The organism is Commensalibacter sp. M0133, from assembly GCF_016101485.1.
GTDB lineage: Bacteria > Pseudomonadota > Alphaproteobacteria > Acetobacterales > Acetobacteraceae > Commensalibacter > Commensalibacter melissae.
Window position 1 is genome coordinate 1 of sequence record NZ_JACFQI010000003.1, and the last position, 57,671, is coordinate 57,671.

Annotated in this window: 54 protein-coding genes and 3 tRNA genes (1 of these 57 running past the window's edge); 32 read left to right on the forward strand and 25 right to left on the reverse strand. The window is 37.7% G+C overall.

Going from position 1 to position 57,671, the window contains the following annotated elements:
* Positions 1-231: 231 nt before the first annotated feature.
* Entirely contained in the window at positions 232-1,641 is a 1,410-nt protein-coding gene (locus H3T46_RS06495) for a carbohydrate porin (protein WP_155580009.1), read from the forward strand.
* 186 nt (positions 1,642-1,827) lie between these two features.
* Complete coding sequence (locus H3T46_RS06500) at positions 1,828-2,292, forward strand: hypothetical protein (protein WP_155580010.1); 465 nt, start codon at positions 1,828-1,830, stop codon at positions 2,290-2,292.
* A gap of 4 nt (positions 2,293-2,296) precedes the next feature.
* Here the strand turns inward: H3T46_RS06500 and H3T46_RS06505 are convergent, their stop codons facing one another.
* Positions 2,297-2,992 (reverse strand): nucleoside triphosphate hydrolase, encoded by a 696-nt coding sequence (locus H3T46_RS06505; protein ID WP_155567636.1) that lies wholly within the window; start codon positions 2,990-2,992, stop codon positions 2,297-2,299.
* 259 nt (positions 2,993-3,251) lie between these two features.
* Here H3T46_RS06505 and H3T46_RS06510 point away from each other — a divergent pair, with 259 nt between their 5' ends.
* Genes H3T46_RS06510 through H3T46_RS06520 form a run of 3 tightly spaced genes read left to right on the forward strand, consistent with a single transcriptional unit; the run spans position 3,252 to position 5,519 of the window.
* Positions 3,252-3,980, forward strand: coding sequence for a hypothetical protein (locus H3T46_RS06510; protein WP_198198175.1), 729 nt, complete (start codon positions 3,252-3,254; stop codon positions 3,978-3,980).
* 3 nt (positions 3,981-3,983) lie between these two features.
* Positions 3,984-4,589 carry a phosphatase PAP2 family protein gene (locus H3T46_RS06515; RefSeq protein ID WP_155566310.1) on the forward strand — a complete coding sequence of 202 codons (606 nt, stop codon included), beginning with the start codon at positions 3,984-3,986 and terminating at the stop codon, positions 4,587-4,589.
* Positions 4,590-4,631: 42 nt separating this feature from the next.
* On the forward strand, positions 4,632-5,519 hold the full coding sequence (locus tag H3T46_RS06520; RefSeq protein ID WP_198198172.1) for a hypothetical protein: 888 nt from the start codon (positions 4,632-4,634) through the stop codon (positions 5,517-5,519).
* Positions 5,520-5,565: 46 nt separating this feature from the next.
* Here the strand turns inward: H3T46_RS06520 and H3T46_RS06525 are convergent, their stop codons facing one another.
* The 14 genes from H3T46_RS06525 to H3T46_RS06590 all read right to left on the reverse strand — a co-directional run bounded on the left by H3T46_RS06525 (position 5,566) and on the right by H3T46_RS06590 (position 16,779).
* Entirely contained in the window at positions 5,566-7,110 is a 1,545-nt protein-coding gene (locus tag H3T46_RS06525; protein ID WP_232350030.1) for a DUF4209 domain-containing protein, read from the reverse strand.
* A 346-nt stretch (positions 7,111-7,456) separates the two neighbouring features.
* A tRNA-Phe gene (locus H3T46_RS06530) sits at positions 7,457-7,532 on the reverse strand.
* 51 nt (positions 7,533-7,583) lie between these two features.
* Positions 7,584-7,796 carry a DNA gyrase inhibitor YacG gene (locus H3T46_RS06535; RefSeq protein WP_155566314.1) on the reverse strand — a complete coding sequence of 71 codons (213 nt, stop codon included), beginning with the start codon at positions 7,794-7,796 and terminating at the stop codon, positions 7,584-7,586.
* Positions 7,789-8,907: a ribonuclease E/G gene (locus H3T46_RS06540; protein ID WP_198198168.1), complete on the reverse strand. Its 1,119-nt coding sequence runs from the start codon at positions 8,905-8,907 to the stop codon at positions 7,789-7,791. The genes H3T46_RS06535 and H3T46_RS06540 overlap by 8 nt, the downstream gene beginning before the upstream one ends.
* Positions 8,907-9,518, reverse strand: a complete 612-nt coding sequence (locus H3T46_RS06545) for a nucleoside triphosphate pyrophosphatase (protein WP_155568829.1) — start codon at positions 9,516-9,518, stop codon at positions 8,907-8,909. The genes H3T46_RS06540 and H3T46_RS06545 overlap by 1 nt, the downstream gene beginning before the upstream one ends.
* A gap of 2 nt (positions 9,519-9,520) precedes the next feature.
* Complete coding sequence (infA, locus tag H3T46_RS06550) at positions 9,521-9,739, reverse strand: translation initiation factor IF-1 (protein WP_110439346.1); 219 nt, start codon at positions 9,737-9,739, stop codon at positions 9,521-9,523.
* A gap of 79 nt (positions 9,740-9,818) precedes the next feature.
* Positions 9,819-11,117, reverse strand: a complete 1,299-nt coding sequence (gene hisD / locus H3T46_RS06555; protein WP_198198166.1) for a histidinol dehydrogenase — start codon at positions 11,115-11,117, stop codon at positions 9,819-9,821.
* The gene (gene hisG / locus H3T46_RS06560; RefSeq protein WP_198198165.1) at positions 11,114-11,812 is read right to left on the reverse strand and encodes an ATP phosphoribosyltransferase; all 699 of its coding nucleotides are present in this window, start codon (positions 11,810-11,812) and stop codon (positions 11,114-11,116) included. Before hisG ends, hisD begins: the two co-directional genes overlap by 4 nt.
* 115 nt (positions 11,813-11,927) lie before the next feature.
* The gene (gene murA, locus H3T46_RS06565; protein WP_198195072.1) at positions 11,928-13,193 is read right to left on the reverse strand and encodes a UDP-N-acetylglucosamine 1-carboxyvinyltransferase; all 1,266 of its coding nucleotides are present in this window, start codon (positions 13,191-13,193) and stop codon (positions 11,928-11,930) included.
* A gap of 14 nt (positions 13,194-13,207) precedes the next feature.
* On the reverse strand, positions 13,208-13,762 hold the full coding sequence (gene dcd / locus H3T46_RS06570; RefSeq protein WP_110439350.1) for a dCTP deaminase: 555 nt from the start codon (positions 13,760-13,762) through the stop codon (positions 13,208-13,210).
* A 96-nt stretch (positions 13,763-13,858) separates the two neighbouring features.
* Positions 13,859-13,999, reverse strand: a complete 141-nt coding sequence (locus H3T46_RS06575; RefSeq protein ID WP_196424823.1) for a hypothetical protein — start codon at positions 13,997-13,999, stop codon at positions 13,859-13,861.
* Positions 14,000-14,041: 42 nt separating this feature from the next.
* The gene (gene glk, locus H3T46_RS06580) at positions 14,042-15,052 is read right to left on the reverse strand and encodes a glucokinase (protein WP_122122965.1); all 1,011 of its coding nucleotides are present in this window, start codon (positions 15,050-15,052) and stop codon (positions 14,042-14,044) included.
* Between the two features lie 162 nt (positions 15,053-15,214).
* Positions 15,215-15,778: a hypothetical protein gene (locus H3T46_RS06585; protein ID WP_198198163.1), complete on the reverse strand. Its 564-nt coding sequence runs from the start codon at positions 15,776-15,778 to the stop codon at positions 15,215-15,217.
* Between the two features lie 92 nt (positions 15,779-15,870).
* Positions 15,871-16,779 carry a hypothetical protein gene (locus H3T46_RS06590; RefSeq protein ID WP_155564948.1) on the reverse strand — a complete coding sequence of 303 codons (909 nt, stop codon included), beginning with the start codon at positions 16,777-16,779 and terminating at the stop codon, positions 15,871-15,873.
* 184 nt (positions 16,780-16,963) lie between these two features.
* Here H3T46_RS06590 and H3T46_RS09030 point away from each other — a divergent pair, with 184 nt between their 5' ends.
* Together H3T46_RS09030 and H3T46_RS06600 are read left to right on the forward strand one after the other, a co-directional pair.
* Entirely contained in the window at positions 16,964-18,073 is a 1,110-nt protein-coding gene (locus tag H3T46_RS09030; RefSeq protein WP_155568834.1) for a capsular polysaccharide synthesis protein, read from the forward strand.
* A 76-nt stretch (positions 18,074-18,149) separates the two neighbouring features.
* A complete protein-coding gene (locus H3T46_RS06600; RefSeq protein WP_122122969.1) occupies positions 18,150-19,292 on the forward strand; it encodes a hypothetical protein in 1,143 nt (380 codons plus the stop codon).
* A gap of 18 nt (positions 19,293-19,310) precedes the next feature.
* Here the strand turns inward: H3T46_RS06600 and xth are convergent, their stop codons facing one another.
* Positions 19,311-20,078: an exodeoxyribonuclease III gene (gene xth, locus H3T46_RS06605; RefSeq protein WP_155580018.1), complete on the reverse strand. Its 768-nt coding sequence runs from the start codon at positions 20,076-20,078 to the stop codon at positions 19,311-19,313.
* 337 nt (positions 20,079-20,415) lie between these two features.
* On the opposite strand from xth, the gene H3T46_RS06610 reads away from it, so the two are divergent.
* The 8 genes from H3T46_RS06610 to serS all read left to right on the forward strand — a co-directional run bounded on the left by H3T46_RS06610 (position 20,416) and on the right by serS (position 28,798).
* The gene (locus H3T46_RS06610) at positions 20,416-21,591 is read left to right on the forward strand and encodes a deoxyguanosinetriphosphate triphosphohydrolase (protein ID WP_198198161.1); all 1,176 of its coding nucleotides are present in this window, start codon (positions 20,416-20,418) and stop codon (positions 21,589-21,591) included.
* Between the two features lie 119 nt (positions 21,592-21,710).
* The gene (gene argS, locus H3T46_RS06615; protein ID WP_198198159.1) at positions 21,711-23,516 is read left to right on the forward strand and encodes an arginine--tRNA ligase; all 1,806 of its coding nucleotides are present in this window, start codon (positions 21,711-21,713) and stop codon (positions 23,514-23,516) included.
* On the forward strand, positions 23,513-24,670 hold the full coding sequence (locus H3T46_RS06620; protein ID WP_198198157.1) for an SPOR domain-containing protein: 1,158 nt from the start codon (positions 23,513-23,515) through the stop codon (positions 24,668-24,670). The genes argS and H3T46_RS06620 overlap by 4 nt, the downstream gene beginning before the upstream one ends.
* A 27-nt stretch (positions 24,671-24,697) precedes the next feature.
* Entirely contained in the window at positions 24,698-25,555 is an 858-nt protein-coding gene (locus H3T46_RS06625; protein ID WP_231504047.1) for a ScpA family protein, read from the forward strand.
* The gene (gene scpB, locus H3T46_RS06630; RefSeq protein ID WP_110439360.1) at positions 25,552-26,127 is read left to right on the forward strand and encodes an SMC-Scp complex subunit ScpB; all 576 of its coding nucleotides are present in this window, start codon (positions 25,552-25,554) and stop codon (positions 26,125-26,127) included. Before H3T46_RS06625 ends, scpB begins: the two co-directional genes overlap by 4 nt.
* A 69-nt stretch (positions 26,128-26,196) precedes the next feature.
* Entirely contained in the window at positions 26,197-26,739 is a 543-nt protein-coding gene (gene tatB, locus H3T46_RS06635; protein ID WP_198198155.1) for a Sec-independent protein translocase protein TatB, read from the forward strand.
* Positions 26,736-27,518 (forward strand): twin-arginine translocase subunit TatC, encoded by a 783-nt coding sequence (tatC, locus tag H3T46_RS06640; protein ID WP_155564955.1) that lies wholly within the window; start codon positions 26,736-26,738, stop codon positions 27,516-27,518. Before tatB ends, tatC begins: the two co-directional genes overlap by 4 nt.
* Positions 27,518-28,798, forward strand: a complete 1,281-nt coding sequence (gene serS, locus H3T46_RS06645) for a serine--tRNA ligase (protein WP_110439363.1) — start codon at positions 27,518-27,520, stop codon at positions 28,796-28,798. Before tatC ends, serS begins: the two co-directional genes overlap by 1 nt.
* Positions 28,799-28,872: 74 nt before the next feature.
* Here the strand turns inward: serS and H3T46_RS06650 are convergent, their stop codons facing one another.
* Entirely contained in the window at positions 28,873-29,730 is an 858-nt protein-coding gene (locus tag H3T46_RS06650) for an ATP-binding protein (protein WP_155564957.1), read from the reverse strand.
* Positions 29,731-29,847: 117 nt separating this feature from the next.
* On the opposite strand from H3T46_RS06650, the gene yajC reads away from it, so the two are divergent.
* Complete coding sequence (gene yajC / locus H3T46_RS06655) at positions 29,848-30,294, forward strand: preprotein translocase subunit YajC (protein ID WP_347401019.1); 447 nt, start codon at positions 29,848-29,850, stop codon at positions 30,292-30,294.
* A gap of 34 nt (positions 30,295-30,328) precedes the next feature.
* On the opposite strand, the gene H3T46_RS06660 is transcribed toward yajC, so the two are convergent.
* The gene (locus H3T46_RS06660; protein ID WP_110439365.1) at positions 30,329-30,937 is read right to left on the reverse strand and encodes a superoxide dismutase; all 609 of its coding nucleotides are present in this window, start codon (positions 30,935-30,937) and stop codon (positions 30,329-30,331) included.
* Between the two features lie 155 nt (positions 30,938-31,092).
* Here H3T46_RS06660 and H3T46_RS06665 point away from each other — a divergent pair, with 155 nt between their 5' ends.
* Positions 31,093-31,944, forward strand: coding sequence for a squalene/phytoene synthase family protein (locus tag H3T46_RS06665; RefSeq protein ID WP_255550362.1), 852 nt, complete (start codon positions 31,093-31,095; stop codon positions 31,942-31,944).
* Positions 31,945-32,036: 92 nt separating this feature from the next.
* Here H3T46_RS06665 and H3T46_RS06670 read toward each other — a convergent pair whose 3' ends face one another.
* Together H3T46_RS06670 and H3T46_RS06675 are read right to left on the reverse strand one after the other, a co-directional pair.
* A complete protein-coding gene (locus H3T46_RS06670) occupies positions 32,037-33,080 on the reverse strand; it encodes an SDR family oxidoreductase (protein WP_283949373.1) in 1,044 nt (347 codons plus the stop codon).
* Positions 33,081-33,364: 284 nt separating this feature from the next.
* A complete protein-coding gene (locus H3T46_RS06675) occupies positions 33,365-33,862 on the reverse strand; it encodes a hypothetical protein (protein WP_198198149.1) in 498 nt (165 codons plus the stop codon).
* A gap of 498 nt (positions 33,863-34,360) precedes the next feature.
* Between H3T46_RS06675 and H3T46_RS06680 the strand changes: the two genes are divergently transcribed.
* The 4 genes from H3T46_RS06680 to H3T46_RS06695 all read left to right on the forward strand — a co-directional run bounded on the left by H3T46_RS06680 (position 34,361) and on the right by H3T46_RS06695 (position 39,554).
* Positions 34,361-34,837, forward strand: a complete 477-nt coding sequence (locus H3T46_RS06680) for a hypothetical protein (protein ID WP_122122980.1) — start codon at positions 34,361-34,363, stop codon at positions 34,835-34,837.
* Positions 34,838-34,980: 143 nt separating this feature from the next.
* Positions 34,981-36,231 (forward strand): tyrosine--tRNA ligase, encoded by a 1,251-nt coding sequence (gene tyrS, locus H3T46_RS06685; RefSeq protein ID WP_198198147.1) that lies wholly within the window; start codon positions 34,981-34,983, stop codon positions 36,229-36,231.
* Positions 36,232-36,515: 284 nt separating this feature from the next.
* A complete protein-coding gene (pabB, locus tag H3T46_RS06690; RefSeq protein WP_232350055.1) occupies positions 36,516-38,177 on the forward strand; it encodes an aminodeoxychorismate synthase component I in 1,662 nt (553 codons plus the stop codon).
* A 117-nt stretch (positions 38,178-38,294) separates the two neighbouring features.
* Positions 38,295-39,554 (forward strand): mechanosensitive ion channel family protein, encoded by a 1,260-nt coding sequence (locus tag H3T46_RS06695; protein WP_110439372.1) that lies wholly within the window; start codon positions 38,295-38,297, stop codon positions 39,552-39,554.
* 71 nt (positions 39,555-39,625) lie between these two features.
* Here H3T46_RS06695 and H3T46_RS06700 read toward each other — a convergent pair whose 3' ends face one another.
* The 4 genes from H3T46_RS06700 to H3T46_RS06715 form a co-directional block, all read right to left on the reverse strand.
* Positions 39,626-40,429: an energy transducer TonB gene (locus H3T46_RS06700; protein ID WP_198198143.1), complete on the reverse strand. Its 804-nt coding sequence runs from the start codon at positions 40,427-40,429 to the stop codon at positions 39,626-39,628.
* Between the two features lie 4 nt (positions 40,430-40,433).
* Positions 40,434-40,850 carry a biopolymer transporter ExbD gene (locus H3T46_RS06705; protein ID WP_198198141.1) on the reverse strand — a complete coding sequence of 139 codons (417 nt, stop codon included), beginning with the start codon at positions 40,848-40,850 and terminating at the stop codon, positions 40,434-40,436.
* On the reverse strand, positions 40,847-41,575 hold the full coding sequence (gene exbB / locus H3T46_RS06710) for a tonB-system energizer ExbB (RefSeq protein ID WP_155564967.1): 729 nt from the start codon (positions 41,573-41,575) through the stop codon (positions 40,847-40,849). The genes H3T46_RS06705 and exbB overlap by 4 nt, the downstream gene beginning before the upstream one ends.
* A gap of 340 nt (positions 41,576-41,915) precedes the next feature.
* Positions 41,916-42,485 (reverse strand): biliverdin-producing heme oxygenase, encoded by a 570-nt coding sequence (locus tag H3T46_RS06715; RefSeq protein ID WP_198198140.1) that lies wholly within the window; start codon positions 42,483-42,485, stop codon positions 41,916-41,918.
* Between the two features lie 267 nt (positions 42,486-42,752).
* On the opposite strand from H3T46_RS06715, the gene H3T46_RS06720 reads away from it, so the two are divergent.
* From H3T46_RS06720 to argC, 5 genes are all read left to right on the forward strand, one after another.
* The gene (locus tag H3T46_RS06720) at positions 42,753-45,047 is read left to right on the forward strand and encodes a TonB-dependent hemoglobin/transferrin/lactoferrin family receptor (protein ID WP_198198138.1); all 2,295 of its coding nucleotides are present in this window, start codon (positions 42,753-42,755) and stop codon (positions 45,045-45,047) included.
* A gap of 159 nt (positions 45,048-45,206) precedes the next feature.
* Positions 45,207-45,282, forward strand: a tRNA-His gene (locus H3T46_RS06725).
* Between the two features lie 426 nt (positions 45,283-45,708).
* Positions 45,709-46,194, forward strand: coding sequence for a 50S ribosomal protein L13 (gene rplM, locus H3T46_RS06730; protein ID WP_110439377.1), 486 nt, complete (start codon positions 45,709-45,711; stop codon positions 46,192-46,194).
* Positions 46,195-46,199: 5 nt separating this feature from the next.
* The gene (gene rpsI / locus H3T46_RS06735; RefSeq protein WP_198198136.1) at positions 46,200-46,697 is read left to right on the forward strand and encodes a 30S ribosomal protein S9; all 498 of its coding nucleotides are present in this window, start codon (positions 46,200-46,202) and stop codon (positions 46,695-46,697) included.
* A 112-nt stretch (positions 46,698-46,809) separates the two neighbouring features.
* Complete coding sequence (gene argC, locus H3T46_RS06740) at positions 46,810-47,721, forward strand: N-acetyl-gamma-glutamyl-phosphate reductase (RefSeq protein WP_198198134.1); 912 nt, start codon at positions 46,810-46,812, stop codon at positions 47,719-47,721.
* Positions 47,722-47,940: 219 nt separating this feature from the next.
* Here argC and H3T46_RS06745 read toward each other — a convergent pair whose 3' ends face one another.
* A complete protein-coding gene (locus H3T46_RS06745; RefSeq protein WP_198198132.1) occupies positions 47,941-51,990 on the reverse strand; it encodes a Hint domain-containing protein in 4,050 nt (1,349 codons plus the stop codon).
* A gap of 480 nt (positions 51,991-52,470) precedes the next feature.
* Here H3T46_RS06745 and H3T46_RS06750 point away from each other — a divergent pair.
* The 6 genes from H3T46_RS06750 to H3T46_RS06775 form a co-directional block, all read left to right on the forward strand.
* Positions 52,471-52,554 (forward strand) — tRNA-Leu (locus tag H3T46_RS06750).
* Between the two features lie 44 nt (positions 52,555-52,598).
* Positions 52,599-53,771, forward strand: a complete 1,173-nt coding sequence (locus tag H3T46_RS06755; RefSeq protein WP_198198130.1) for a phosphoserine transaminase — start codon at positions 52,599-52,601, stop codon at positions 53,769-53,771.
* A gap of 42 nt (positions 53,772-53,813) precedes the next feature.
* Positions 53,814-54,959, forward strand: coding sequence for an ATP phosphoribosyltransferase regulatory subunit (locus H3T46_RS06760; protein ID WP_198198128.1), 1,146 nt, complete (start codon positions 53,814-53,816; stop codon positions 54,957-54,959).
* 73 nt (positions 54,960-55,032) lie between these two features.
* Positions 55,033-56,322 carry an adenylosuccinate synthase gene (locus tag H3T46_RS06765; protein ID WP_198198125.1) on the forward strand — a complete coding sequence of 430 codons (1,290 nt, stop codon included), beginning with the start codon at positions 55,033-55,035 and terminating at the stop codon, positions 56,320-56,322.
* A gap of 472 nt (positions 56,323-56,794) precedes the next feature.
* The gene (locus tag H3T46_RS06770; protein WP_198198123.1) at positions 56,795-57,589 is read left to right on the forward strand and encodes an AzlC family ABC transporter permease; all 795 of its coding nucleotides are present in this window, start codon (positions 56,795-56,797) and stop codon (positions 57,587-57,589) included.
* On the forward strand, positions 57,582-57,671 hold the beginning of the coding sequence (locus tag H3T46_RS06775; RefSeq protein ID WP_198198121.1) for an AzlD family protein. The gene runs 219 nt beyond the window's last position; the window shows 90 of its 309 coding nt (coding positions 1-90); its start codon is at positions 57,582-57,584; the stop codon falls past the right edge of the window. Before H3T46_RS06770 ends, H3T46_RS06775 begins: the two co-directional genes overlap by 8 nt.

Sequence of the window (57,671 nt, forward strand, 5' to 3'; positions counted from 1 at the left end):
GTAGCTCGTCAGGCTCATAACCTGAAGGTCAGAGGTTCAAATCCTCTCCCCGCTCCCAATAACTTCCACTCAAAATTGCTGTATCGTTATTTAAACAAATTTTACTCGTTATATCAGTTTAAAATTTAATTTGATATTTATATATTGCTTGTTAATTGCTTTTAATTTGCAGGTCTGGTTCATTAAAAGAAATATTATTTTTCTGCAATGTCAATTCTATGAAAGGAGATTATGACACAAAAAAAAACTTACAATTCTATTAATCAGACTTGGTTTAAAATTCTTTTTTTGTTTCATTTTAGTTTTTTTTACAGTGTTTACTATTCTAAATACGTTTTTTCACAGACTTATTCTGATCATGAAATTGATACATTAGACCAAAATGGTAAAAGTGTACCTTACGATTCAGATGGTGAATTATTTTTCCACAAATTAAATGAAAAGTTGGATCCTCATGGTGTGCAGTTTGCTTTAAGCTGGACAGGTGAAACAGCAGGTATTGTAAGGGGAGGACGTAGAAAGGGTGTCGATTATGCACATCAGATTGCTTTTTCAGTTGATATGGATTGGGAGAAAATTGCAGGTTTTAAAGGGTTTTCTACTCATGCGATGATTTTAAATCTAGCTGGGCGCAATGCCAGTTCCGATTATGTTGGGGATTCACAAATTCAGGCCCAGGAAATATATGGGGGTGGATATGACCGATTATTTCATATGAATTATATTTATATTGAACAACAGTTATGGAAAGATCAGGTCAATATTCGTGCAGGACGGTTAAGTGTTGGAAATGAATTTGCATCAAGTCCATTCGCATGTCAGTTTATGTTAATTGCAACTTGTGGTCAACCCAGGAGTATTCAGTCCCAACAAGGTTTCACACCCTGGCCTGGAACTGTTTGGGGGATTAGATTTTTATTTCATTTAACAAAACAAAGTTACTTCCAATTGGGTGCTTATGAAAGTTCTCCATGGGGAACCGGTAAAGGGGGTGTCGCAGGTTTTGACTGGAGTACGAATGCTGCAACAGGTGTTTTTATACCAATTGAATACAGTTATAACTCTGAATTTGGTAAAGATAATTTAACGGGATATTATCATATAGGTGCTGGTCTTGATACCAGTCGTTTTCAAACCTGGTCTGCACAGGCTGTAAAAGGAAATAAAAGAGATAATCGCAGTCAATTTTGGGTTATGATGGATCAGATGATTTTTCGTAATGACCCCAAGAAAGATCATGGATTATATTTAATTTTGAATTATGGACATGATTCAACAACAACTTCTACATTTAAGGATCTTTATAATGTAGGTTTTATTAATAAGGGATTTTGGAAGAAAAGACCCTATGACCAAATAGGTTTCATGTTTACCTATTATACAGTGCCTAAGAGTTTAAAACATGCACAAAAATATCAAATGACGCAATTGTCTTCCCCTTTTAATGCGAAGGTTTTGTCATTATTGAATGGTGCACCCGCAGCACAGACAAATTCTGCTTTGTTTGAATTGAATTATGGTATTTCTGCTTATCGGGGTGTTATGGTCATGCCAGTTGTCGAATATTTTCATCATGTTGCTGCCACTAAAGCCTACAAAGATGCTTTTGTTATTGGGTTAAAAACCAATATTAATTTTTAGAAAATTTATTCAGAGGTTTTTGTTCAATCTATACTTATAAGATGTGAAATCCTTGTATCGTTTCATTATATTGTAAATTAATGAATAAATAGGTAATAATTTGTAGTGCGTATTTTTATTTTCCCTTTAATATAATGTATAATTAATACAGTTTAAAATTTACTGAAAAAAGGTGGTTTTTCTTTAATGAAACAAAAAGGAAATAGATTGATTTTGGGGATAATTGGGGGATTGATGGTAAATTCAATGATTCCGTTCTTATCTTGTTTCGCACGTCACCACCATCATCACCATGTTCCCCCTCCAAAGACGGTTGAAAAAAAAGAAGATGAAAACACGCCGCAACAAACGATTAAAGACGTGGATTCCATTCCTTCAACCATCAGGCAAAAAATGCAGGGGAATCAAAGGGTTGAACATTATCAATCTTTAAAACAGGAAAACAAGCCCGCCTTGTTACTTCCCAATCATTATACAAGGGGTGATAAAGGCCATTTGAATGCTGAACAAGGTTGGGTGAACAGTAAACGTCAACGTGGTCATCATGATATTGGTATTAATGCACCGCTTCCTCAAACAGCGGATCCAACTCAAAATAAAACACGTAACGTTTTTCGTAGAGCAATGCCGATATATGAACCAAATTATTAAACGTTCATGAAACAATATTTAATTTTTCGGCAATTGCTTTTTTAGCCTGATTAATGGTTTCTTCAATGGGTTGTGTATTATTGTCAATATCAATAATGGGGGCACCATTATAGGTTAACTGTTGTAATGTTCCAATTTTTTTGATCATTGATTCAAGGCGATGATCAGGTTTTCTCTGTTGGGCTGTTTCAACGGTTACGTTTAGCCGTATAACCAGATCGGGTGTATGGTTGATCATCCAGTTATAAAGTGATCGTTCAAGCTTTGTGAGCAGGCGTGTTATGGACGACGCTGGGTTTTCTGTTGTCAGATCAGGTCCATCCAGTCCACCAATAACGGCAACTTGGGGAAATCGGTCAGTAAGGATGTAAAAGCCTTGCTTACGCAGTGAAAGCATCCTGTAAAAGCGGTAAACGCGACGCAGAGACATTATGAATATTCCCAATGCCAATAATGCGTTCGGTCCTTCTTTTGATTTAGCCTGTTTATTGGTCTTGGTAATATTTTTATCAAGTTTTTTCCCTAGAAACGGAAGTTTAATCAGACGTCTTCTTATATTTCCCGTTTGTCTGCCCAAGTGGCATAATTTTGTAGGATGAACTGAATTCAACCAGCGTTCCAATTCCAGACAGACTGTTGTTTTGCCAGATCCGTCGCACCCAATAATAGCAATAATCGGTGGCGTAGAAGATTGTGTCATAAATTATATATCTCTTGGTTATTTAAATGGGATATCGTAATCTTTCTATATTTCAATAGATTACGGTCAAATTTGATTTGTTAGTCAATGAAAACTGTATTATAAGACAACCTTTCCTAGTCTGTTAGGTTGGAAATTCCTTGGAATTTTTCAGTATAGAATCAGTAACTTAAAGCAAATCAGGCTTTAAGTTAAAACTTGTGTTCCAAAGATATCCATAATTATATACATAAATCTGTTATATTTTAGAAGATTATATATGCATAAAAAAAGATCAACTGAAAATCAGGGCCCATTAATTGCATTAGTCGGTTGTGATGGATCAGGAAAATCAACATTAAGTTTTGATCTTGCTGAAGCATTAAATCAAGGGCGACCTGCAAAGTGCTGCTATTTGGGCCAAGGATCAGGAAATATTGGTCGAAAGATCAGCCAATTCAGATTTGGGGGAAAAATACTTGGACGTATAATCGATAAGAAAGCGGGAACGGCCCGTACCAAGGGAAAAAAAATTCCTGGTGTTTTAACGGCCTTGGTTATTTTCTTTTTTTCCTGTGTTCGTTTTCTTAATTTTAAAAAAATGTTGAAATTAAGAAAACAGGGGGTTTTGATTATTGCGGATCGCTATCCTCAGACAGATGTTGTAGGATTTTATGACGGACCCGGTTTGTCAGCTGCACATACGCAAAACCGTTTTATCCAGTTTCTTGTTAAAACAGAATACAGGCTTTATGATTACATGGCTTCCATAAAACCGGACTTGATAATTCGGTTGAACATTGATGTTGATACCGCATATCAACGTAAACAGGATCACGATTATAATTTGTTAAAAATCAAAGTGGAAGCCACTCAAAAATTAAAATTCAGAGGGGCACCAATTGTTGATATTGATGCTTCTTTGCCTTATAAAGAAGTTTATGAAACAGCTATGCGGGCAATTAGGAAAGTAGAAATTGCATATAGCGAAGGGAAAATAAGGAATTAATTATTGTTCAATCATAAAATGCTATTTTTAATAGGTTTTATTTTTCTTTTATTTGCTGTTTTTTTATTCCTTTGCACAGATCTGGATCAGAAACTCAATGGTGTTTTGCTTTCTGATCATGACAGTAGCTTGATTTATTGGAATAGACTTGTATCTAAATCGGGTTCATTTGCGGTTGTTCTTCCTTTAAGCTTAATATTCATATTATGGGTCTGGATTTATCGTTCGCATCGAGACGCGGTTTGGCTGTTTGTAATCTTGATTTCAGCGCGTCTGGTTTTTCTTTTAATGAAAAATATAATTGTTAGAGCAAGGCCCGCTTTTCCATTTTCTCATATTCATGCGACAACCGCCAGTTTTCCAAGTGGACATGCAGTCAATGGACTGATGTTTGTGTTGATTATATTATACTGTTTAAGAAATTACAGTTTGGTTTGTTGGATATCATTGATATGGGTTTTTTTAGTGGGATGGTCGCGTTTGGCATTGGGAGCGCATTGGATAAGTGATATACTGGCAGGATGGGGATGTGCGATCATGTGGTTTGCTTTTATGATGGGGATTAGAAATACTGTATTTGTTCAAAAATTGCTAGATTATATTTTATAATCAGGCAGGTTTTTACTGTATTAATTTTATAGCGGAAATATCGTGAATTTTAAATTTTTTACCAAGCCACAGAATATTATACAATTTGAGGGTTTCCATTTTTCTCGTTTTCAATGTGATCAGCTATATGAAATGATTTTGGTGGATGATGAAATTCACCTCAATGTTTCATTACCTGACAAACTTGTATTTGATTATACACAGGATCAACTGATTGACGGTTTTATGATTAGTCGTCAATTATGGGTGGAAGGGGTTATGGAACCCGCATTTATGAATATTTTGCATTCCTTGAGATACTCTTGCCATTTATCCAAGGAAAATAAAGCGGTTTACAAGAAGGTAAGGGCCAAATTCAAACATTTGTGCTATGCATATAGGGCTTTTGATGAACGCCATTGTAGACCGTACTGGCTTGGCAAGATGACGGGTTTATTAGGCAAATTACAGGATGGCTTCAAAAACAGGAAATCTCTCATTGTAAAACCAAGGGCGGTATTTCTGGATTATATTTGGCATGAAAAAGGGTTGTATTTATTAAAACGGGAAGTAAATTGCTTTTTTCCCTGTAACCTGAAAAGCTTTGTAAAATATTTTCGAAAAAGACTGGAAATCATTAAGAAAGAGCTTGAAACACATGTAACTATAACAGCTCATGAGTTTCATAACATGAGAAAAACAATCAGTATGATTGCAGCCACCTATGGTACTTTTGATGTTTTGTTTCCATCAGGTTATCATCATCAGACTTTTCAATATTTATCGACAATTAATGGTATGATGGGCGATTATCATGATGAATTGGTGGAAAAAAAATTGAATAAAATTCAAAATTACTATTTTGATCGATTTATGATACCTGAAGAAATTAAGAACAGGTTAAACACTTTTGCAGGTCGTTTTATAGACGATAGTAATGATTTTTGTTGATCTTGTTTCACTTTATTGACAGAAAAACCCATTTTAAAATGAACCACTAAGCGTAAATGGATGCTGATGATGATGCTTCATTATCATCTAGTAGTCCATGAGCGGTATTATTACGAAGATTAAAGCCTATTGGATCAATAAATAAACTTTTAAATTCAAAAAGTAAATTTACATCTAAAATTTTTTCTATTTCAGGTGATTTTAAAAGAGTATTCAGGCTATTATATGTTTCAATATTATTTTTATCCAAATTGTTGGTACGAACTTTAATTTTTTTAAGTTGATCTCTTATAATATTTTCAACTTGCGGGCAAAGTAGATAAATAGCAGCTATAAAATCCTTTTGAAAACCTGACCACAGGGCGTTTGCCATGATTTTTTCCCGATTTTTAGGAACAATAGGAGATTTATGACAGATATTTTCAAAAATTTCTTTTGAAAATTTATCTTCTTTATGAAGTTGATTCAGCCCTTCATTAATCAATGATATGTTTGTATAAATAATTAATCTATAATTTTCTTGTATTTTTTTATTTAATTTATTTTTTGGATCGTCAGGCGAGATTTTTGCGATTATATGTCCATCATCACTTCTATAATCTTTTGTAAATAAATTAGAGAAAAAAAATTGATCTGATACTTTTACAGCATTTTGAACAAGATCTTGATAATCAATACTTAAACCCGTAAAACATTTGAGAGTTTCAATGGGGTCTGTTTTGTTTAAAATATGTTGTACAAATCCTTGCACTGAATTTGTAATATCAAAGGGGCCTATATTTATTGTACACATATTTGCTAACACTATTTGGTTAGATTCTTTTAATTTAGCATGAAGGTTGTGTATTTTATTATCTACACCGTAATCGTTTCGATTTTTTTTAGGTATTTTATTATATGTCTGTAAAGCTTTCTCATAAATATAATAAGCGCTACAATTATTATTTTTATATCTAAAATCTCCATCATACTCATGATATTCGGCTATGTTGAAAAGAGATTTTATTTCATTTTCTCTATCGTGAAACTGTTTATATTTACTATTTAGAAATTCTAAAATTTTTATTGATAAATGAAAATTATTTTCATTTTTAAGTTGAATTGCCTCTTGATATAATTTAGGCATTACAATTTTTTGTAATACATCCTTATTTTTTGTTTTATCTATTAATTCTGCTAATATTAATATTAGTCCACTGTCATTTTCATTTTTAAAAACATCTGTCAAATTAGATAGTATTTTATCTAATCGATTATTGTCATTTATCTGTTGACACAAATAAATCGCACGTTCGTAGTATGTGTTCAAATCTTGAAACAGAAAACTTACAATTTTGTTGTCTAAAGTGTAATAAGTGTATGAATCAATTGCGATTTGGACATATTTATAATTTTTTGGTTCTTGAACAAGCCATAAAATATCGGCCATTCTTGCTTTTAATGATGGTTCAGGAATGTCATTTAATATAAGGCTTAAGAATTCAAGCTCTTCTTTTGTAAGATCTGAAGGTTCTTTAATACGTTGTCTTAGTATTATATTTGTATAAAAAGCTCTAAAAGGTTTATCTTTATTATTGGCATCTAAATACATTAAAGAAATTTCCGCTAACAATTCAAATATTTCATATTGTTCTTGCTGTCCAATATCTAGTTTTTCTTTTGCAATTTTTTTTAAACTGGAGTGAAGTTTATCGTAAGAAACAGGATTTTGTTCCGGTTCATATTTCCAATTACATTCAAGAAATGCCTCTCGCGTTAGTTTTGGCGAGTTTTTTATTGTTTTAAATTTCTTTCATGATTTTAAATCAAGGTTAAATTCGTTTCGAATAAAATATTACAAACGAAATGAAATTAAATTAAAATTGAAAAGAGATCAGTGTTTTGTGGCAAATCACTGCAAACTACTAAATAATATATTTATATATAATTAATTTTTATGGTGCCCAAGGGCGGAATCGAACCACCGACACAGCGATTTTCAGTCGCTTGCTCTACCGACTGAGCTACTTGGGCATCTTGATATTCGCTTTCGGTATTTGACGCGAATCAATGTATACAAAGCATTTACCCTACATTGGGATCAGGATCAAGTCTTTCTTTTATGGAATTTAGCAATTCTTTTTCTTCCTCTTCATTTTGTGGAGGAGATGCAATGCGATAATCCTCGTAAAACCAACGACCTAGATCAATATCGGCGCATCGTTTAGAACAAAATGGTTTGAATTTTTCTTGGGCCGGTTTTTTACAGATAGGACAATGTAACGCAGGTTTATTCATAAGAAAAATCCCATTCTTGAGGTTTAAACGTTAAATCCGCTTTTAGTTGTAGCGATATAGAACATCGTCGTTCAAAATCTTTAATGGCATATTCATCCTTTAGTAATGCCTGATATAAATGGGGGTGAAGTTTCAATTTTAAAAGATGATAACGGTAATGGTGATTGACAGAATTGAATTCCAGCATGACCTTCGCAAGGATCTTAACAGCTTTTCCGTGATCCGAGGTTAACAGTTCATGAAGGGGTGGGCGTTTTCTCATTCGAACGATTTCGGCCAATCCCAGGTGAGTAAATCCCAATAATCGGGGGGATAATGGATCATTGGCCAATGCGTCATTGATGTCCTGTTGTAATAAACGTCTTTTTTTGATTGGCAGACCTATTAGATCAATAAAAATTGCACCTGATAGATTACGCAATTTTATTTGATGCAATAATGGTGGCAAAGCGATACGGTTTGCGTCAAATTGCGCCTTTATTTTTGTTTGATTTTCTTGGCTATGGCTTACACTATCCATATCAATAGCGACGAGAGCCGGGGTCGGGGTAATTGATGCTTGAATTCCTTTTGGCAATTTAACGGATGATTCCATTAATGTCTCAATCTGTTCCGATATAATGCTTGGACAGGAAGTCTGCGCAATTTGAACACGATTATGCAACGAACTTGGTATGATATGAATAAGGTGCGGATCATCAATTATGATTGGTAAATTTTCCCAAAATCTTGAAAGATCTTCTAAAGGAGACGGTCCTTGTTGGATCAGATGTATTTCAGTGCTTTTCTGGATATTGATGGATAGGTTTTTGGTATCCAAACGGACATTTTTTCCATTCTGGGCACTTCGTGAGACTTTGACAATTATTTTATCGCCATTGTGCAGATTTTTGGCACCTGCATTATCAGGCAAAAAACCGGATATGTTTTTACCCAGAAGAATAAAGGCTCCACCTAATGCAGGTAAATGGGCGGTAACCCGACCATAGTAAATGTCCCCGAAACCATCAGGAAATCCAGGATACCACAAGGCATAATCTAAGAGAGTGTCATGATGGGTAACGGCAATATGTATTAGACCAGGCGCTGAAATAACCCAGATTTGAGGCATCAGGGGATTAATCCTTGACCGCGTATAAGCTGGGCTGTCTCAAATAATGGAAGACCGACAACATTACTGTAGCTCCCATTTATGGATTTGATAAAACTGGCGGCATAACCCTGAATGGCATAGGACCCAGCCTTGTCTTTCCATTCATCGGTTTCTAAATAAGAAAAGAGTTGTTTATCAGTCAATCGTGAAAAATGCACGATAGTACAGACAAGACGTGAGGAGATCCGTTGTGTCTTTGCATTATACAATATAACAGCTGTATAAACTCTATGTCTTCGACCAGACAGTAAACGTAATTGTTTTTCCGCGATTTTTACATCTTGCGTTTTATTTAAAATACGTCGTCCTGCTGCCGCAACCGTATCAGCGGCTAAAATCATGGGTGATTCAAGAGAGAGTTCCCTGCCAGCCGATAGTTTTTCCTGTGCAAGGCGCTGAACATACTGTCTGGGCAATTCTTTTTTTTGGGGCGTTTCATTAATTCGAGGATGAACGATTTTTTCAGGATTAATGCCGATTTGTTCAAGCAGTTGTAAACGTCTTGGTGATGCGGAGGCCAGTGTAATTGGAAAATCAGAATTTTCCATCAAGAAAGAGGAATGATGCATTATTATTTAAAGCGGAACGTGATGCGACCTTTGGTTAAATCATAAGGGGTCATTTCAACGCTTACGCGATCACCCGCCAAAACACGAATACGGTTCTTGCGCATTTTACCGCTGGTGTGGGCCAAAATAACATGTTCATTATCCAATTTTACACGAAACATTGCGTTCGGCAAAAGTTCAGTAACAGTTCCGTTGAATTCGATCATATCTTCTTTAGACATTTTTAGTATATATATCCTTCAAGTTAAAACAATTAATTTTGTTCTTACCATAACGATGAATATTGAAAAATGTCCAGTTTTATTTATGCAAACTGTCCAAACGGGAGGAAATACTTAAGGCATGTGCGGTTAAACCCTCAGTTTTTGCTATCGCCACTGCAGCAGGTCCCACTTTTTCAATACCCTTTTCATCGCTTTTAAGGAAAGTCGTTCGTTTAAGAAAATTAAAAACCGATAATCCGGATGAAAAACGTGCAGTACGACTGGTTGGCAAAACATGATTGGGACCGCCAACATAATCTCCAATTGCCTCAGGACACCATTTTCCAATGAATATCGTGCCGGCATGTTTGATTTTGCTGAATAGGTCATCTGGATTTTCAAGCATGAGCTCCAGATGTTCAGGGGCAATCCGATTGATAAGGGGAATGGCTTCTTCCCAGGATTTCACAATAAGAATAGCACCATGATTTTTCCAGCTTGTTTCCGCTATTTCTTTTCGTGAAAGACTTTTCAATTGTTCATTGACAGCTAGCGAAACTTGATGGGCAAATTCCTCATTATCAGTAATAAAGATTGATTGTGCCATGGTATCATGTTCCGCTTGTGCCAAAAGATCCAGGGCGATATGCGTTGGATTATTATGCCGGTCAGCAACAACCACAACCTCGGAGGGGCCTGCGACGCTATCAATTCCGACCAAACCGAAAACCTGTCTTTTTGCTTCGGCGACATAGGCATTGCCAGGACCAACAATATAGTCAACGGACTCAATGGTTTGTGTCCCGAAGGTCAGGGCGGCAATGGCTTGTGCTCCACCAACACGGTAAATTTCGGTAACACCTGCCCTATAAGCCGCAGCCAAGACGAGAGGGTTTAAATGGCCATCCGGGGTCGGGACACACATTGCCAACCGTTTGACTCCAGCAACCTTGGCCGGGATAGCATTCATTAAAACGGATGAAGGATAGGCAGCGGTACCTCCTGGAACATATAATCCGGCGGAATTCATGGCATTCCAGCGATACCCAAGATTAAATCCACAATCATCCCGGTAATCAAGATCGGGAGGCAATTGTTTTTCATGGAATTTTTGAATTCGTTGGGCGGCTAGATCAAGTGCATCAAGCAATTCCGGATCAATTTTCTTGCAGGCTTGCTTTATTTCCTGTTCTGTGATCCGTAATTCCGTAGGAGACAGTACCAAGCGGTCAAAGCGTTTGGTATATTCACAAAGTGCATCATCGCCATCATTTTTTACAGCCTGTAGAATCTCTGTTACGGGTTTTGTTGCTTGTGAAGTGTCTGCTGTTCGCGCGGCAAGAAGATTACAGAAAAATGTTTTAAAATCCGGTTGATTTGTTGATATGATTTTCATGATATATCTTCATTGTTTGGAAGGGTGACAAGTTGGCGAAACTGTTCAATTAATGCATTAACGCGGGCAGATTGTGTTTTTAAGGCGGTGCGATTGATGATGAGACGGCTGGAGATTTGTGTAATCGTTTTAATTTCCTGTAGACCATTGGCCCTTAGGGTTGATCCTGTATCGACAAGATCCACAATCAAGCTGGATAATTTCAAGACAGGCGCAAGTTCCATGGCACCATGCAAATTAATGATATCTGCTTGCACGCCTTTACTGGCAAAATAACGTTGGGTGATATTCGGATATTTGGTTGCAACACTTATCTGTGACCAACGCGCAGGGTCTTCCAGATTTTTATTTTTTGTATCCGCTAATTGCGCGATAGATAAACGACAGCGTCCTATATTGAGATCAAGAGGTGCATAAATATCCGAATAATCAAATTCCATCAGGACATCGGAACCACAAACACCCAGAGAAGCCGTGCCAAAAGCTACAAATGTTGCGACATCGAAAGAACGGACGCGGATAATGTCAAGCCCAAGGTCATTTGTCTTAAAGCGAAGAAGGCGGCTGTCTTTATCAAAGAAAGCGGGTTCTGGTATAATATTGGCTGTTTCAAGAAGAGGGAGACAATCCTTTAGTATCCTTCCTTTAGGAAGGGCTAAAATAAGAGGGTTTGATTTCACGCCAGGTACAGACATTTAAAGTGTAAGCAAAAGTGGATCTGATTATAATAAAATTGTTAAATAATTTAAGGTTTAACTATAGTCAGATCATTGGTATAAAACAAGTTCTCTTCTATGAGGAATGAAAATATTATTTAGTCTTGATTCTTTCAATTTGAGCACCGCAGGCAGACAGTTTTTGATCAACTGCTTCATAACCGCGGTCTAGATGATAAATCCTGTTCAGGCTTGTTTCTCCCGCTGCGGCCAGACCGGCTAGGATTAACGAAAACGAAGCCCGTAGATCCGTTGCCATAACAGGCGCGCCGGATAGGGAATGAACACCACGAATAATTGCTGAAGAACCATGAACATTGATTCTTGCACCCATACGGTTCAGTTCTGGGACATGCATGAAACGGTTTTCAAAAATTGTTTCCGTAATCATGCTCGCTCCTTCAGAAATTGAAAGAAGGGCCATGAATTGGGCCTGCATATCCGTCGGAAAACCTGGATAGGGTTCTGTCATGATATCAATGCCTCTTAAATCACCCGTGCGTCGGACAAGAATGGCATTTTTTTCCGGAAACACCTCTACCCCAGCCTCTTCCAACGCATGAATAACAGATCCCATGGCATGAATGTCGGCTCCGATCAGGCGCAGTTCTCCACCTGTAATACCGGCTGCACAGGCATAGGTACCGCATTCAATTCGATCAAACAGGATGGAATGTTCCGCGCCATGTAAATGATCCACGCCATCAATGATCAGATGACTTGTTCCTTTACCCTCTATTTTGGCACCCATCGCGATCAAACAGTCGATAAGATCGCAGATTTCAGGTTCACGGGCTGCATTCAGCAGTTCCGTTCTGCCTTTGGCAAGGCAGGCAGCCATGATTGTATTTTCTGTAGCGCCAACAGAAACAAATGGAAATACAAAGCGACCACCACGTAATCCCTTGGGTGCAGTTGCAATAACATATCCCTGATCAATTTCGATTTCAGCGCCCAAGGCTTTGAGTGCATCCAGATGAAGATTAACAGGACGGGTTCCGATTGCACATCCTCCCGGCAGGGAGACCTTGGCCTTACCACAACGTGCAAGAATGGGCCCTAGAACAAGGATAGAAGCCCGCATTTTCGAAACGATATTGTAGGGAGCTTCGGTGTTTGCAATATCCCCTTGAAAAGTGATATGATGTGGATCCTTGTCATTATAAGTGATTGTGAGACCATGTTGTTGCAGAAGTGCGCACATGGTACGTATATCAACAATACTTGGAACATTTCTTAGTGATAAAGGTTCAGGGGTAAGCAAGGCACATGCCATGATTGGCAAAGCTGCGTTTTTTGCCCCCCCAATGACGATATCACCATATAAGGGTCTGCCCCCACGGATTAAAAAGCGATCCATTCTTTTTTTTTCATTTATAAGCGAGGGGTAGCGACACCCATCTGTTTCATGTATTTGCCATTTTTATCGGCATAACTGACTTCACAAGGTTCACTGCCCTTGAGAAAAAGAAGCTGGCAGATTCCTTCATTCGCGTAAATTTTGGCAGGAAGGGGAGTGGTATTACTGATTTCAATCGTAACCTGCCCCTCCCATTCAGGTTCCAGAGGAGTGACATTTACAATTATGCCACAGCGTGCATATGTTGATTTTCCCAGACAGATGACCAAGATATCTTTTGGAATACGAAAATATTCCACGGTTCTGGCCAGAGCAAAGCTGTTGGGCGGAATCACGCATACATCTGTTTTACGGGTTACAAAGCTGCTTGGCGTAAAATTTTTAGGATCTACAATGGCATTGTCGACATCTGTAAAGATTTTGAACTCATCTGCAACGCGGGCGTCATATCCGTAAGATGATACACCATAAGAAATTATTCCCTGACGATGCTGTTTATCAGCGAAAGGTTCAATCATTCCTTTTTCTTTAGCCATCTCTTTAATCCAGCGATCAGGCATAATTGGCATAAAGCTACTCCCTACCCTTTATATCTTTGCATTTTAATTAAATAAATTTGAAATGATAAACAAGTATTTTGTAAACAAACCTTTACAAAAAGCATTTTACGTTAGTGGTTCTCGCTCTTTTCTTTCACGCTGTTGCTTTTTTCTGCGTTTTAGATTCTCGCGTAACGCCGCGGCTTCCTTGTCGCGACGTTGAGTTATAGAATCTTTCAAAATTATTTTTTTTGGCTCACTATTCATAATGAATCAATTTACCTAATTTTTTGAAAGAATCAACAAGGCTTATTTTAAATGTTGGACTGCAAAAGCCGCAGCCGCTCCTAAAAGTCCAGGTTGTGGATAGGTCAGAATTTCAACAGGGATATCAGCCAGCATTCTTTCAAAGCGACCCTTATCAACAAATCGTTCTGCAAAACCCGAATGGGGAAGATAATCGGCTATAAGAAGACCGATGCCACCACTAATTACAACACGGTTGGCCAATTGTACCAGAGCCATGTCGGAGCAGAAAGTTCCCAAATTCAGACAAAACCGTTCCAGTGCAGCCGTGGCAAGATGGTCGGTACCCTTTAATGCGGCCTCCCATAGATTGCTATCGCTGTGATGGGTAACAGGTAGTCCGGCATTTGCGCCAAGCGCATCATAGATATTACCCAATCCGGGACCAGAAATGATCCGTTCTGCGGAAACCCTGCGATAATGTTGTTTCAGGTACCGTAAAATACTGATTTCGATATTGTCACAAGGGGCATAAGAGGAATGTCCGCCTTCACTTGGAATAACGGTATATTTGTCTGTATCGAATGCAAGAGAAGCCACTCCCAGTCCTGTTCCAGGACCGACAACTGTGGTTATTCCTTGAGGACTTTCTTTTCTTCTTGGGCCACAAACATGTTTAAGATGGTCCTCTTGACAGTTGGCGATCGCATGTCCAATTGCTTCAAAATCATTTATCAGAACAAGCTTTTCCAGATTTAGCTGTTGGGGAATAAGGGCGGGCCGAATGATCCATGGACTGTTTGAAAATTTGAGAATATCACCTCGAATCGGACAGGCAATTGCCATGGAGGCTTGTTTAGGCAAAGGACGGCCAACCTTTTGTCCAAAGGCATCCCATGCAAGTTGCAAAGTTGCATAATCTGCTGTTTTTAAAATGGTTTCGCTGTCAATGGTAACGACCTGTCCATTTTGTATCTTGGCAATTGCAAAACGTGCATTTGTCCCTCCGATATCTGCAACGACAATTTCAATGGGAGCATCAACAGGAGTGGAGTTATTCTTGGAGTTGGACATAATAAAAATCTCCATTTAAGAGGATTAAAACAAATAATATTAACAATATTTTTTGTTCACATAAATTTGAATTTAATTTAAGGATTTTTAATATTTTTTTCAACTTTTTGTTAAATTCGTTAAGGCATTGTTTGGGTAAAGATTAAAAACAATCTCTTTAGATTATTGCGAAGCGGTTGTGCTCGGTAAGGTTAAGTTAATCTCTGGATGTGTTGTTATTATAAGCTGCATAGCTTGATTGACTTGTTTCAGGGATAAAGATTGCGATGAAATGGGTGTGATCAGACGAGCCTTACGTACAGTAACAAGATTATTCACAAATTTTTGTCGGTTTTCCAAATCTATTGTCGCGGAATAATAGCAGTTTTCCTGATCTCTTTTCTGAAGAATGAGATTGATGCCCTGTTTTTCTGTTTTATCATTCAGGTAGAAAATAATTCCCGTATTTGGCCAAAGTGGCGTTACGGCATTGAGTGTGATTTTTTCAGCTGAAAAGGAAATATATAAGACTGGTGCAGCTCTGGACATTCTCTCATTCCACCAGGCAAGTGTCGGTGGATTAGATTGGGTATAATATAACCATTCCCCAAATTTTATGTTTTCGCTGGTTTGCCGGGTTATTTTTTGTGTTTTCAGAGTTTCAGAATATGTTGTCACAGAATAGGATGTTGTAAATAAACTCACACCCAGAACAAATAATTGACATGTTTTTGATAAAGAAATCATGGAATACGTTACCCTTCATAAATTAATTCTAGAGTAAAGGTTTAAAACCGAAGTTTAAAGCAAAAACTATGATTTGTTCTGGTTTACATAAATTAAATTTGATCTTTCATCATGGATTGAGCCTTTTGCAAATCCTCCTGGACCTTTTCTTTCAACTTGGGAACGCTTCCTTTAGGACTCATGATGCATAGTCGCCAATTTTTATTTTTATCATGTTGGTCAGGGTCACCGCTTCCCCAGCACCAGCCTTTATCTTTCATCTTTTTTAAATAATCGTTACGTGTTGTACACACTGATTTTCTGGTTGGACTATTTAATGGTTCTGAGGCGTGATCAATACATTTTTTGACATAATAATCAGCCTGTTGAAAAAGAGGCACTAAATCTGGAGACATCCCATCAGGAGGGCTAACAGGTTCAGGATTTGTTTTTCTTGTGACTAGGGGAGGGGGGGCTTCCAGATTTTTTTCCTTGATTACATTCATGAAAGAATTCAATGCAGATCGTTCACCATTCATGTCAATTGGAATTGAGGTTGAAATCGAAAGATTCAAAATCATTGGTGAACTGTGTTGCAAAGCATTAATGAATTTTGTGATGTTATCTGTGTAGATAGCGGTAGAATAGGTTACCCAGCCATTATGATCCCTTGTCTTGTTTAGGGTCACGGAAACTTCCCTGATGTTCCAGGTTATGTAAGAAAGCTTGAATTCCCGATAAGTATTTTTTTTGGCTGTTACATCAAGGGTTATTCTGTGTTCGGAAGGTGTAATATATAAATTTAAATTGGAAGTTGAATTTCTGTTCCAGTTAAGGGAGGCATGATTTTTACCGACAATCACATTCCAGTCATGAAAATCTTTTTCTTTAATGATGGAATGAATTTCCTCATTTTTTATTGTGGAAGGATAAGTTTTGGGATCAGGGGAGGATGAGGCCGTTGAAATATTGGCAAATGTTGAGAGTGGAAAAAAAGTTAAAAGGTAAAATAATTTACGCATTGGAATACCTGATTGCCTCGAAAAAGAATTAATTGCATTATAATATGAAAGTGGTAAAGCAAAGCAAAGAATATTTTTATTAAATAATGTTTTATAACTTCCATTATTTTATTACAAGTAAGGAACAGTCAGATATAATTCGTATTTTTTCTAAATTGTATTCTGTAAGGATGGTATTGTTAAAGTGAAAGCACAAAGTTTAAAAGATCTGGCGGCACGTTCCCCAGTGACTGAAAATTTATATAATCAGCATGGCTGTAACGATGTCATGACGGCATTTAATATCGCCAATCACTTACATTTATACGGTTTTTTAGAAGAGGCAGCAGCTTTTTATCAAGAGGCGATTAATTATCGTAAATTAGAAGCCGAAGCACATCCACGCGAAGCTATATTATTGCAGGTTAAACTGTTGTGTTTGGTAAAGGCCGGTATAGCTCTGGATGAAAAAGATTGCCAAAGGTTGCATGATCTTTCCCCATCCTTGATGAATTATATTAGGGGTGTTGAAGAATATAGATGCGGAAAAATTGATGCTTTACAGGCGATAAAGAAAATTGATCATACTTTTGAACAATTTCATACAGGTGAAGAAATTGATGCTATTAATGTTGGTTTAATTCATGATGCATTGAAATCTGATATTTTCCCTGAGAGAATGGTTAAGAATAAGATTCCTCAATCTATTTTTTTTTACTGGGATCAGAATTTACCGGAGGATGTTAAGGAAAACATTGAGTATCATCAGAAGTTCCAGCATTTTAAAGTAGAGGTTTTTGACAGGGATAGGGCTTGTGAATGGTTATATGGCCATTACGGGCGTGATGCCAGGGAACTTTTTCTAAAATCCAGACATCCTGCAGAGGCTGCGGATATTTTGCGCGTTCATGTCATTAATCTATTGGGTGGGTTTTGGGTAGATGCGGATTTGAAAATTGTTTCTGAAAATCAGTTTATTGAAATGATTCCGGCAAATTATGATGCAATTTTTTTTCTGACTGAGGGAAATTTTGTTCATAATGATCTTTTTGGAGCCCAACCGCATAACGTTTTTTTAGAAGATTGTTTGTTGTCTATCTATCACAATTGTTATAAATATGATGGTTTATTTATTTCTTATAAAACAGGTCCGGGTGTTTTTATGAGAGCATTAAATAGAATTTATTCGCGTTGTATAAAAGAAAGAAAATTGAAATATCCTTCTTTGAAAATTATGGATTCTTCATTTTTTTCCAAATTAACTGAACAATATCCAGTTGCATACAAACAAAAAGGGACCTGGAGTTCAGTTTGATAGTCAATAGTGGTCTCATATTTGAAATATTAAGCAATTTTAGAATTGAATATATAATTAAGGTAAAGTTAAAATTATGACTGATGATATGAATTTGGATGTTGGTTATGAGGAGATTTTATCTGTTTGTCCCCAAGCTTTGGATGTTTTCAAACATCATGGGGCAAAAGATTTAAATCCCTTGTTTGATATTGCAAACATTCTCTCGACAAATCATTTTTATTCCGAGGCAGCTTTTTTCTATAAAATAGCGTTTGATACCCATTCCAAAAGTCCAACCCAATATCCATTGGCTCATGTTTTACTTATGGCCCGTCAGGTTGCTTTACTGAAAGCAAGTCTGCCGTTAAAGCAGGAAGAACTTGAACAGTTAAAAAATCTATGTATTCCTTTATATAATTTTGTGGTTGGATGGAAACAATATAGAGAAAACAATGATGCTTTTAATGCCATTCAAATTATGCAAAATTGTTATGAGGAATTTCATACCGGTGAGGAAGCCGATACAATCTATCTTACAATTATGATGAATATCTTTAATCCTGCATCATCGATAGGGATTAAAAATAGAGAAGTGGGTAGGGCCGATTTTAGTGTTATTCCCAATAATTTATTTTTATATTGGGATCAGAATCCTCCGGAGGAAATAAGTAATAATTTTCAATTTCTAAAAGAACTTGGTCATTTTAACCTAAAAATTTTTGATAAGGCGGAAGCAACAGAGTGGTTATATCAAAATTACGGTGTTGAAGCACGGCAAATCTTTCTTTCTGCTCGTCATCCAGCTGAAGCGGCGGATTTTTTAAGAGTTCACGTTATTAACTATTATGGTGGCTGGTGGCTGGATGCTGATATTCAGATTCAATCTGTTGAGAAATTTTACTCAATAACTCCTGCTATTTATGATCATGTATTCTTTTTAACGCATAATAATGTTGTTCATAATGATTTTTTTGGTTCTGTTGCGAAAAGTCCTATTCTAGAAGAATGTATGTTGAGTCTTTACCGGAATAGTTATTTGCATCAGGGTTTATTCATTGCCTACAAGACAGGCCCAGGAGTGTTCGCGCGTGCACTGAACCGTCATTTTTATCGTGCTTTGCGTGGAGAGGCAAAATATCCATCCTGTATATTATTGGATCATCAAAAATTTGCCGAGGTTATAAGGGAGTTTGATACACCTTATAAAGGAACAACTACAAGCTGGATGGCTGTTTGAAGAATAGTTGATTGTTTATTAAAAATCAATGACAATGGGGGCGTGGTCAGAAGGTTGGGTTTTGGCTCGTTCCTCTTTATCAATCCAGCAATTTTTTAATTGTTCAGTTATTTTTGCTGACAATAGAACGTGGTCAATTCGAAGACCTGCATTTCGTTGCCATGCAGCTTTGGTGTAATCCCAAAAACTATATTCGATTGTATCAGGATGGAGAATGCGAAATGCATCCGACAGACCCAACCATAAGAGCGTATAAAAACCTTTTCGGCTTTCCGGACGGATCAATGCGTCATCGGAAGAAAGTATATTGGTGGTTAAATCACTGTCGGTGGGGCAAATGTTGAAATCACCTGCAAAAATACAGTTTTGTTTGTCGTTCAATAAGAATTGGGCATGTTTGATTAATGCATTGATAAAATCCATTTTGAATTGAAATCCCTCTTCGCCGCCGGAATTACCATTTGGCAAATATAGATTGCAGAGATGAATTCCTCGACTCTCAATCTCGAGATATCGAGCATGGTCTTTTGTATTCTGTAGATCAGGTAAATCCGTATGAAGCAATTTATAGGGATGGCGGCTTAAGGTGGCAACCCCGTTATAGGCTTTTTGTCCATGCACGATAACATGATAGCCTAAGGCTTTAAAACTTTCCGATGGAAACTGTGCGTTCTGGCATTTGATTTCCTGTAAAAAGAGCCAGTCAGGTTGTTCTTTTTGAAGCCATTTTTGAACATGGGAAAGTCTTTGGCGAATAGAGTTAACATTCCAGCTAGCAAGCTTCATCAGGATAATCCTTGGTATGAAAAGATACAAATTGAATTCCAGTCAAATTAATCTCATTATATCTTGATGGCAAGGGTGGACAGATTATCCTTTTCGTCTTTAAGCTTTGATTTTTTGTGATTGGAAAAAATAAAATTCCGGATGATTGGATTATGTAAAATCGAGAGTGCTGTATTTTAATCTAACACATATATGATTGTAGTCATTGAATTTTGGTCGTATTTTAAAATAAATTGAGAGCTATATACTATTACAATTTTATAATGATATAATTAGAATAATAAATGATCAGGATAATTTAAATTGATTATGTTGGATAAATTTAGGCGTGGCAATCATGAATCTAGCACCTTATGCCGTTCAGGAAAAAACAGCTCGGGGACGATTTTATCCTGAAACGGAGGCACAAGGTCGTAACCCCTGGCAAAGAGATCGGGATCGTGTAATCCATTCTACAGCTTTTCGTGTATTGCAATATAAGACGCAGGTTTTTATCAATCACGAGGGTGATTTTTTTCGAACTCGTTTGACGCATTCGTTAGAGGTTGCGCAAATTGCCTGTTCTGTTGCTCGCGCTTTGAAATTAAATGTGGATTTGACAGAATGTTTGGCGCTGGCACATGATTTGGGACATTCACCCTTTGGACATGCTGGAGAAAGGGCTCTGGCAAAGATGATGCGGGATTATAACGGTTTCAGTCATAATGACCAGTCATTAAGACAGGTAACGTTATTGGAGCAACAATATATTGCCTTTAATGGACTCAATTTGACTTGGGAAAGTTTAGAGGGATTAGCCAAACATAATGGGCCGGTTGACAATCCCGACCCTTATTTAGAACGGATTAATCGGTCATATCCCTTGGATTTGTTCAATTATGCATCAGCGGAAGCCCAAATAGCATCAATTTCCGATGATATTGCCTATCATAGCCATGATTTGGATGATGGTTTACGTGCGGGATTGATAGAATTTAAAGATTTGGAAGATCTTCCCGTTGTTGGAGAGGCTTTATATGAAGCAAGAAAACAAATGGAGCAATGTAAATTTAAGGATAGTCTTCAAAAGCGTTTGAGATATGAAGTAATAAGACGGGTTATCGATTGTCTGGTTCGTGATTTGAAAAAACAGACTGCTGATAACTTAAGCGGTTTGAACCCGAAGACGCCAGAGGATATCAGAAATTGTACATATGGGATCGTGCAATTTAGTCCTAAAATTATGGAAGGCAATCAAAAAATTCGTAAATTCTTGTATCAGAATTTATATTCGCATTGGCGTGTCAATCGTATGAGTCGAAAGGGGGAATTGTTGGTTCAGCATTTATTCGAGATTTTATCTGAAAATGTTGATTTGTTACCCAAAAAATGGCAAATACGTGCCTTGGAGGCAGGAAAAAGAAAACAGAAATCAGGTATTTTACGGGTTATTACGGATTATATTGCTGGTATGACAGATCGTTATGCAATAGAAGAGTATCAAAGACTGACCGATTTATCTATTTTGTCGTAAAAATCTAAATAATTTGTTGGATGGTTCAAAGTCTTGTTTAGGGTATGGTCAATTTTATTTTCAGTATTGCTGAATAATTGGGTATGGATAAGGTGTTTATAAAGAAAGATAATTTTTGTATGGCTGAGCAGAATTTATATGTTTCCTTTTATCATTGTGTTATAAAGGCCTTGCGACAAATTTTACCTGATTTGTCAGAAGATTTGATAAAAAGAATTGAATTGACACCTACACGTGATGTTTCACATGGGGATATGGCGACGAATGCAGCCTTGATTACGGCAAAAATTGCCAAGCGTCGGCCACAGGAAATTGCCAAGGAATTGGCTGAACGCCTTCAATCTGTTTCTGGTATTGAAAAGGCTGAACCTGCTGGGCCGGGATTTGTGAATTTGAAATTGGCCCCTTCTGTTTTTCAAAATCTTGTTTCAACGATTTTGCAGATACAGGAAGCGTATGGAAACAGTCAGATTGGAAATAATATCAAAACCAACATTGAATATGTATCTGCCAATCCGACAGGGCCAATGCATGTAGGTCACTGTCGTGGCGCGGTCGTTGGGGATGTGTTGGCCAATTTGATGGCTAAGGCTGGTTTTGACGTTACCAAGGAATATTATATCAATGATGCGGGTAATCAGGTTGTTGCATTAACATGGGCAGCCTATTGGCGTTATGTTCAGGTTCTTGAAGGAGATTGTTCCCCGACTGATTTTGAAGAGCGTTACAAGGCGTACATGCCAACCGGTTTACAATACCAAGGAGATTATCTTATTCCAGTTGGACAGGATCTTGCTCGGCAATATGGTAAGACATTATTGAAGGGCATAGAACAAAAACCGTTTCCAGCATGGTTTGAAAAAGTTAAACAGTGCGTTTTGACTCATATGATGCATGATATCCGCCAAGATCTGAAAGCTTTAGGTGTTTTGCAGGAAGAATTCATCTCAGAACGTGCAATTCTTGAATCTGGTATAGCCGATCAGGCAATTCGGATATTGGAAAAAAAGGGACTGGTGTATACAGGTATACTGGAACCTCCCAAAGGGAAATTGCCAGATGACTGGGAGGCTCGTCCACAAACACTTTTTAAATCAACGGCTTATGGTGACGACGTGAATCGTCCCTTACGGAAATCTGATGGCAGTGCAACATATTTTGCTAATGATATAGGTTATCATTATGATAAAATAAAAAGAGGTTATCAGATTCTATTGGATGTATGGGGTGCAGATCACGGTGGGTATGTTTCTCGTATGAATGCGGCAGTAAAAGCTCTAAGTCCAGTGGATGTGTCAACTGATTTTGAAGTTATTTTATGTCAGATCGTTCGAGTTGTTCGTAATGGTGAGGTTGTAAGGATGTCCAAACGGGCAGGCACTTTTGTAACATTACGCGATCTGATCGATGAAGTTGGAAAAGACGCGGTGCGGTTTACCATGTTAACACGTAAATCTGATGCGCAAATGAATTTCGATCTTGAACAGGTTGTTGCTCAAACCCGTGACAATCCTGTTTTTTATGTTCAATATGCGCATGCAAGATGCCGTTCCGTTTTGCGTTCTGCTGAAGAGATTTTTGGTCAAGAGCGATTAACGGCCTCCGATCTGGCAAAAGCGGATCTGTCCAATATCAGAAATGAAGAGGAATTAGCGGTTATGCGGCGACTTGCACAATGGCCCCGTACAGTTGAAAGTGCTGCCTTGATGCGTGAACCACATCGTATTGCCTATTATTTGATGGAGCTTGCATCAGATTTTCATGCATTGTGGAATGCCGGACGGGATGATGCGACTTTACGCTTTATCCAAAAAGGTGATGTTCATGGCACGTTGGCCAGAATGGCGTTGATTGAAGCTATTGCAAGTGTAATTCGTTCTGCTATGCAGGTCTTGGGAATAGAACCAGTTGAGGAAATGAGATGATGGATCAAAATTCACCTGAACCCCCTAGAAAAAGATCATTTTTTGATGATGATTCCATGGAGGCCTCTCGTTCGGGTCAGGGTAGAGAGAATATGATACGTGGACAAGACCCGCGTATGAATCCTGCCCGTGAAGATGATGGACGATTGTCTCCACGTCAAAATCGTCCTGATCCAAATGGCAGGGAAAGAATGGCATCACGTTATCATGAAGAAGACGATGAAGAAGACGAATATGATGAGGATTATGATCGTCGCGGACAGCCACGTTTCGCATTTATGCAGAATTTATTTCATGGAGATTCCTCGACACGTCGATTAGCCTATGCCGCAGCGGGAATTGGCGGTATTTTATTGCTTTTCATTGGAGGGTGGATGATGTCTCATGCAGGACATCAGGGTATTCCCGTTTTTGAACCGCCTCAAATTGCTGCCAAGGAAAAACCTTTACCGGAAAACAACACGGAAACTATTGGTATGGATAAGGCTGAAGGTCAAATGGAAGCGAATGGAAAACCTGTTCTTGCGCCTGGACCTGAACAGGCTGACCCATCGGCATTAGCTGCACAATATGGAACAGGCAATTCAACAGCCTCTAATAATCAGACTCCCGCAGTGACCAATGTGAATGGCAATGTTATGGATAATGGAGTATCGTCTCCCAATAATGTACCTTTGGTTGCAGCTCCATCGACGGCAACGTCATCAATGGGTAATGACTTGCCAGAGAATAAAAACAATAGGCAGGCACAATCAAAGGAAGATGAGGGTAATGTCTCAGATGAACAATCGGATGAGGCGGAAAAATCTGTTGCGCCTGTTCCTTCAAAAAAACCTATTCGGCATCATCGTCAAGATAACGGTAAAAAAGTCCCTTCTGTAAAATTGGAAGAAAAACGCGTAGGAAATGGTCATTTTATTGTGCAGCTGGCTGCATTAGGGTCAAATGCTGCAGCACAAAAACAATGGCAGGTCATGCGCAAAAAAGCCCCAGAGTTATTGGGGCAATATTCTCCCACCATTCAAAAGGCTAATGTTAAGGGTAATACGATTTATCGAATAAGAATTAAGGGTTTTACCTCCAAGACTCAGGCAAATAGTTTTTGTAGCCAATTGAAAACGAAAAGTCTTTCTTGCACGTTGGCCAATTTTTAATCTGGTTTTCATAAATCTGGTATAATAATGCGGCAATCGGATCTTGTTCATGAGACGGAAATGGAAAATCATTCTTCTTCATGGAATGATGAGACTTTCATTGTTCGGCTTGATGGATTTGAAGGGCCGTTGGATATGTTGTTGCAATTGGCTAAAACCCAAAAAGTTGATTTAACTCAGATATCAATTTTGCCACTGGTTGAGCAATATCTACAAATTATTGAATCTGCAAAAAAAATAAGATTGGAGTTGGCAGCCGACTGGTTGGTTATGGCGAGTTGGTTGGCATGGTTGAAATCATGTCTGTTATTGCCGCAAAAAACTGATCATTTTGGCGATACTGAACAGGCGGTTGATTTACTTCAAGAACGTTTGCAAGGGCTGGAACAAATCAATAAAGCGGCATTGTGGATGCAGGAGCGACCTTTATTGGGGAGCGAGGTTTTTGCCAGGGGATATTATGAAGATCTTACTTCAGTGGATTCCTCTGGATTGATATTGGATAGTGCACGTTTTATTGACGCATATATTCGGATATTCCATCGTAAAAATAAAAAAAGGGAGTGGCGAATTCGATCGTTTCATTTTTGGACGGTCAAAGATGCTCTAAATCGTTTGAAACGTTTACTCAAATCTCATCATGTACCTGGATGGCATGCGTTGGATGCTTTTCTACCCTGTTGGGAGGCGGTTAATAAAAAGGATCAATCACCTGTCCAACAACAGCAACAATGGAAAGCTGCCTGGTGCGGAATGTTACTGGCCGGATTGGAACTGGCAAAGCTTGGTGAAATAAAGCTTGATCAGCAAGAGCAGTTTGGTCAAATTCGATTGCAATCACGAAATGAAAGTCAATCCTATCATAAAAATTTGGAAGCGGAATGAAAACGGACTTGGAAGATTTAAAAGGGTTGATCGAAGCATATATATTTTCGCAAACGGAACCTGTTTCAGAACAATCAATTGAATCTTTGCTGGAAAAAAATTCAATAAATTTAAATCCTGAAGGAAAGGCAACTGTTAGCATCCTTGACATTATTCATTCACTTCAAGAGGATTATGCGTATCGTGGCATTCGTTTATGTAAAGTTGCCGGTGGATGGCAATTTCGGACAGCTCAGGAATGGACGGCATATCTGGTAAAAATCATTGCCAGGCCAAAGCGTTTATCTCGTGCAACAATGGAAACCTTGGCCGTCGTTGCTTATCATCAGCCTTGCACTCGGACAGATATCGAAAAAATTCGAGGGGTCGGTTTAAGCCAAACTGTTTTGGAAACTTTATTGGAATATGGTCTTATCAAACCTTGTGGACATAAATCTGTACCAGGACGACCAACTTTATGGAAAACATCCAAAGAATTTTTAACTTATTTGGGGTTAAATGATTTAAATGATTTGCCAAAAAAAGAGGAGTTATTTGGAGATATTCCGTACCATTCTTTAAATGATGAATAAATAAGTGGTAATATCTTTGCTAAACAAATCATGATGCATATTATGGAAATAGAGGGGACAATATAAAGCATGTTTGATTTTTCTTGGGCAGAACTGATATTGATTGCGATTGTCAGCATGATATTTATAGGACCAAAAGATTTTCCAAAAATTGTCCTTTGGTTTGGTGACATAGTGAAAAAATGCAGGGGCATGGCACGTGAATTCCATAGTCAGGTGGATGAGATGGTTAAGGATCCAGACCTTAAGGAAGCCAAAGATCAGTTGATGAAATTACGTCGTATGAATATTAAAAGTGCAATATTGGATGTAATCGATCGAGATAGAACACTTCAGGAGAATTTGAATTCCCCCCTAAATCAAACATCTATTCAATCTCCGAAACCTTATGAAATTCCTTTTTCAAATAAAGAGCCTGAGATTATTCCCGAATATTCAGCATCAACCGATCATAAGGAACCTGATCTGGAAGCTTTGGCAAAAAAAGATCCAGCTCCAATTTTTTTTCCTCCTGCAATTGCGCAGCGTTTACAGGTTAAAAGATCGGCTCCACCTGTTCCAGCGATGATTCCACCACAAATTGTCAATTACAGGGAACAGGGATGGCCATGAATATTCCCGAAGAAGAGTTGATCAATGATAAATCAATGTCTCTGATGGAACATTTTATTGAGTTACGTCGTCGAATGATTGTCTGTCTGGCAACTTTTTTGATTGCTTTTGGGTTTTGTTATTACTATTCGGAACAAATCTATATGTTCTTGGCCCACCCCTTGGCGCAAGCCATGCGACAACAGGGAGAACAACCCCATCTTATTTATACGGCCTTATATGAGGCATTTTTCACTTATATCAAGTTGGCATTTTTCGGTGCAATTTTTTGTTCATTTCCTATGTTTGCCATTCAAGCATGGATATATATTGCCCCGGGATTATATCGAAATGAAAAAAGGATTTTTGCGCCTTTTTTGGTTGCAACACCGATTTTGTTTTTACTGGGTGCAGCGCTCGCTTATTTCTTTGTCTTTCCTTTTGCATGGAAATTCTTTTTATCATTTCAGGTTGGGGGGGATCATAATATGCATATTGAATTGCAAGCCAAGGTTTCCGAATATCTTTCGTTAGTTATGCGGTTAATCATGGCTTTTGGTATTGCATTTGAGCTTCCTGTCATGTTGACATTGATGGCAAAAATAGGTTTTGTGACTTCATTAAAGTTAAAGAAATTCAGAAGATATGCATATGTTATTGCTTTTGTAATTGCTGCAGTTCTTACACCTCCCGATGTAATTACACAAACTTCCTTGGCTATCCCTTTAATTATTTTATATGAGATTTCAATTTTATCTGCCCGAATGGTGGAACCCAAACCAGAAAAGGAATTATTATAATGCATGATTTTCGTGCTCTGCGTTCTGATCCTGTGGCTTTTGATAACGATTTGGCCCGTCGTGGATTATCCGCAGTTAGTCAGACATTATTATCGTATGATGAGGAACGGCGCTCATATTTGAATGAGCTGCATCAAAAACAAGCTGATCGAAATAATATTTCAAAACAAATTGGTCAGTTAAAACGGAATAAAGAAAACAGTTCCGTTTTGGAAGCGCAAGCCATAAGGTTGCGTCAGGAAATAGATTCATTGCAGACGCGTGCGGATAAATTGGATCAACAAATTTTTGAGGTTCTGGCAAGTTTGCCTAATCGTTTGGCTGTGGAGGTTCCGACGGGAAAAGATGAAACTGAAAATGTTGTTGTACATTATTGGGGAAAAATACGTGAATTTGGTTTTACTCCATTGCAGCATTTCGAGTTGGGCGAAAAATCAGGGTTGATGGATTTTAATGCAGCTACCAAGTTAGCGGGTGCACGGTTCAGCATTTTACGTGGAGCGTTGGCAAGACTTGATCGTGCCCTGGGACAATTTATGCTGGATTTTCATACAACTGAACATGATTACGAGGAATATGTCGTTCCATTACTAGTTAATGAACAGACCATGTTTAACACGGATAAATTGCCTAAATTCGGGGATCAGTCTTTTTGTACAAAAGATGATCGTTGGCTAATTCCAACAGCAGAGGTCCCTCTGACAGGAATACAGGCAGGTGAAATAATCAATTATGATCAATTACCTGTTCGCAGAACTGCTTTAACCGCCTGCTTCCGAAGTGAAGCAGGAGCTGCTGGTCGTGATACAAGGGGATTAATTCGACAGCACCAATTTTATAAGGTTGAAATGGTCAGTGTGACCGCACCTGAAGAAAGTGAAAAAGAGCATGAGCGGATGACCCGTTGTGCCGAAATGGTTCTTGAAAAATTGGAATTACCCTATCGTCGTGTCTTGTTATGTTCTGGTGATACTGGATTTGGGGCAGCAAAAACCTGGGATCTGGAAGTTTGGCTGCCAGGCCAACAAGCCTGGCGCGAAATTTCATCTTGTTCCAATACACGTGATTTTCAGGCGCGTCGCATGAATGCTCGCTATCGCCCACAACCTGAAGAGGGTAGAAAAACGCCTCCGGTATTTTTGCATACTTTAAATGGATCTGGTGTTGCAGTTGGACGGGCTTTGGTTGCTGTTATGGAAAACTATCAAAATGAGGATGGTTCAATATCTATTCCTGAAGTGCTTCGATCTTATATGGGTGGTATTGAAAAAATCGGATAATGAAATATAACAAAAGGGGATAAAATTCACCCCCTTTTGTTTGTGGACTGTCAAATTGTAAAAAGAAAAAAGTATTATCCACTGGATAATTTGGCCGTTAAATCCTCTATAAATTGCCAGGCAACACGGCCATTTCTGGCACCACGAGTAACTGACCATTCGTTGGCCTGTGCTATGAGATCCTCTTTTGAAATGGGTAATTTTCTTGCTTTTGCATATTCTGTTACAATCTGATCAAATAAATCTTTGGAACAATTATGAAATCCGATCCATAATCCAAAACGATCAGAAAGAGATACTTTTTCCTCAATGGCTTCAGAAGGATTAATGGCGGAAGAGGATTCGTTTTCAATCATATTCCTTGGCATTAGATGTCTACGATTGCTTGTGGCGTAAAATAACACATTTTCTGGGCGTCCGGCAATTCCACCGTCTAATACAGATTTGAGCGCTTTATAATCACGGTCTTCTGATTCAAAGGAAAGATCATCTGAAAAAATGATGAATTTGTAAGACAGAGGTTTCAATAACCGTAAAAGAATGGGCAGGGAGTAGATATCATCCCTGGGAATTTCAATAATTTTCAAAAGAGGGCAAATGGTTGATAGTTTGCTGTTTACTTCATGATAAACCGATTTGATCAATGAAGATTTTCCTGTTCCCCTTGCCCCCCATAAAAGAACGTTATTGGCGGGAAGATTTTTGGCAAAATGATATGTATTCAGAAAAAGTGTTTCTTTTTGGTTTTCGATACCTTGTAACAGATGAAAGTCGATAAAAGACATGTTCTGAATGGGTGTCAATTCATTATTCTGGGCGGACCAGATAAAACAGTTATGTTTATCAATATTTTCAATTTTTGGTTGAGGAGGGGCAAGTCTCTCTAGGGAAATCGCGATACGTTCCAGTAAGGGGATAAGGGATTGAGTCATCTTTTTTCCGGTTTTCATGATCTTGTAGTATGCGAGATACTTTATATAGTGTATGAAGGTGCCTATAATGATAGATGATCAATATACGTAATGTGAATAAGATAGGAAAGCAGTTTGATGATCAATTTTATGGATTTATTTATTACTCCTGCCTATGCACAAAGTGCAGGTGGTGGTGGAGGTGGTACTGCCACAATCATGAGTTTACTGCCTTTTATTGGAATATTTCTGGTATTTTATTTTATTGTTATTATGCCGCAGCAAAAAAAAGCCAAGCAAGTTCGTGAAAAAATGAAAGCATTGCGACGGGGTGATAAAATTGTAACCGCGGGTGGTATTGTTGGTAAAATTGTACGTAACCAGGAAGATTCAGATCAAATGGAAGTGGAAATTGCGTCAAATGTTCGAGTAATGGTTGTTCGTAGTACTGTTACGACTATTTTGGAAAGTAAGGCCCAAACAGAAAATACCCAATCCAAGATAAAAAACCAAGGTAAAAAAGAAGCCAAAGAAAATAAGGCTGTTACATTGGATAAAGCTCATGAAACGGTAAAAGCGGAATAAAAAACCGGCGAAATGCCGGTTTCCTTGATACAGTTTATTTTGCGTTTATTTGGGCTTCTGCAAAATCATAATTTGCGAGATTATTAAGGAAATTATCCACAAAATCAGGGCGGCGATTACGGAAATCAATATAATATGCATGTTCCCATACATCAATGGTTAATAGAGGTTTTCCCTGGCCCTCGGAAATCGGGTTTTTACCATTTGGTGTTTTGGTAACGATTAATTTATTGTCAGAAGTCAAAACCAGCCAAGCCCATCCCGAGCCAAATTGCGTGGTAGCGGCCTTTTTGAATTCAGCTTTGAAATTTTCAACTGAACCAAAATTTTTACGGATTAACTCTTCAAATGCAGGAGACATTGAACCACCATCAGGACTTAGGGAATTCCAGAATAAAGAATGGTTGTAATGTTGACCTGCATTATTCAAAACAGGTGTTAAGGATTCATCCTTTGCTGCCGTTACAATTAATTCTTCTAATGATTTTCCTTCAAGTGCAGGGTTTGCTTTGATAAGATCATTCAGGGTATTAACATATGCTTGATGATGCTTGTCATGGTGAAATTGCATGGTTTCTTCGCTCATTCCTGAACGAGCCAGAGCATTATAGGGAAAGGGAAGTTGTGGTAATTCAAAAGACATTTGGTTCCTCGATATATTGCAATAATTTTAAAAAATTATATAAGACCTTTTTGGTTCTTAATTCTCTTATATAGAGATTATGCGGAATTTTACAGAGATTAATTGATAAATTTTTTAGGCACATCTCCTTCATAAATTATATATATCTTTTGGAAATGATTAAAGAAAAATCTAAACCCCTTTCTTTTTGCGGCCAATATATAAGGAAGTCTGATCCAGATCACTTCTTTTGCGCGCTTTTTATGCCTTCTGATTTACGAGAACAATATTTTCGTTTATTGGCATTTTATACCGAGATTACTCGGGCCGTGACCCTATCCTCTTCATGGGATGTGGCAGGGCCAATGGCGGGTTATATCCGTTTGCAATGGTGGCGGGACTTGTTGGCAAACAAATCCGACCGGGATCATGAAATTGCGCCTTATATCAAGGATTCTCTGGATCGAAATTTGTTTTCTGCTGAAGATCTTTTAAAAATCATTTCCGCTCGCGAAGAAGAATTAGAGGGTATAAAAAATTGGAATCATTGGGATTCGATAATGGTGCGGTCTGTTGGACAAATTCAGCGGATTCTTGCAAATCTTTTTAAAATAAAAGAATTACCGTTGGTTGAAGCGGTGATTGCAGCGGGTATTGCCAGTGAAACCGTTCATATTTCAAAAAATTTACCGAATATATTTAGAAAAGGGCGTTGTCCTTTGCCAGCAGAGATAATTCATGATTTCTCGTTACAGCGGTCAGAAAACGGAATTAGCGTAACATCATCAGAACTTAATGCAATCCGTGATATTTTAATAGAAAAGGCATATTTTTATATGCGAAGAAGCGAGAAGGCTTGTTTGTTAGAGCGTCAATACAGATCCGTTATTTTACCTGTTATTTTGGCCAAACGGGATCTACACAGGTTTAAACAATGGGATCATTTGTCCCGGAAACGTGGAATTGGAGACAAGTTGTCCGTTTTAAAGGCAAATTATTCGGTTAAATTGAAAATAAGCAAGACTTAGAAAGGTGATTTTTTATAAAAAAGGTTCATTATAAAATTAATGAACCTTAAAAATAATGGATATTAGAGATTATAAAGCAGAAAATAATAAGATTATCCAGGTTGTCCTGTTCCTCCCACAATTCCCCAGCTTTGCCCTGTTACATAAGATGATTCAGTAGAGGCAAGTGTAACATACAAGGAAGCGATTTCTGCAGGTTGCCCAGGTCGTTTAAAAGGACTTTCACCACCAAAGTTGGGAATAGCTGATTGGGGTTGAGCCCCGCAAATTTGTAGGGGGGTCCAGAAAGGTCCTGGATCAACACAGTTGACACGTATTCCTTTGGGAAGAAGCTGTTTGGCCATTGATTTGGTAAAGTTGCTGATACCTGCTTTGGACATGCCATAATCCACCAGAATTTCTGGAGGCATATATGATACGAGTGAAGAGGTGGTGATGATGGAACTGCCAGGTGGCAAATGTGGAATGGCAGCTTTGGTGATCCAGAAAAGTGCATAAAGATTGGTTTTCATTGTCCAATCAAATTCTTCTGTTGTTATATCAGTCAGTTGTTCAGAATATTTTTGTCTTCCAGCCACATGGGCAAGAATATCTATTTGACCCAATTTGGCTATAGCATCTGCAACAAGTTTTTTACAGAAATCCTCATTCCGGATATCACCGGGTAATGCAACAGCCTTACGTCCGGCTTTTTGAATAAGATCAATGACCTCCTTTGCATCAGGTTCTTCTTGTGGTAGATAATTGATGGCAACATCCGCTCCTTCACGTGCAAAGGCTATAGCGGCAGCGCGTCCAATACCGGAATCACCTCCTGTAACTAGTGCGTGTCGTCCTTTTAAACGTCCGCTTCCCTGATATGTTTTTTCTCCGCAATCAGGAACAGGTTGCATCTTGGACTGTAAACCAGGCCAAGGTTGTGGCTGTTTAGAAAAGGGAGGCGTTGGGTATAGGGACATTGGGTTTTTTAGAGGAGGGATAGATTTATTTTCAACATGTTCAGGCATGGCATGAATACTCCTGTTTGTCGCTAAAGCGGCAGCTCCAACAGCAACACCGGTAAGGACTTGGCGACGAGAGTTGGTATGAAATACGGAAGAATTCGCATTATTCTCAGACTTTTCTTTTTCAGACATATTTATCACCTAAAGAAATTTGAGAAATATAAAATAATAAATTAATAATTAAATTTTATTACTTGGATAATTTTATTAATTATTATTTGCAAAATTATTTTATATTATATAACTTATTACAATTTCTATTCTATATTTTAAATATTTTAAATTCAATATATTTTAATTTATTACTTAATTATATAGAAAATAATGAAATGCTACGAGATATAGTTATTCTATGAATTTTAATGAAAAAAGATAACTGAAGAAAAGGGAGTTTCTCCAGTTATTAAATGTTATCTTTATTTGCTTAAAGATGCTGGTTTATTGAGTTGATCAGGCTGACTTTCAATTATATCTTTTATATGTTTCAGTTCCCGATATATATCGCTATTTTTGTTTTTGGCCTTTGTTTCTAATTCATTGAGTTTTTTATAAAGGTCACTGTTCTTATCATTAACTTGTGTTTTAAGATATTCAATTTCTTCATTTAAATCTTTCTTTTTATCATGTGTATAGGTTTTAAGTTGTTCCAGATTTTTGTGTAAATTGCTATTTTTGTCTTGGATTTGCTTTTCCAGCTTATCTAGATCTTTATCGAAATCTTGGTTTTTTTCATGAGCGTAGGATTTTAGAAAATCAAATTTTTGATGCATCATGTTATCTCCCGTTGGGGAGTGATTAATGGTCGTTTTTGATTCGTCTGTGACTTGGGTAGTTTCAGCCAAGGCTGGACAGGATAAAAGTAATCCCAGAAAAGCGCTATAGGACAGTAAAAGTCTTTTTTTTATAATCCTCATAATTACCATACCCATTTTGATATAAGTTTATATTTTAATAATATTAATCCCGGTTGTGATGTTTTGGGTCAATCTTACCTAATAAAATGATCATTTTTAATTATATATCTTACCGGAATTATGATCAACCTTACCCAATAAATTGACAATACTTATCATATACCTTATCGAAATCAGAATTAAAGCCACCTATCGTGTTATAATCATTATCGTAAACCTAGCTGTCACTTGCATTGGCATAGGAAAAAGATAAATGGTTTAAAAAAATTACTGAAATAAAAATTTAGCTAATTTATAAATGAATGTTGGATTTCCAAAATTTTTTAGGCTTAAATAAAATATTAAATGTTATTAATTGTTATTTGAATATAATTGTTAAGAAAAGTTTTTTTGTCCGATTACTCGGATGCAAACCATAAAAAGATATTCAAAAAACATTCACCATTTGTCTAAAAAAATATTATAATCTAGGCGATTATTAAGGGATATGAGCGAATTATGAAAAAATACCAACTTTTCTTATTCATGATTGGGATAAGTCTATATGATTCATCAAGTCATTCAATTTATGCCAAGCCTTCTGTGACAACTAAGGAAACCCCGAATGAAGAATGGAATATCCATCAATCGGAGAATAAGTATAATACTGATACTGGCATTTTTCCATCCTATCATAAAAAAAGAGGTTTATACCCTTCCAAACATCAGATGCATAATCCGCTACGTAAAAAAGGTTGGCATACTCATCCAGATCCCTATATTGAGGAGGGGGGTGTCTATACCAATTCTGAACATCCTGCCTTGACAGATGATCAATCGACTATGCGTGAATATACAAGTGGAACACCTAATCATTATGTTTCACCCCCGTCTATTTTGTTAGGGTTAAAACATTCACGCCAGTCTCAGCAAAAGGTCAGGATCACTGACCCGTCAAATGGGTATGCACCACCCATTTCATTACCCCCTTCATAAAAAGAGCCTCTTTAGTTTTGAGGAACAATTAAAGCGTGTTCTTTGATTTTAAACTAATTCATGATACATAGAAAAATTTGATTTGCCGAGTTCAAGTCAACGTTAATTAAATTTTTGACCAAATCTGATTTTGAGATAATATTATGACCCCAAAAAGTTCGTTTATGCAGGAAGCACAGGCACGAGGATTTATTTTTCAGGCGACTGATCTGGAAAGCCTGGATGAGCGTATGGCAAAAGGTTCTATTTCTGGATATATCGGATTTGATCCAACAGCTGACAGTTTGCATGTCGGGTCTTTGGTACAGCTGATGCTGTTGCGTTTATTGCAAAAACATGGGCATCAGCCCGTTGCTTTAGTTGGTGGTGGAACAGCCCAAATCGGAGACCCCTCTTTCCGGGAAGAAGCACGCAGCTTGATGAATCAGGGTACAATTGACCGGAATTTAGATGGGATTGTCCAGAATATTCATCAAATTTTACAACCTGGATCAGGGGAAAACAAAACAATTACGGTTGATAATGCAGAATGGCTGAAAAAGCTTTCCTACATTGACTTGCTAAGAGATGTTGGCATTCATTTTTCAGTTAACCGTATGTTATCCTTTGACAGTGTTAAAACACGTTTGGAAAGAGAACAAGGGTTATCATTTCTTGAATTTAACTATTCCATTTTGCAATCATATGATTTTCGCGAATTAAATCGTCGTTATGGAACTGTTTTACAGATGGGTGGTTCAGATCAATGGGGAAATATTGTATCTGGTGTAGAACTTGTACGTCGAATGGAGGGAAAACAGGTATTTGGATTAACAGCCCCCTTATTGACAACAAGTTCAGGGGCCAAGATGGGAAAAACAGCCAAAGGAGCCATTTGGCTTAACAAGGAGAAATGTTCGGTTTTTGATTTCTGGCAATTTTGGCGTAATACGGAAGATCAGGATGTTGGTCGTTTTCTTAAACTTTTCACAGATCTTTCCATTCAGGAATGTGAACGTTTAGCCGCTTTGCAAGGAGCGGAAATAAACGAGGCGAAAAAAATGCTGGCAACAGAAGTGACCGCAATTTGTCATGGTCGTAGTGAAGCAGAAGCTGCACAGAAGGCGGCTAGAGACATATTTGAGCAGGGTAAACTGGCTCAAGACGGATTACCCGAAATAGTCTTGCCCACCGAAATGCTACAACAGGGTGTTCCTGTTTTTCGTTTATTTGTTCTTGGAAAGTTAGTGAATAGTAATGCGGAAGCCAGAAGATTAATTCGAGGGGGTGGAGCAAGAATTAATGATGAAAAAATTAGTGATGAGGGACAAATTATTACTGATGATGCGTTATGTGATGGGGTTATTAAGCTGTCATCAGGTCGTAAAAATCATATATTGATACGTTGTCGATAGTATAAGGATGCTATTTTTAATATTACCGTTTAAAACAATCGTTTTTCGTCTTAACCTTTTAAAACCAAATATCGGTTTTAAAAGATTTATTTTCATGATTTGGTTTTTATACAATTAAATGAATCATTTTCTATCAATGATTATAAAATAAATATATATCGCTGTATTATTATAGAATTAGATTAAAAAATTGATAATTTTATAGTGATTATCTTTTTTCGTTTACGGTTTTTATGAAATTACAGTTTGATTTTTTAAACTATCCTTACAATTTCGAAAATGTTTTGAGGATTATACAAACACGTCAGTTGGATAAGGTTTTATCCTGTATACAGGAAATAGAGGAATGGGTAGGAAAAGGATATTATGCAGCAGGATTTATAACGTATGAAGCCGCGTCTGCCTTTCGTTCTTATTTGATAACGCATCCTCCTGAAAAAATGCCATTGTTATGGTTTGGTATTTTTGAAAAACCGATAAAAAGAAAATTCAAACCACAATCTAAAAAAATTGATTTTGGGGTAATGAATTGGCAACCTGATTGTTCATGGCATGAATATCAACAAGCTATTGCAGCTGTTAAAAATCATATCGCTGACGGTGATACCTATCAGGTGAATTATACACTGAGAATGGGAACGGATTTCCAGGAAGACCCGTATGAGTTCTATCTGCATATGTTGCAGGCCCAACAATCAAGTTATAGTGCATATCTGGATATTGGATTGTTTCAAATTCTTTCGGCATCTCCGGAATTGTTTTTTCAGGTAAAAGAAAGGAAAATTACTGCTAAACCGATGAAAGGAACAGCCCCAAGGGGATTAATCTTAACAGAAGACCTTGAAAACGGGAAAATATTGAATAATGAAAAAAATCGTGCTGAAAATTTGATGATTGTTGACTTGCTGCGTAACGATTTGGGACAAATTGCAGAGCAGGGAAGTGTGAAGGTTTCATCTTTGTTCGATAAAGAAAAATATCCTACAGTTTGGCAACTCACTTCAGAAATAACTGCACGATTAAAGGAAAAAACAACATTATTGGATATTTTTAGGGCGTTATTTCCATGTGGTTCTATAACTGGTGCACCGAAAGCAAATACAATGAAAATTATTCGAAAGCTTGAAAAACAGCCGCGTGAAGTTTATTGTGGTGCTATTGGGATAGTAACCCCTGATCAAGAAGCGATATTTTCCGTTCCTATTCGAACGTTGGTTGTCCAAAATAAAAAAGCTGTATATGGTGTTGGAGGAGGAATAACTTGGGATTCCACTTCCAAGGATGAATATCGTGAAGTTATTCATAAAATACAGGTTTTGTATGATCGCCGGATACCCGATCATTTACTTGAATCAGTCTTGCTAGAGAATGGATGTTATTTTCTTTTATCTTTACATCTGGACCGGCTGAAAAAATCGGCTGAATATTTTGATTTTTCCTTTAACCAGGCAGAATTGTTAAAAAGCCTGCAACATCTCTCCTGTCAATATGAACGAGGATGCTGGAAGGTAAGAATATTGTTAGATCAAAAAGGGTTAATTCAGATAGAAATTAATGCTATTCAGTCTTTACATCACGATTTGATCGCAAGATGGGCGAAAGAACCTGTTTTGTCAGATAATATGTTTCTATACCACAAAACGACAAAAAGGGATTTTTATCCTTCTGTTACATTGGATTGTGAACAATTACTTTTTAATGAGAGAGATGAAGTTACAGAATTTGTCAATGGAAATATTCTTTTGTGTAAAGGGGGGAAATGGGTTACGCCACCTGTCTCTTCTGGCCTCTTGAGAGGAACGATGTGTCAATATCTGTTGGATCAGGGCATGGCGACAGAACAGGTGATTTATAAACAGGATATACAGGTAGGAAGTCAGATCGCTTTTATAAACAGTGTTCGTAAATGGCGTAAAGTGATCTGGAAAAATTCGTTAAACGATTAAAATACTACAGATAAGATATTAAGATATCGAAGATATATTTGGGTTAAAATAACCAGATTTTTTAATGAGATTATTAATGAAAAATTATTTTATCGCACAATTAATCAAGAGGTTAATATGCAACAACATATTATAGATTTTTTACAGCAACATGGTTTTAAATTTAATCAGTTTACTTTGTTTTTAACAGCTGTATCTATTATCATCCTTACGGCGGCCATTGTTCATGTGATTTTACATCGGATTGTGTTGGTCCGATTGGTTCAATTTGCACAAAAAAGCACGCGACTATGGAGCAAGGTCGTTACAGAGAATCAGTTATTTAGCCGTATGGCTTTTACTGTGCAGGGGTTGATTGTCATACTGCAGACCACTTTTTGGGTGCATCAGGGTGTGAAAACGCTAGTTTTTCTTATGATTGCCGCAAAAGTTTGGGTATTGGTCTGTGCACTTCTGTCAATATTTTCATTTCTGGATATTGTTTTAAAATTTGCAAGTAAGCTGGATATAGCGGCACGGCTTCCGCTTGGAGGTATATTTCAAGGATTTAAATTATTGGCCGCACTGCTTTTTGGTATTTTTATTCTTTCCGTACTAATTGACAAATCGCCACTTATCCTGATCAGTGGACTGGGAGCCATGGCAGCTGTCATCATGTTGGTTTTTAAGGATTCCATTCTGGGATTATCAGCGGGAGTTCAGTTATCTGCAAATAATATGATGCGTGTAAATGACTGGATCCAAATGCCCAAATATGGTGCGGATGGAATTGTAATGGATATTGGTTTGACAACTGTCAAGGTTCGCAATTTTGATAATACAATTACGATGATTCCTACCTATGCGCTTGTTTCCGATTCTTTTACCAATTGGCGTGGAATGCAGGAATCTGGCGGTAGACGGATCAAACGTTCTGTGTATATTGATGTTACAACCGTTCATTATATAACACCTGAGGAAAAGGAAAAAATATTAGAAAGCAAGTTGCTTCAACCCTTTGCAAATTCAGAAAAATATAAGGACAGGGTTGATCATAAAGAATTCATTATGGATTTAGGCAAATATTTATCCAAAGGCCAGTCAATCACAAATCTGGGTCTTTACCGTATCTATTTGGATTTATATTTGAAAAATCATCCTCGTATTCTTAATCAGATGACCTATATGGTGCGACAGATGGCCCCCGATGCAACAGGATTGTTACCGTTGGAGATTTATGGATTTAGCAATACAGTTGTCTGGAAGGATTACGAAGCCATTCAATCGGAAATTTTTGAACATGCCTATGCGGTTATTGAGGAGTTTTCATTAAGTGCATATCAAAATCCATCTGGAAACAGTTCTTCTGTGACAGTTTATCAGGGAAATGCTGCATAATGATTGATATGTAATAAGACAAGAATTTGTTGAACAGATCAACATTTAGATATTGTTTAACAAATTTCTTTTTATTGTTTTATATGAAATTCTATAGGAATATCCAAATTAATTAGTAAACCTTGGATATCATCGGGTGGAGGAGGAAGTTTTTTAACGCGGTGGGATAAAGTAAGGACTTCTCGATCCAGGATCAAATATCCGGAACTTTTTGCAAGACTGCTTGTTAGGATGATTCCCTGGCGATTTATGGTAATGTGCAAAATGGCGGTTCCCTCTAGGTCATCAGCTTGAGCTTCGGGCGGGTAATGTTTGAAACGTTCGAATTTATTTAAAACCATTCCCTGCCAGTTAGCGGATGTTGAAGAAGTGTGTATGACTTGTGCGTTTTGATCCTTTTCTGGTGGATGATCGGTATTATTATTTTTTGATGTGGATGTTGAATTTGATCCAGATTGAGAAGTATGTTGTGGAATAATATGTTGGGAAGGTTGCTTTATTTTGAGTTTAGAGAATTTTTCTATTCTTGGTATATCAGGTAGAATATTTGAGACTGGAAATTTTGGCAATAATTTTTGAATGGGTGTCAAGGGTTCTGTTTTGGCAAGTGTTGTAGGTTTATTCAATAATGGTGAAGTCGGAGTTTCTGTTCGATTGGGGGATAAGTCAAGTACAAGAGCACTGCTTTCAGTAACAACGGGTTTGTTGGGCACTGAAGAATTATTGTAAAAAAGAAAAAAAGGAAAAATAAGAATTAATAAAGAGACGATAAAGGAAACAATTATTATATAACGGTTTTCTTTAGATCTGAGATCATTTCGATTGGCTTGCCATTCTGTAAAGGAAATTTTGTCAGTAATCGTGGAGGTTTTCATGCCATTATTGTTTGTTTTGTAAATTTACCAAAGAAATTTTATGATAACCCGCGGCACGGAGTTGATCCATTACCATAATGAAAGAGCCGTAATCAATTTTGGTATCCGCATAAAGAAAGATATGTTCTTCCTTATTGCCATTTGTTGCAGTGTTAATACTGGGATTGATATCCTTTAATGAAATAGTTTTATCATTTAAGGTTAGGGTATGGTCTGTTTTCAGTGTTAGATAAACAGGGTGGTTGGGTTGTTCCATGTTTTTTGAGGAAGAGTAAGGCAAAGTGACCGGAATTTTTACTGTTGTCAAAGGTGCGGTAATCATAAAGATGATTAAGAGAACCAAAATCACGTCAATAAATGGTGTGACATTGATATCGCATATTTCTTTTGAATCGTTATCAGCATGACGCATACGGATCATGATATTTTTTCTCCCATCATTTTTGGTTGAAAGGGTATGATCTGTGTATTCTTGTCTTTTATTTGCAACTTGCTTATGTCACGAGAAACCAGGCGCATGAAAATGGTACTTAAGTCTGCAATTTTTGATCTGCAATTCGCGTTTGAACGAAGAATCATATTATAGAATATTACGGCAGGTATAGCGGTAACCAGACCAACAGCCGTGGCAAGTAAGGCTTCTGCAATTCCCGGGGCAACAGCCGTTAGACTTGTTGTTTGGGTGGAAACGATCCCTGTGAACGATGTCATGATCCCCCATACTGTTCCAAATAGGCCTATAAACGGTGAAATCGCACCAATGGTTGCCAAAAAACCGGTCCCTTTATTTAAATAATGACCTTCATTGCTTTCAATTCTTTCTAATAACAATACAATCCTTTCCTTCAGCCCTTCCGAATCATGTGTCAAAACATTGGAACACTGATATTCATCCGTGATAGCCATTAACATTGTCCTACCAATTCCTTTTTTGGAAAGATCAATGTCAGGCATCAATTCTTTGGCATTTTGTAAACGGAACTTATCAATCAAAAGGTTATGGTTGAGGCGGAAAATCTCGATATATTTCGCTATAAAAATTGTCCAGCTGATTAAGCAGGCAAGTAAAAGCATGATCATGACAAATTGCACAACTGGATTTGCATTTTCAAATAGTTGCCAGGGTGAAAAAGATAAAGTGGTCATTAGTTATCTCCATATAGACGATGAGAGATAAGATATGATCCTATAAATGTATCTGACATGATGTTAATCCAATAAGATCCTGTATATTTAATAAATTTTTTAACAGGCAATTCAACTTTATGAATTTTATCATATATTAAATGATATTAATTATCAATATTAAGTAATATTAATTATCATTATCAAATTATAGAACTGGTATTAAACTGGATGGGAAAGCCTAAGATTAAATATTTTTCTGTATCGTAAAAAATAGAAAATTTTTATGTAAAGATGGCAATAAGGATATTTGTATGTAAAACCGGTTATTTAATAAATAACCGGTTTTATGTAATTAAAGTTATGTCGTTACAAATTTAGCATAGGCAAGGATTTGGCTAAATGCGGTGGTGGCACTTTTAATGGTGGTATGAATATCCAATTTTGCCTGGTTAATTGAATTTTGAAATATTTTCCAAGATGCGCCTCTTCCATCTTGATCTGGTGCCATATGTCGTGCCCCATAATTTTCAGATAAACCAATTTTTTCCACGCGTTTCAAAAGCGTATTTGCCCCAAGTTTAGATCCTTCGACAACATAAAGAAAACCTACCGCCTCAGAAGCATTCGTTGTGTTCGGTGAAGTAAAGATAGTGGAAGGGATATCAATTTTTAAATCTTTCAAATCCTCTTTCACTTTTTCAAAGCGGTTGCGATTAATGAGATCGGGGATAATGGCTGTTAACGTTTGGTCATGATAATAACTGTTGGCATCACGATGAATATAATATTGAAGTGAGAGAAATTTCTTGTAGAGTTCAATGTTGTTGAATAATCCAAGGCTGGTAAGATAATGATCCAATTTTTCGTGAGTTTCCCGTGTTTGCTGACGTAAAGCTTCTGTTAAAGTAAGGGTTCCTGAATCTGTCATGGTTGTGTTTCCATTATTGCATGAAAATTAATCAGTTAAGTTGGCTAAATTTATTTAACACCATAATTTTTAGACATATACCAATTAATAGTAATTATCAATATCAATTGATATTAAGAATCATTATTAATTTATTGACATTAAAATTTAGTTGTGTCATCAAAAGTTATTAATAATCATTCACAATAACGATTGATGAATTCCATGCAGACTATTCAAAAAAAACATTTTTTTTTTCCATTTTCATATAAATTTCCATGGTTTGTAATGTCCGGTTTTTTAGGTTTGACCAATATATCAGCCTGGGGTCAATCATCTAATTCCATTAGTCAGGATTTATTGCCGGACCTCAAAACGCAACAGAGAGATGAAGAAAAAAGATCGGATCAATTTAATCAGAAAAACAATATTAAAGGGACTTCGCTAAAGCTTTCTCCGATCCAAGTCAAGGGAAAATCAGACCCGATATTGTCTTATACAAAAATTGATCCCGATAAAGATTATAGCTCCCAAGGAAAATCAAGAGTTTTGACGACAACAACAACCTTTAAAACTTTCAGGGATAAACAGATCGATAGTTTGGAGGATTATTCGCGTCGTGTGGATGCGGCAATTAACTATAATTCAAATAATTATAGTATTAATATGCGGGGTCTTGATCAAAGTCGTTTATTAACAACGATTGATGGTATTCGTATGATGTGGGCAAATGATGGTGCATTTGCAAGTGCATTTACGACTCAACAGGGTGGTTTATCAACCTTTGATTTTAATTCTTTGGGTGGAATGGATGTTATTAAAAGTGCAGATTCCAGCTTTTTTGGAACAGGTTCTTTGGGTGGAGTGGTTGCCTTACGAACTTTTAATCCAGAGGATATTCTAAAATCAGGACAAAAATTTGGCGGGATTACAAAAACTACCTATGATGGCGTCAGTGCAAGCGCGTTGTTAAACCAGATTTTTGCCGCACGTTACAAAAATACATTATTTTTACTGGAAGGAGGCTATTCCAATGGTAGTGAAACCGGAAATATGGGACATACTGGGGGGTATGGAAATACACGTACAAAACGTAATCCTGCCTCTTACGATCAGGGAAGTTTTGTAGGAAAGGTCATTCATTATTTTTCAGGCGGTCATCGGCTAGGAATTACAGGAGAATGGGTCGATCGCAATGTTGATGAACATACATTGACTTCTCAACAGGTAAAAGAGGAATTTTATCGTACACAAAGTGAAAATCAACGCTCCCGTTTTTCTGTCCATTATGATTACAAGGCAAAGGACCCAGCCAAGGATTTATTTGGAGAAAGGCAGTTTATTGCCTATTGGCAGGATAATAATGTTATAACGAATATCTCGGATCGTTATGATTTAATGCCGCAGCGTGATTCCTGGCAGAAACTGGACATGGATGTTCAATCTTATGGAGTGGTTGGACATGCAACAATGAACGTGTTTACAGGCTCGATACATCATGCAATTACATATGGGGGTGAAGCTTATCTAACAGATACAAGTCAGTATCAATCAGGATGGAATGCCACCAAGAATCCATTCCTGCATAATAATTTTTCGGATATGCCAAATGTGCACGGGACTGATTTGGGGGCCATTTTACAAGATCGTATTGGCATTGGAAAAAATGAGTGGCTGCATATCACATCAGGTGTAAGGTTTGATTATTTTAAACGGGATCCGCATAACACTTCGAAATATCAAAACAATCCAATTTACAATGGATTGCCCAAAGGGGCCAGTGGCTCTCGTTACTCTCCAAAGATTTTGGTCGAAGCCCGGATTATTCATCAATTGGTTGCTTATGCACAATATTCACAATCCTATCGTGCACCCAGTGCAAATGAAGAGTATTTAAGTTATGGAACGCCTCCCATGTATCAGGTCACTGGTAATCCCGATTTAAAGGCTGAAACAGGTCGTGGTTGGGAAGTTGGACTTAAATATGGCAATTCAAGACGGGGCTTCAATATTGCCTTTTATGATAATTACTATCGCAATTATATTGATATGATCGGTATCAATCCTTGCACCGGAACACAAATGTGTTTTGGCTACGATAACCTGTCTCGTGTTCGTATTTATGGAACAGAGGCCAGTATGAACTGGGAATTCGATCCCAACTGGCATACGTGGGCCTCTTTTGCATATGCCCATGGACGTAATACAGATATAAATTATGCTTTAAGTTCAATAGCGCCTTTCCGGGGAATCATTGGGTTTGGATATAAAACAGATAATTGGGGAACGGATTTATCAAGCACTTTTGCAATAGCCAGGGACAATGCCAAATTTTTGAATAACACGGGTGTTCTTTCCAAACAGTGGAATACGCCAGGTTATGTTGTTTTTGATTTGACCGGATGGTACAGACCTTCTTTTTATCGTCCCTTGCGGTTTCAATTTGGTATGTATAATATGTTTGACAAAAAATATTATAATGCATCTTCTTTGCCGGTTGGACAATCCTCTCGCAGTCTACAGAAGGCATATTTCTCTCAACCGGGACGTTATTTCAAGGTGACTGCACGTATAGATTTCTGATTTGATTTTTTTAAAATTTTGAATTTCTGCATAGTATTCAGGTCTTTATATTTTTGTAAGAGCTTGATTTATTATGCATAAAAGAAAATTAAATAAAATTTTTGAAAATGAATTGACGAATTACACGGAATTATAGTAAAGACATTTCATCACACAATGGCGGATGTAGCTCAGTTGGTAGAGCGCCGGTTTGTGGTACCGGTTGTCGCGGGTTCGATCCCCGTCATTCGCCCCATCCGACAATTTATTGTGACAATAAAATTTTTCCGTAAAACATGGTTTAAATTTGGCATTTAATCCCTTTTATTTGCAGGCAATTAAATCAATTAGGACTGGTTGTACCAATTATTACAATACTTTGATTCATTATAACAAGAAGATTAAGATACAGAAAAATCTAGCGGAAATAATTTTCCATTATTGTATTGCTTGTCTAATCAATGCTGGATCATTGTACTATTGTAGTAAGTAATAAGAATTTATTTGATTTTTTCTCAAAGAGAAGAGAAAAATATGTGGTATTATAATACCACATATTTAAAGCCATTGAAAAACAAATAAAAATTAGTAAATATTAAAAAAAAACTTGACGAAAAACATACTTGAGTTAATAAACAAAAGTCAAATTACAGTTTTGCTCAATTAACGGAATCTAGAGTTAATGAAAACAACCATTTCGCTTAAACCAGCGGAAGTAACCAAGAATTGGGTTCTGATCGATGCGAAAGACATCGTTTTGGGACGTTTGGCTGCTATCGTTGCTAATCGCCTTCGTGGCAAGCATAAACCACAATATACACCCCATGTCGATTGTGGTGACAATATTATTGTTATTAATGCTGATAAAGTCGCCTTAACAGGCAAAAAAGTAGAACAGAAGATGTTCTATTATCATACAGGTTATCCCGGTGGGATCAAAGAACGTACGATCAGACAACGTTTGACGGGTAAAAATCCGGAACATCTTGTCATTAAGGCAGTTGAACGTATGATTAGCCGTGGTCCATTGCAGCGTAAACAGATGAAACATTTATATGTTTACGCCAGTGATGCTCATCCACATGAAGCACAGCAACCGGTTAAGCTCGATATAGCTGCGTTGAACCGAAAAAATAGCGTTAATAAAACTACAAAAGTTGGAGCCTGAGGAATATGTCAGAGACTCAAGAACGTACAGGCAGCTTGGCTGATCTGAAAGAGGCAGTTGTTGATACTGTTTTGGCACAACAGGAAGTTATCGTTCGTGAACCAAAGCGTGACCAGTTTGGTCGTGCCTACGCAACCGGTCGTCGTAAGGATGCCATTGCACGTGTATGGGTAAAACCCGGTAAGGGAGAGATTATTGTTAACGGACGTCCGTTAACAAGTTATTTCGCTCGTCCAGTTTTGCAGATGTTGTTGAATCAACCTTTTCAGGTAACCAATCGTGAAGGTGAGTTTGATGTTTACTGCACTGTAACAGGGGGAGGTTTGTCAGGACAGGCTGGCGCGGTTCGTCACGGATTAAGTCGTGCTTTATGCAACTATGAACCTGAATTACGTGCCGCATTAAAAGCGGCAGGCTTCTTGACACGTGATGCGCGTGTTGTTGAACGTAAGAAGTATGGTAAGGCAAAAGCCCGCCGTTCCTTCCAGTTCAGTAAACGTTAAGCCTTACAGCTTTATGAAATCAGGGGCGAGGAAAGGCATTATGCTTTTCTTCGCCTTTTTTATTTAAGCATATGTTTAATTATTAAAAACCGATTTATTTGGAATGACAGTCATGACAGAAATGCCTAAAATTTTTATTGATGGGGAATATGGAACTACGGGGTTGGGTATACGACAACGTTTGGCGGATTTGTCAATTGAATTATGTTCGGTCCCCATTGAGCATCGTCATGATATTGATAAACGTCTTCAAATGATGGCGGCAGTTGATTTGGCGGTTTTATGTCTTCCGGATGAGGCTTCACGTGAGGCTGTTGCTCTTGTTGAGATGATGGAAAGTAAAAGACCGCGTATTTTGGATGCCAGTACAGCATTTCGAACAGATCCGGAATGGGTTTATGGATTTGCTGAATTGGATCCGGGGCAAGAACGAAAAATTGCAAAAGCCGATAAGGTTGCCAATCCTGGATGTTATTCCAGTGGAGCAATTGCTTTGCTTCATCCTTTGGTAAAGGCGGGTATAATTCCCGTGGACTATCCATTAACCATTAATGCTGTAAGTGGTTATAGTGGAGGAGGGAAAAAGTTGATTGCAGTTTATGAACAGGAAAAGAATGCACCTCCTTTCGAATTATATGCTTTAGATTTGAATCATAAGCATTTACCGGAAATTTGTCATTATTGCGATCTGATGCAGGAACCTGTATTTGTTCCATCCGTAGGAAATTTTGCACAGGGAATGATTGTTTCGATACCTTTGCATGTTAATTTGTTAAATGGTACGGTCAAACAGCTTAAAACATGTTTGAGGGAACATTACTTTCAACGAAAAAATATTGTTTTTGTTGAGGATGGTTTGACGCGTCTTCCCGCAAACCAGCTGGCCTTTACCGATCGTATGGAGCTGAGGGTTCATTCGAATAATAGAAATGATCAGGTAATATTGACTGCAAGTTTGGATAATCTTGGAAAAGGAGCATCAGGGGCGGCCATCCAGAATATCAAATTGATGTTGGGTATATGAGGTATTTATCAATCAATATCATTGGAACAATAACCATTTGTATATAAAATTTTAATTGAAATGTTGATTAATGCAGATAATGATAATTTTTCGATGAAATCGAGGATAAGAATTATTCTAGAAAGATGTCTGGTAAATTTTATAGTAAGATCAGGTTATGAAATACAGTATTGAAACGTATTAGATAACCTGATTCTGCAATAATCTGAAGTATGCTGTTCAGTTTCTCAACTGATTTTTATGATCCAACTGGTTTTGTGAGATATACGGTCCAGCGGCGATGACCTTTACGGTAAGGATCTTCCGGCCCTTTTGCAGAACATGCTGGTCCAGGGGCAGGAGAGCATAGCCGTCCGTCCAGCGGCAGGGTATGTTTTCCTGATTATGCCACCCTTCAAGTTTCCTGGTTTCCAGGTGGGCTTTGACATAGTGGTTCTCCCTGTTGTCAAACAGGGTGATGGTTTCGATCAGTACGCCGAGATTGCGCCTGTCATCAACGAAGGGACCGATGGCATCGCACGGGCGACTGCTATTTGAAACGATATGGACATGATGAACGGGACTGGGGAGAACAAAGACATAATTTCCATTTCCCGTTACCGGCCATTGTGGATGGATAACCTCGCCTCTGTCAGTAATGATATGAAGATTTGTGGAGTGGGTGATTGTTTCTGGCGCAACCATGTTCTTCATGCCCAGATGCAATGCCCTCTGTTTCAAATGGGCATGGACAGGTTCAACGGCCTCACGACTTGTTTCCAGAGGGGCTGCGGCATCCTGTGCCCAGTCTTTTGTCTCCTGTCTTAACTGAACCACCTTTTCAGGATTGTGGAAATTTTTATGGTTGTCCGTATTGAGGTAGCTTTCGGACAATACGCCATCCGCCTTGATAACGCCATGTTTCTCCAGCTCGAGATGATAATAGGTATATTCGGTTTTTGAATAATCGTAACGGATGGAGTGATGATTGACCAGCATGCGGGCGGGGATGAACTTTTCATCAATATAGAGACAATGTTCCGGCGTGATGCGCATATCCTTGTATGGGATGTTGTCAGCCAGGGCGTCTTTGACGATATGGATGGCATAACCCGCCACATCATCGGGCCTGTTCCTGCGGACACTGTGGTGACCCGATCCGACCCAGGTCACGGGTTTGAGAACCCTCGTGGAGCCTTCATATGCGTAAACCATGTCTCCGGCACGGATCTCTTCTATGGCCTTCAATCCGTCTCTTGTCTCTATCATCGTGCCACAAAGGTAACAGGGTTCTTCCTGAGCATTATCCCTGTAATCCAAAATATATTTGCTATTACTTGATATCGTCGGATTGATTAGTTTTCCGTTACCCGCGACATGGATTTGGGTTGTACCACTGGCTACGGTAAATTGTGTATTGTTTGGAGGGTTATAGCTTTTGTCATTATAAACAACATTATTATTGCCATCAATATATCGACATTCATTATTTGCGATATTTACGAGACCTTTTACGGTTCCAGAACTCTCAAAGAATTTGTCGTCCTGTGAAGTGCCCTCCATTCGATGGTCGCCCAGATTGTCCCATTCGGAATACCAGAATTCCGGTGAATAATAAGTATTGTTTATTGACTGTCCACCTTGTTCAATGCCTACATAACCATCATAAAATTTTGAATTTTTTATGGTTCCGCCATTTTGGACAAGGAGTCTCGGGATATTGTTTCCCAAAATTTGCGCGCCGTCAAGAACTGCACCTTTGGTGACAATAACCTTGTATACATTGTAAAAATTAATTTTTTTATTACCACGGTAGATTTCATGTCCGGCACTATCCCGATAGACATTTACTGTTTGGGGTACACCTGATGAGTCCAAAACAGGTTTTCCATTTTGGTCCAGAACGTTTTCTGTGTATACATAGACACAATTGTTACTGCTACCGTTATTTGGGCCAATAATGTTCAGGCTGTCATTTTGAATAACGGTACTGGCGAGGTATTTATCAAGTTCTGGACCAGTAGGCACCCCCTTTGTTTCAAATTGTGCTGTATTTACCACATTTATAGTCATGGTATTACTTGAGTTGTTCAATGGAACATTCGGTATATGGGGATTTCTGACAATACTCCTGTCATTTACGTTTACATCAGCAGATCCATTATCACTGGATAGAAAGGTGTTGTCATGTTTGGTGTCAAGATAGCTTCTATTTGTATAACTGATTCCCTTTAAATCATAATATCCTGTTTTAGAGGAAAAATTGACGAAAGAATCCCCATCGGATACGGTAGTTCCACTTATGTTGACGGGGCAGGAAATAAAAGTGTTGTTATTGGAATGACTATTGCCAGTAAAAATTACGTTTTGATTGAAAATATTGGAATCTTGCAGTGTTCCACCATTATTGTATAATGTTCTGGAATTGTCACTGGCAAGGAAATTCAATCCAGAGACAACAGCCCCATTTTCAATGTAAAAATCGGAATTTATGATATTAACAGGACCTGAATAGGCTTTATTGGGATCATTGGTTAGGTGATCCTTGTCGTGTAAACTGAAATAGGGGCCATTTGTGCCGGTTCCCCGTTGATAGACCGTTTTACCATTGTCAAGTTTAACGGCATGCCATGGAATGGTTCCATCCAGGATCGGATTACTGTTACGGACGGTATAATTTGCAAAATCGACATTGTCATCGAATTTCAATGGATTTTTACTGGTATCAGCAGATAGGTCAGGATCCACACCCGGATAATTATAGTTTGGCGAACTGTTTGGATCATTATTTTCCCCCCCGCCAAAATAATCCAGATAATAACTATTGTAGCTTGATATACTTGGATCAATGAATTGCCCTCCATAACCGATATGCAGTTGCATAAATCCATTGACAACCGAAAAGCGTTGGCTTTGGGATGGATTTTTAGTGGGATCGTTTACGGTAAAACCATTTTGATCGAAATAGACATTGTCATTATCACTAATGTCTAAAAGATTCTGGTAAGAGTTTGCAGATTCATAGAATTTATCATTTTTGGAGATTCCTTCCATGCGGCTGGAGACATTATTTCTGCTGTACCAGAATTCGGGTGAGTAATAGGTGTTATTGAGTGATTGACCCCCATTCTGAATCCCGATGTAGCTATCGAAAATATTGGAATTTTGAAGAATGCCTCCGTTTTCAACCAGGATACTGGGAATTGTTCCGCCAAAAATTTGTGCATGATCCAGTACCGCGCCTTTTCTGACAATTATTCTTGAGACATTATAGATATTTACAGGACCGTTTCCCCGATAGAGTACATTATTATTTGAATCCCGGTAAGTTGTTGCTTTCTGTGTCACTCCATTGGCGTCTGTAAATGTCTCATTGGTGACATATACAACGTTATAATCACTGAAACTTCCATCACCGATAATGGATTTATAGTCATTTTTGATTATTATGTTGTTCAAATATTCATCAATGTTGTTTCTGGAATAAAAATCCTGTTTTCCGAATCTTGCTCCTTGATCAACATTGATCACCGTACTTTTCGTGTCGGCTGGAACCTGCGTATCGGCGGTGACAGTGGGATTGGTGACTATGGTAGAGTCTTTTATATTGATTGTTGTTGTTCCACCCTTACTAAAGAAAAAATTTCCTGATGAGGGGGTCTGCTGGGAGGCTATACCCGTTAAAGTCCAGCTACCCATTGATAGGATATAGGCATTGGTAAATGAATCGTTGTCTGACTGAGTGTTGCCGGCCATTGTGGTGGGGCAGCTATAGTAATTGTTATTACTGGAAAAACCATTGTTGATGTTGACATTTTGATTGAAAATATTGGAATCTTGCAATTTACCATTTTGATCAACGGTAAGCGTATATTGATTCCCGTCAGTGGAAAAGTAATTGAGTCCTGATACTACTGCGCCATTCTCGATATGCAAATTGCTGTTGATAATGTTTACAGGGCCAGAATAGGCATAGTTTGGATCAGTGGTTGTGTGATCAGCCGTATACAGGCTAAAGTATGAATTTGTACCGCCCTGATTATATCCGCCCTTACTATATATAGTTTTTCCATTATAGTTAATGGCGTACCAATCACCGGTATTAAGGATGGGATTGTTATTGTGTATGGAATATCCTATCGAATCAAAAGTGCTTATTTGGTCTTCGGTGACGTTATTTTTATTTGCCAAATTAACAGGATAATAAATATAGTTTACAAAATGATTTGTTTTAAATTTATTTTCATCTGTTAAATCTTTGCGTTTGTCGTCTTTTACATGTTTAACCATAAGTAATCTCTTATTTTTACTTTATTTTTTCGTTCCTGAAATATTATTATTAGTATAATACAACATAATATACAAATATGTTATTTATTAATAAGTAATTTTTACATATAAAAAATGATATTTATAGTAATAACCATTAAATTTATTTAATATTATTTAATGAATTATTGATTTTTTAATTTTTTAAATTTTGGTAAAGTAGTGAATATTTTTGGTTACTTTAAAAGTTTTGCAAGGTTTGCTTTTTATTGGAATTAATTTTTTTTATTAAAAAACTCTAAAAAAATTTAAATAAATATAAGTTAAATAAACGATGTATAAGTAACCAGTTTTATAATTTTTTGTATAAAATTTAATTATAAGGTGAATATTATGTATTTTAAATGAAAAAATCTTTGAAAAACACTTGCAATTTTTTTAATTTTTTTTAAAAACAAGATTGTCTTTTGGTGGTGTTATCTGCTAAGAGGAAATAAGCAAGCGAGAGTGACGGAACGGTAGACGTAGTCGACTCAAAATCGACCGCCGCAAGGCGTGGGGGTTCAAATCCCCCCTTTCGCACCAATTCACGTTATCTATTAACGTGCAATGAATGGTTATTAACGCTTATGTCAAGATTGTCCATATCTCCCAAACCTCAAAAAAAACCTGAAAATCCATGTTTCTCATCTGGTCCTTGCGCAAAACGTCCCGGATGGAATATCAATGTTTTGCAAAATGCCCTGGTAGGACGGTCACATCGTTCCAAGGAAGGGCGGGCCAGGTTACATGATGTCATCCACCGCTCTGCTGAAATACTTGATGTTCCTGAAGGATGGAAATTGGGTATTGTTCCCGCTTCAGATACCGGGGCTGTTGAAATGGTTTTGTGGGCCTTGCTAGGGTCTCGTCCTGTTGATGTGCTTTCTTATGACAGTTTTTCCGCGGAATGGGTTACCGATGTTGTTGAACAGTTAAAACTGCCCAATACCAATATTATTCATGCAGAGTATGGTGAATTGCCAAATCTGGATGAAATTCAGTGGGATAATGATGTTGTAATGGTGTGGAATGGAACGACTTCGGGTGTTAAAATTCCAAATGGGGATTTCATTCCTGACCATCATGATGGATTGGTTATTTGTGATGCGACCTCGGCTGTTTTTTCGATGGATCTGCCATGGTCGAAACTTGATGTGGTAACGTGGTCCTGGCAAAAGGTTTTGGGTGGGGAAGCCGCGCATGGAATGCTTGCTTTATCCCCACATGCAGTGAAACGTCTTGAGGAAACGGAACAGTTAAGACCCTTGCCTAAAATATTCCGTGTATTGAAACAGGGAAAATTGAACGAAAAAATTTTTGAGGGAGATACAATCAATACCCCGTCAATGCTTTGCGTTGAAGACGCGCTGGATGGTTTGAGATGGGCTCAATCTGTCGGGGGATTGGCAGGATTGAAACGTCTTAGTGAAAATAATCTGAGGATTGTCAGTCAATGGGTTGCTAAAACGGCATGGATTGAATTTCTTGCAAAAGATGAGAAGTATCGCTCACATACCTCTATTTGTTTAAAAATTGTGGATCCTTGGTTTGTCGCGTTGGATAATAAAAGTCAGAAAACGGTTTTATCGAAACTGACTGGGCTTTTGGCTGAGGAACAGGTCGCTTATGATATTGCCAGTTATCGTGATGCTCCTCTGGGATTGAGGTTATGGGGTGGGGCAACGGTGACTGCTGCATCTATGGAGGCCCTGTTACCTTGGCTTGATTGGGCGTTTGCGATGGTAAAGGCGGATGGCTGAATCATACGGGAAGATGATTAAAGGTAAAAAGCAACTATACATATGATTGATGATCTGGAAATAAGTAACGCATTGCTCCCCGTTGGTTTTTGCGATGTCTTGCCCTCTGATGCTGAGACAGAAGCGCATGGCTTGCAAAAAATGATGAATATTTTTGCTAATTACGGTTATGATCGGGTCAATCCACCTTTATTGGAATTCGAACAGAGTCTTCTTGCGCATGCGGGCAAAGGAATTGCAGAGCAAACTTTTCGGATAATGGATCCAGAAACACGTTATATGATGGGCTTGCGCGCAGACATTACACCTCAGATTGCCAGAATTGCTGCGACACGATTGATCAATTCACCACGTCCTTTGCGGTTGTCGTATGCCGGTCTCTGTATCTGGGTTAAAGGGGCAAGACATTCAGCAGCCCGTCAAATTTTACAGACTGGCATTGAATTAATTGGCATCGATAATGCACAGGCTGATGCCGAGGTGATTCTGGTGACTGCACAGGCATTGCAGGCGCTTGGGATTCAGGCCTTCAGTTTTGATTTAATGATGCCGCAGCTGGTACAGGCAATTATTTGCCCGGAAAATTTTACCTCTGCACAATTGGTTGCGTTAATGCGTGCATTGGATCGTAAAGATGTTGCCGCCGTAAAATATTATGGTGGGGATTATTCGGATATTTTGACAGCTATGTTGCAGGCGGCAGGACCTGCGGATCAGGCTATTGGCGCATTGCGAAAATTAGATTTTCCAGCAGAGGCCCAACGGTTGTTTGAACGGTTGTTGGCTTCTGTAAAAGCGGTGCGAAATCAAGATCCGGATATTGAATTGACTATTGATCCTGTTGAATTTAGAGGCTGGGATTATCATACAGGATTATGTATTTCCGTTTATGCTGATGGTATTAGTGGTGAAGTTGGTCGGGGTGGAAGATATCTTTCCAATAATCAGGAACCTGCTTGTGGTTTAACCCTTCGTCCAGATATTTTGTTGCAAAGAGCGGAAAGACCTTTGAGCAAATCAAGGGTTTTTGTTCCCTATGGTTGTCATAGAATTGAGGAGTTGGGCAAACTGCATGAAGAGGGATATGTTACGTTAATGAGTTGTGCGGTTGAAGGCGATCCTGAAGAAGAGGCTCATCATTTAAATTGTCAATATATATACAAAAAAGGGAAATTGTTTCCTTTGTAATTGGTGTAAGCGCTTTAATCATTTAATATTTGTGTAATTTTATAAATAAGGTTGTTTAGATAAGGAAGTCTATATGTCCAGTGTTACCATTGTCGGTTCCCAATGGGGAGATGAGGGAAAAGGAAAGATTGTTGATTGGCTGGCCAGTCAGGCAGATGTTGTAGTAAGATTTCAGGGCGGACATAACGCTGGACATACCCTGGTTATTGATGGAAAAAGTTATAAATTATCATTATTGCCTTCCGGTGTAGTCAGGCAAAAAATTAGTATTATTGGCAATGGGGTTGTTGTTGATCCACAGGCCCTGTTAAATGAGATTGCCAGGTTTAAAGATCAGAATATCGAAATTACTCCAGATATTTTAAAAGTAGCCGAGAATTGCCCTTTGATTTTGCCTTCTCATGTGGCCTTGGATCAGGCTCGTGAAAAAGCACGTGGAGAACATAAAATTGGAACAACCGGTCGAGGTATCGGACCCGCTTATGAAGATAAGGTGGCGCGTCGTGCCATTCGCTTGTGTGATTTGACAGAACCGGAAACGCTAGATTGGCGTTTGGATGAGTTGTTGGCTCATCATAATGCCTTATTGGTATCATTGGGTGAAAAAACATTTTCAAAAGATGAAATTCTATCCTATCTCAATACTATTGCTGTAAAGGTTTTACCTTTTATGGCACCCGTTTCAGAATTAATGGCAAGTTATATTAAGGATAATAAATTTGTGCTATTTGAAGGGGCACAGGCCATAATGTTGGATGTAGATCATGGAACTTATCCTTTTGTAACCAGTTCAAATACTGTGCCTGCTCAAACGGGGATTGGTAGCGGTACAGGTCCACGGACAGGCGGATACATACTTGGAATTGCCAAGGCCTATACGACAAGAGTTGGTGCAGGGCCATTTCCAACCGAGCTATTTGATAAAACTGGAAAATATTTAGGTGAAAAAGGTTATGAGTTCGGTACGGTAACAGGACGGCCAAGACGCTGTGGATGGTTCGATGCTGTACTGGTACGTCGTGCAGTTCAAGTTGGTGGATTGGATGGTTTGGCCTTGATGAAACTAGATGTTCTGGACGGCTTAAAAGAGGTCAAAATTTGTGTCGGGTATCAATTGGACGGTCAGAATATAGAGCGTTTTCCATATACTTTGGAAGCGCAAAAAAGATTGAAACCTATTTATGAAACGATGTCAGGATGGAATGAAAAGACCTCTGGTATTCGGTCAAAGGAAGAATTGCCGGCAGCAGCAAGAAATTATATTGAACGTATTGAAGCATTGACAGGGGTTAAGGTTGCTGTCATTTCAACCAGTCCTGAACGTGAAGATACAATATTATCCGAGAATTTTTTGCCAAACTAATTTTAAGATAATTTATTGTCTTTTTGTGACCCCTGACAAGGGGTCTTTTATAATTCTCATTTTACGTTTCTTAATTCGTTCTATAAATATTTATTTGTGAATAAAAGATTTTTATTAAGAAAATTTTAATGAATTTCATTCAAAAAAAGATTTGAAAATTAATATTTATATGAAAAAGAAACAAAAATCACCTTTTAATATATGTTCAAGAAATGATTTAAGGATATATTATAGATAATTTTATTTTATTGCTTAAATATAATGATCGAAAAGATAGATTGTAACTAAGAATCATTTGAAACAAATTTATCTGGTCGTAAAATTGATAACAGTATGTTCTAAATTTTTTGTCTTTTGAAATTTGTTGTAGATTTAATATACTCCAAAAGAAAAATTTTTAAAAAAAACTGTTTTATTAACAGCTTAATAGATAATTATCAAATATTATTTTAACCAATTCAATGTGATGCACATGGTTATCCAAATATTCAATAAAAAAAATAACGGGTTAACATCTGATTCCAATAAAGAAAAACGTGTAGGATCAAATATACGCAGGGAAATTCTGAGAGCTTTAAAGACAGCTTTTCCTTTAATGTTAAGTGTCATTCCTTTTGGTCTGTTATTGGGGGCGCAGGCAAAGATACATGGATTGTCAACGCTTGAGCTCTGGTTAATGTGCAGTTTAAATTTTGCTGGCGGATCTGAATTTGTCGCGATTAATTTATGGCAAAAAACACCGCCATTATTATTGATTGTTGCGATGACCTTACTGGTGAATTGCCGTCATATTTTAATGGGCGCCACCATGATACAGTTTTGCAAGCATTTTTCATTAAAAAGGATTTTACCATCTTTTTTCTTTTTATGTGATGAATGTTGGGCATTGTCATTGCAGGACTGTTATCACAGGTTAAAAAAAGTCATTAGTCCATCTTTTAGCTATATATTTTATATGACTGTAGGAGTTTCTTTGTATCTTGTCTGGGTTACAAGTGCCGTGATAGGAATTTTATTGGGGCCTTTATTTGGTAATCTTTTGCATTATGGATTTGATATGGCGTTTGCAGCCATATTCATTGTTTTACTTCGTGGTATGTGGCTGGGATGGCGAAAAGGCATTATCTGGGCAAGTAGCCTTATAACTGCCTGTATAGTGTATATGTTTGTACCTGGGGAATGGTATATTATTGCGGGTACTTTGACCGGAATAATATTTGTCTTTCTGGTTCCCAATCACATGCTGCAGGTATCAAAAAATGTTTAGTACCTACATTAATGAACACGCTTTTCTGACGATTATATTCATGGGGATGGTAACATATCTGACACGAATTGGTGGATACCTT

Excerpts from the sequence above, each read along its gene's own strand:
- H3T46_RS06495 (WP_155580009.1), top strand. The coding sequence starts at position 232 with ATGACACAAAAAAAAACTTACAATTCTATTAATCAGACTTGGTTTAAA.
- H3T46_RS06500 (WP_155580010.1), top strand. The coding sequence starts at position 1,828 with ATGAAACAAAAAGGAAATAGATTGATTTTGGGGATAATTGGGGGATTG.
- H3T46_RS06505 (WP_155567636.1), bottom strand. The coding sequence starts at position 2,992 with ATGACACAATCTTCTACGCCACCGATTATTGCTATTATTGGGTGCGAC.
- H3T46_RS06510 (WP_198198175.1), top strand. The coding sequence starts at position 3,252 with ATGCATAAAAAAAGATCAACTGAAAATCAGGGCCCATTAATTGCATTA.
- H3T46_RS06525 (WP_232350030.1), bottom strand. The coding sequence starts at position 7,110 with ATGTATTTAGATGCCAATAATAAAGATAAACCTTTTAGAGCTTTTTAT.
- H3T46_RS06535 (WP_155566314.1), bottom strand. The coding sequence starts at position 7,796 with ATGAATAAACCTGCGTTACATTGTCCTATCTGTAAAAAACCGGCCCAA.
- H3T46_RS06540 (WP_198198168.1), bottom strand. The coding sequence starts at position 8,907 with ATGCCTCAAATCTGGGTTATTTCAGCGCCTGGTCTAATACATATTGCC.
- H3T46_RS06545 (WP_155568829.1), bottom strand. The coding sequence starts at position 9,518 with ATGCATCATTCCTCTTTCTTGATGGAAAATTCTGATTTTCCAATTACA.
- infA (WP_110439346.1), bottom strand. The coding sequence starts at position 9,739 with ATGTCTAAAGAAGATATGATCGAATTCAACGGAACTGTTACTGAACTT.
- hisD (WP_198198166.1), bottom strand. The coding sequence starts at position 11,117 with ATGAAAATCATATCAACAAATCAACCGGATTTTAAAACATTTTTCTGT.
- hisG (WP_198198165.1), bottom strand. The coding sequence starts at position 11,812 with ATGTCTGTACCTGGCGTGAAATCAAACCCTCTTATTTTAGCCCTTCCT.
- murA (WP_198195072.1), bottom strand. The coding sequence starts at position 13,193 with ATGGATCGCTTTTTAATCCGTGGGGGCAGACCCTTATATGGTGATATC.
- dcd (WP_110439350.1), bottom strand. The coding sequence starts at position 13,762 with ATGCCAATTATGCCTGATCGCTGGATTAAAGAGATGGCTAAAGAAAAA.
- H3T46_RS06575 (WP_196424823.1), bottom strand. The coding sequence starts at position 13,999 with ATGAATAGTGAGCCAAAAAAAATAATTTTGAAAGATTCTATAACTCAA.
- glk (WP_122122965.1), bottom strand. The coding sequence starts at position 15,052 with ATGTCCAACTCCAAGAATAACTCCACTCCTGTTGATGCTCCCATTGAA.
- H3T46_RS06585 (WP_198198163.1), bottom strand. The coding sequence starts at position 15,778 with ATGATTTCTTTATCAAAAACATGTCAATTATTTGTTCTGGGTGTGAGT.
- H3T46_RS06590 (WP_155564948.1), bottom strand. The coding sequence starts at position 16,779 with ATGCGTAAATTATTTTACCTTTTAACTTTTTTTCCACTCTCAACATTT.
- H3T46_RS06600 (WP_122122969.1), top strand. The coding sequence starts at position 18,150 with ATGACTGATGATATGAATTTGGATGTTGGTTATGAGGAGATTTTATCT.
- xth (WP_155580018.1), bottom strand. The coding sequence starts at position 20,078 with ATGAAGCTTGCTAGCTGGAATGTTAACTCTATTCGCCAAAGACTTTCC.
- H3T46_RS06610 (WP_198198161.1), top strand. The coding sequence starts at position 20,416 with ATGAATCTAGCACCTTATGCCGTTCAGGAAAAAACAGCTCGGGGACGA.
- argS (WP_198198159.1), top strand. The coding sequence starts at position 21,711 with ATGGCTGAGCAGAATTTATATGTTTCCTTTTATCATTGTGTTATAAAG.
- H3T46_RS06620 (WP_198198157.1), top strand. The coding sequence starts at position 23,513 with ATGATGGATCAAAATTCACCTGAACCCCCTAGAAAAAGATCATTTTTT.
- H3T46_RS06625 (WP_231504047.1), top strand. The coding sequence starts at position 24,698 with ATGCGGCAATCGGATCTTGTTCATGAGACGGAAATGGAAAATCATTCT.
- scpB (WP_110439360.1), top strand. The coding sequence starts at position 25,552 with ATGAAAACGGACTTGGAAGATTTAAAAGGGTTGATCGAAGCATATATA.
- tatB (WP_198198155.1), top strand. The coding sequence starts at position 26,197 with ATGTTTGATTTTTCTTGGGCAGAACTGATATTGATTGCGATTGTCAGC.
- tatC (WP_155564955.1), top strand. The coding sequence starts at position 26,736 with ATGAATATTCCCGAAGAAGAGTTGATCAATGATAAATCAATGTCTCTG.
- serS (WP_110439363.1), top strand. The coding sequence starts at position 27,518 with ATGCATGATTTTCGTGCTCTGCGTTCTGATCCTGTGGCTTTTGATAAC.
- H3T46_RS06650 (WP_155564957.1), bottom strand. The coding sequence starts at position 29,730 with ATGACTCAATCCCTTATCCCCTTACTGGAACGTATCGCGATTTCCCTA.
- yajC (WP_347401019.1), top strand. The coding sequence starts at position 29,848 with ATGATCAATTTTATGGATTTATTTATTACTCCTGCCTATGCACAAAGT.
- H3T46_RS06660 (WP_110439365.1), bottom strand. The coding sequence starts at position 30,937 with ATGTCTTTTGAATTACCACAACTTCCCTTTCCCTATAATGCTCTGGCT.
- H3T46_RS06665 (WP_255550362.1), top strand. The coding sequence starts at position 31,093 with ATGATTAAAGAAAAATCTAAACCCCTTTCTTTTTGCGGCCAATATATA.
- H3T46_RS06670 (WP_283949373.1), bottom strand. The coding sequence starts at position 33,080 with ATGTCTGAAAAAGAAAAGTCTGAGAATAATGCGAATTCTTCCGTATTT.
- H3T46_RS06675 (WP_198198149.1), bottom strand. The coding sequence starts at position 33,862 with ATGAGGATTATAAAAAAAAGACTTTTACTGTCCTATAGCGCTTTTCTG.
- H3T46_RS06680 (WP_122122980.1), top strand. The coding sequence starts at position 34,361 with ATGAAAAAATACCAACTTTTCTTATTCATGATTGGGATAAGTCTATAT.
- tyrS (WP_198198147.1), top strand. The coding sequence starts at position 34,981 with ATGACCCCAAAAAGTTCGTTTATGCAGGAAGCACAGGCACGAGGATTT.
- H3T46_RS06695 (WP_110439372.1), top strand. The coding sequence starts at position 38,295 with ATGCAACAACATATTATAGATTTTTTACAGCAACATGGTTTTAAATTT.
- H3T46_RS06700 (WP_198198143.1), bottom strand. The coding sequence starts at position 40,429 with ATGAAAACCTCCACGATTACTGACAAAATTTCCTTTACAGAATGGCAA.
- H3T46_RS06705 (WP_198198141.1), bottom strand. The coding sequence starts at position 40,850 with ATGATCCGTATGCGTCATGCTGATAACGATTCAAAAGAAATATGCGAT.
- exbB (WP_155564967.1), bottom strand. The coding sequence starts at position 41,575 with ATGACCACTTTATCTTTTTCACCCTGGCAACTATTTGAAAATGCAAAT.
- H3T46_RS06715 (WP_198198140.1), bottom strand. The coding sequence starts at position 42,485 with ATGACAGATTCAGGAACCCTTACTTTAACAGAAGCTTTACGTCAGCAA.
- H3T46_RS06720 (WP_198198138.1), top strand. The coding sequence starts at position 42,753 with ATGTCCGGTTTTTTAGGTTTGACCAATATATCAGCCTGGGGTCAATCA.
- rplM (WP_110439377.1), top strand. The coding sequence starts at position 45,709 with ATGAAAACAACCATTTCGCTTAAACCAGCGGAAGTAACCAAGAATTGG.
- rpsI (WP_198198136.1), top strand. The coding sequence starts at position 46,200 with ATGTCAGAGACTCAAGAACGTACAGGCAGCTTGGCTGATCTGAAAGAG.
- argC (WP_198198134.1), top strand. The coding sequence starts at position 46,810 with ATGACAGAAATGCCTAAAATTTTTATTGATGGGGAATATGGAACTACG.
- H3T46_RS06745 (WP_198198132.1), bottom strand. The coding sequence starts at position 51,990 with ATGGTTAAACATGTAAAAGACGACAAACGCAAAGATTTAACAGATGAA.
- H3T46_RS06755 (WP_198198130.1), top strand. The coding sequence starts at position 52,599 with ATGTCAAGATTGTCCATATCTCCCAAACCTCAAAAAAAACCTGAAAAT.
- H3T46_RS06760 (WP_198198128.1), top strand. The coding sequence starts at position 53,814 with ATGATTGATGATCTGGAAATAAGTAACGCATTGCTCCCCGTTGGTTTT.
- H3T46_RS06765 (WP_198198125.1), top strand. The coding sequence starts at position 55,033 with ATGTCCAGTGTTACCATTGTCGGTTCCCAATGGGGAGATGAGGGAAAA.
- H3T46_RS06770 (WP_198198123.1), top strand. The coding sequence starts at position 56,795 with ATGGTTATCCAAATATTCAATAAAAAAAATAACGGGTTAACATCTGAT.